This window comes from Amycolatopsis sp. NPDC004368, from assembly GCF_053602515.1.
This window is the reverse complement of the sequence record NZ_JBSGDT010000003.1, coordinates 336,926-391,973: the sequence shown is the minus strand read 5'-3', so window position 1 is coordinate 391,973 and position 55,048 is coordinate 336,926. Positions and strand designations below refer to the sequence as shown.

Genomic DNA, 55,048 nt, shown 5'->3' with positions numbered 1-55,048 from the left:
TCCGGCGGGGCGGAGTTCGGGTCGACCGGCGCGTACATGGCCGTGCGCTGCTGCTCTTCGTGCGGCGACGGAGCGGCGTTGGGGTCGACGGGCGCGTAGAGCGCAGTCCGCTCCGCCGCCGGGGCCGAGCTGTCGGCCGGGGCGCCGGCGCCGCCGGCCGCCTGGTCGTGGGCCGGTTCGAAGTCCTGGTGCTCGTCGTCGAACCGGTCTTCGCCCGCGAAGCGGTCGTCGAACTCGTCGTACTGCTCGTCCTGGTACTGCTCGTTCTGGAAGCCCTGCCGGCTGTTGTCGTGCTGCTGCTGCGGGGCCTCGTCGAAGACCTGCTCGAACGGCGGTCCGGCCGACAGATCCGGCTCGGCGGGCGGGGTGTGCACGGCGAGCGGCACGTCCACCGGCGCGGGCGGCGCCTCGGGCGAAGGGGCCGGAGGGGCTGAGGGCGCCGGAGGGGCCGGCGGCGTCACCGGAGCCGGTGCGGCCTGGGCGGACGGGGGAGCGGGCGGCGCCTGGGGCGGCTGCTGCTGTTGCGGCTGCGGGCCGGGGCGCTGCTGCTGGCTGCCCCGCGTGAGGTACGCGGCGGCACCCTGCAGCGCGAGGTCGTCGACCTGCGGCAGCTGGAAGCCGTTGGACCGGATGTGCTCGACCAGGTCGGGCTCGGGCGAGACACCGTACTGGCGCAGGTAGAAGTTCACGGCCGCGGGCCAGATCCACTGCCCGTCGCTGTGGAAGGCCACGGGCACGGTCGCCTCGGGCGTGGGCGCGAGGCGGTCGATGTCGTAGCCGCGGTCCTGCACCACCACGGGCGCGTGGTCGAGGTAGTCGAGCAGGCGGTCCTGCTCGGACACGTCGAGGTCGGGCCGGTTGATGACCGGGCGCCCGGCGGGCCCGATCGTGTCGAAGATCCGCGCGATGCGGAAGTGCGGCCCGGGCTGCTCGGGGCCGAGGCCGGACAGGCGCCGGATCAGCCATTCCGGCACGTTCTCCTCCGTGCGGGGGAACATGCGCAGCTCGTCCTGGTACGCCTGCGGCGGCGGCGCGAGGTGCCAGGTCGGCTCCTCGCGGTTGTACTCGAGGTTGTAGCTGGACGGGTGGTCGAGCTGGTAGCGCGCGTTGAACCACGTGCCGCGCCCGTCGCGGTACATGCCGGCGCGCAACCGGCCGAAGAGCGTCGCGATGTCGTGGGTCGCGACCCACTCCTGCCCGGTGCCGTCCTCGGTGCGGATCTCGCCCGTCAGCTCGTGGTACCGGCCGACGGCGCGGTACTCCACCGTGACCTTGCGCCAGTCGCGCGGTGCTGCGCGCAGCAGGGCGAGCCCGATCTGCTTGACCAGTGTGTCCTGCTCGGTCGCGTTCAGCTGCGTCGTCGGTTGTGCCACGGGAACATTTTGACGGTTCGCGCGCGCGAACGCACCCCGCATAGGTCTTTTGCCACGCAGAGGCGGTCTGACCTCGGTCGACGCGCGATGCTCAAGATCACACACCCGTGCGGGCTGGGTCCGGGCTCCGGCGTTGGGGTGACCACGAGTCTACGTCCGGTGGCCCTGCGCGCCCATTCGCGACGCGCGAGGCCGATCGGGTGGTCCTGTGAACACGCTGCGTGTGCGGAACGGGCGAGGTCCGGGCCCGGTCGGTGCTTTGCGAGAATGGTCACGTGACGGCGAAGATTCTGGACGGCAAGGCCACGAAGGACGCCATTTTCGCGGAGCTGGCTCCGCGGGTGGCCGCGCTCGCCGAGCGGGGCGTGGTCCCCGGGCTGGGCACGGTGCTGGTCGGCGACGACCCCGGCTCGCACTCGTACGTGAAGATGAAGCACGCGGACAGCGCGAAGATCGGCGTGAACTCGATCCGCCGCGACCTGCCCGCGGACATTTCGCAGGAGAAGCTCGAGGCCGTCATCGACGACCTCAACGCGGACCCGGCGTGCCACGGCTACATCGTGCAGCTGCCCCTGCCGAAGCACCTCGACGCGAACCGGATCCTCGAGCGCATCGACCCCGACAAGGACGCCGACGGCCTCGCGCCCACCAGCCTCGGGCGCCTCGTGCTCGGCCAGCGCGGCCCGCTGCCGTGCACGCCGTACGGCATCATCGAGCTGCTCAAGCGCCACGATGTGGAGCTCAACGGCGCCCGCGTGACGGTGGTCGGCCGCGGCATCACCGTCGGCCGCACGATGGGCCTGCTGCTCACTCGCCGCAGCGAGAACTCCACCGTGACGCTCTGCCACACCGGCACCCGCGACCTCGCCGCCGAGGTCCGCCGCGCCGACATCGTGATCGCCGCCGCCGGCGTGCCCGGGATCATCAAGCCCGACATGGTCGCGCCGGGCGCGGCGGTGCTCGACGTCGGCGTCTCCCACGTCGACGGCAAGCTCACGGGCGACGTCGACCCGGGTGTCGCCGAGGTGGCCGCCTGGCTGTCGCCCAACCCGGGCGGCGTCGGGCCGATGACGCGGGCGATGCTCGTGTCGAACGTCGTCGAAGCCGCCGAGCGCGCGGCCGCGAGCCGATGACCATGACCACCGAGCGGCCACGCACGCAGCGGTCCTGGACCGTCCACGTGCCGTTCGGGGTCGTTTTGCTCCTGCTGCTGGCCGCGGCCCTGCGGATCCTGCAGTACCACTGGCGCGAGGGCGCGGTGCTGGTCGGCGTCGCGCTGCTGGTCGGCGGCCTGCTGCGCCTCCTGCTGCCGGAGGACCGCGTGGGCCTGCTGGCGATCCGCGGCAAGGTCGTGGACGTCGTCACCTACGCGGCGCTGTGCGCGGCCGTGCTCTACATCGCGTTCACGATCGTGGGCGGTCCGTTCGACGCGACGTCCTGACCCCGTCACGACGAGTGGCCCCGCACCCGGTCCGGTGCGGGGCCACTTTTTCATCGAGCCTCATGAAGCCAGCGCGAGCTCCCGCTGCTGCGCCGCGCGGGCGTCGCGCCGGTCGATCGTGCCGGAGACGGCCGCGATCGACAGCCCGACCACGGCCAGCGAAGCGCCGACCCAGTTGGGCGCCACCAGGCCGAGCCCGCCGGCGATCACCAGCCCGCCGAGGTACGCGCCGATCGAGTTCGCGATGTTGAACGCCGACTGCACCGCCGCCGACACCAGCGACGGGGTGCCGCCGGCCTTCTGCATGATCCGCGTCTGCATCATCGGGCCGATCATGAACCCGGCCACGCCCACGAAGAAGATCGTGATCGCCGCGCCGACCTTCGACTGCGCCGTGAGCGTGAAGATCCCGAGCACCACGGCGAGCGAGAGCATCGCGCCGTAGAGCGAAGGCATCAGCGCACGGTCCGCCAGCCGGCCGCCGAGGTAGTTGCCCACGGTCATGCCCACACCCGCGAGCGACAGCAGCAGCGTCACGTCGGCGGGCGAGTAGCCGGCGACGTCGGTCAGCATCGGCGCGATGTAGGACATGCACGCGAACACACCACCGAGCCCGAACGTCACGATCGCCAGCGCCAGCCACACCTGCGGGCGCCGGAACGCGCTCAGCTCACCGCGCAGCGACGCCTCGGCCGGGCGGCCCTGGTGCGGCACGAGCTTGAAGATCGCGGCCGCGGCCACCAGGCCGATCACGGCGACGACGCCGAACGTCGCACGCCAGCCCACCTGCTGGCCCAGCAGCGTGCCCAGCGGCACGCCGACGACGTTGGCCAGCGTCAGGCCCATGAACATCATCGACACGGCCTTCGCGCGGTCACCCGGCTTCACCAGGCTCGACGCGACCACCGCGCCGGCGCCGAAGAACGCACCGTGGGGCAGGCCGGCCAGGAAGCGGAACGCGATGCCGAACCCCTGGTTCGGCGACAGCGCGAACAGGCCGTTGCCCAGCGTGAACAGGCCCATCATCGCGAGCAACATGGTCTTGCGCGGCAGCCGCACGGCCACCGCGGTGAGCAGTGGGGCGCCGATCACGACGCCGAGCGCGTACGCGGAGATGAAGTAACCGGCGGTGGGGATGTCGACGTGGAAGTCCGCGGCTGCCTGGGGCAGCACACCCATCATCACGAACTCGGTGGTCCCGATGCCGAAGGCACCGATGGCGAGCGCGAGCAACGCGACGGGCACGGCTCTCCTTCCTTGAGAAATCGATTACTCCGTCCGGGCGACACCCGGTTCTGAAGCGCTTTAGTTCTTGAGCAAAAAACAAGACAGCTCCGACGTCGTCGTGGGCTGCCTGCGATCAGTTCAACCGATGGGGTGGGGGTTTGTCATCCCGGTATCCGGGTGAGGCTGTTCACGTAACGCGACCGTCGGCGGCTGAGTGAGCGAACCGACCGAGGGGCGGGTCGTCAAGATCGTTGCGGGGCAAGGGGTCGGGCCGGGTGGTGTCGGGCCGGGTGGTGCCGACTTGTCGGCCGGAGATCCGGTCCGCGGGCCCGGCGGCGGGGTGGTCGGCGGTGTGGACTTGGTCACCGGCACCTCTGGCGTTTCGCCGACGCGGGTCGTGGTGGCGTCGAACGGCGGAGCGGGGTCAACCGGCCATAGTGAGGAGTACTTTTCAGCAGCGCCCCTCCTGGTTTTCGATCTTCGAGGTAATCTCGGTCGAGCGAAGATCGACTTTATTTCAATGAATTCCCCAAGGGGTACATCCATGTCTTTTTCCGGTTTCTTCTGATCGAGGCCGAGTGTATTGGCGCTGGAGTCCTTCAGTGTCGGGACCAGCGGTTACATCGTCACCGGGGTGTTGCCCGCTTTGACATCCGAGCTGCACGTTTCGATAACTTCGGCGGCGCAACTTGTCACGGCCTTCGCCATTTCATATGCCGTCGGTTCTCCGTTTTCGGCGGCGGCCACCGGCGCCTGAGATCGCCGCAATTTGCTGGTTGTCGCACTTGTCGTAATCGGCTTCGGTAATGTTTTGACGGCAATGGCGCCGAACTATTCAATGATTTTCATCGCGCGGATCGTCACTGCCGTCGGAGCAGGTCTGTTCATGCCGTGCGCCTCCGCCGTGGCCGCGGTGCTGACCACGCCGGACCGCCGCGGCAGCGCCGTGGCGACGGTGTACGGCGGGCTCACCTTCGCGTTGATCCTGGGCGTGCCGCTCGGCACCCTCAGCTCCCAGTGGTGGAGTTACGAGGTCGCGTTCCTGCTGGCCGGCGTGCTGGCGCTGGCGAGTGCGCTCGCCGTGGGGCTGGTGCTGCCGCGCGTCGCGCCGGCGCCGGCCGTGCGGCTGGCCGAGCGCTTCGTGGTCGCACGGGACCGCGGCGTGGTGTTCCTGCTGGTCGCGGCCATGATGTTGTCGCTGGGCGGCTTCATGGTCTACACCTTCGCGTCGTCGCTGCTCGCGGTGCTGGCCCACGCGTCCGGCGGCACGGTCGCGGGCCTGCTGTTCTGCTACGGCGTCGGTGGTGCGCTCGGCAACTCGCTGGGCGGCCGGACAGGCGACCGGTGGGGATCGCGGGGGCCGTTGCTCGTGGTCTTCGGTGGCATGACCGTCGTGCTGGCTCTGCTGCCCCTCACCTCGACGACGGTGGCCGGCGCCGGCGTGACGCTCTTCGCCTGGGCGCCGTCATGTGGGCGTTCAACCCGCCGATGCAGCACCGGCTGATCGAGCTTTCGCCGCGCCACGCGGGCCTCGCGCTCTCGCTCCACGGCTCGGCGATCTACTTCGGCATCGGACTGTTCGGTGTCGTCGGCGGTGAAGCGCTCACGATCGTGGGCGCGCGGACGTTGCCGGAAGTCGCGGCGCTGCTGTGCGCGGCCGCCGGCGTGGTGCTGGTGGTCTTCTGGGGGACACGCCGCGCCCGTCGTGGCGAGGCGCGGGAAGAAGCGGTCGTCGGCTAGTCGCTGTGGATTTCGCAGTCGGGCCCGGGGTACACGAGTGCCTCGTGCCCGTCGGCGAAGCGGACCACGTAGGGCGGTGCGCCGTCCGGGCCGCGCACCTCGAGGATTTCGGCGCGCTGCTCGGCCGCTCCCACCGTGCGCCCGTGGACCTGGATCTCGTCTCCTACCGTCGCGTACATGGGGTTTCACCTCCGTCGGTCCAGAGTAGAAGCGCGTCGCGGCCGCGTACAGGGCAGTTGTGCCAGGCTGGCCGGATGGCTGAGGTTCTGGACGTGGCCCAGGGGGCGGGCGGCGAACTCGTGCTGCGCCGCGCCGGCGCGGCCCTCGAGGTGATCGAGAACGGCGTGTTCCTGATGGACACCCGAAACGGCGAATCCGAACGGCTCCTCGTGTCCGGTGCCGCCGACCTGCTCGCCCCGGGCGCGCGGGTGCTCATCGGTGGCCTCGGCGTCGGTTTTTCATTGCGGGCCGCCCTCGATCACCCGCGGGTCGCCTCGGTCGTGGTGGTCGAACGCGAACCCGCGGTGATCGCGTGGAACCGCACCGGACCGCTTCGCGCGGTCCATGACTCGGCGCTGGACGACCCCCGCGTCGACCTCGTGCAGGCGGACCTCGTGCCCTGGCTGCGTGCCTGCACCTCGACCTTCGACGCGCTGTGCCTCGACATCGACAACGGTCCCGAGTGGACGGTGACCGAAGGCAACGGCGCGCTGTACTCGGAGTCCGGTGTGGACGGTCTGGTCCGGCTGCTGCGTCCCGGCGGCGTCCTGGCGGTGTGGAGTGCCGGGGCGGCACCCGCGTTCACCCGCCGGCTGCGGGAGCGGTTCGCCGACGTGCGCGTGACGGAGGTCCCGGTGCCGCGCGGTGAGCCGGACGTGCTGTGGTTCGCGCGCACCTGAGGGCGGCCGTCGAGGAGGCGCGGCCTGGTGCGGCGTTTTTCGCCGCACCTACGGAGGTTTCGGCGTCTTCGGTCCGCGGGCGTGGACTTCACCGACGAGGCCGCGGTCTCCGGGTGCCGACCGTCGGCTTCGGCACTCGCCTACGGGACGGCGCCGCTCGGTGCTGGGCGTTCGGGTGGCGACCTGCCAAAATGGACCGCATGACGCGTGAAGTGCACCTGAGCGGCGACGCCGAAGCCGACAAGCTGCTGAGCGAGGACCCGGTGGCGCTGCTCGTCGGCATGCTGCTCGACCAGCAGATCTCCATGGAGGTCGCCTTCCTCGGCCCGCGCAAGATCGCCGACCGCATGAACGGGTTCGACGTGCGGCGCATCGCCGAGGCGGACACCGAGGAGTTCGTCGAACTGTGCGTCACACCCCCGGCGATCCACCGCTACGGCGGCTCCATGGCGCGCCGCGTGCAGGCGCTGTGCCAGTTCCTCGTGGAGCACTACGACGGCAACGCCGAAGCGCTGTGGACCGAAGGCCGCCCCAAGCCCGACGGCCCCGAGGTCCTCAAGCGCCTCAAGGCCCTGCCCGGCTACGGCGAACAGAAGGCCAAGATCTTCCTCGCCCTGCTGGGCAAGCAGTACGGCGTGCAGCCCAAGGGCTGGCGCGAAGCCGCCGGCTCCTACGGCGACCGCGGGTCCCGCCGCTCGATCGCGGACGTGGTGAACGCCAAGACGCTGGCGGAAGTCCGCGCGTTCAAGAAGGAACAGAAGGCGGCGGCGAAGAAGTAGCGCCGTTCTCGTCTGCTCGGCGCCAGCGGCCGATCCCGGCTTAGGGTGGCGTGCAGCCGCTGTCGGACCAGCGACATTCGTGTCTGCCGCCTTCTGGTTGGCGAGAGACACGAATGGTCGCTTGGTCTCCTGCGCATGGACCTGCTGCCCGGTTGCGGTCAGAAGGCACGGTCCAACTTCAGGACACAGCTCCGGCCGCCTGCGGCAAGCAGCTACCGGACCGCCCTCACCGCGAACACCACCCGCTCCCGTCCGCCGAGGTGGGCCGTCACCGTCTGACCCTCCGCCGACGAGAACCCCGCCGCGGTGGCCAGGGCGGCGGCTTCGTCCTGCGAGGCCGGAATCCGCAGGTCCCGGGGCATCAGCTCGGCCATTGGCCCTTCGCGCTTTAAGCGGGCCGACGAAGAGATGCTGAACGCCAGCACGCCACCGGGGCGCAGGACCCGTGCCCAGTCGGTCAGGGCGGCGGCGCCGAGGAAGTGCAGTGCCGACGCGCACACCACCGCGTCGGCGGCCCCGTCGGCAACCGGCAGGGGCACCGCGGGCCCCACGTGCCACGAGATCACCCCCGCCGGATCCAGCGAAGCGGCCTTCGTGCGTGCCCGCTCGATCATCGCGGGGGAGAAGTCCACGCCGAGCACTGACGTGGGCGAAAGCCGAAGCGAGGCGAAAGCCGCCGCGCCCGTGCCGCACCCCGCGTCGACCAGCAGCGCGGGGCGCGGGGGCAGGAGGGAGATGAGGGTGTCGGCTACCAAGGGGTGGAAGAGATCGTCGTCGTAGTCGGCGGCCTGGGCGTCGAAGATTGAGGTCACGACAAGCACCGTATCGGCCCTGACCAGCGGTTTTTCACTCCAACCGACGTCGTCCGGCGAAGCCGAGGTCCACGCGGTGGTACCACGACAGCTCGCGGTCGCCTTCGAGCCAGCACAGCAGGACGTCGTCGCCGTTCAGCGACGCCGGGAAGTCGACCAGCAGGGGCGCGAAGCCCTTGAGTTCGGCGCCCGTGCGCTGGACGGTGGTCATCAGCTCGTCGAGCCGGGCCTGCGCGGCCTTCCACTCCGGCAGGCCGCCGAGGTCGGTGTCGCGGCCGCCCGGGCGCAGCGACGCCGCGAGCTCGGCGGCGTCGGCGCGCACGCGGATGAGCTCGGCGAGGACCGGGAGCAACCGGGAGAGCTCGGCGCGCGCCTCGGCCACGGTGAACAGACCCATGTGACGATGTTCTCACTGCGGCCCGGGCGCCCTCACCTCCCGGGCCGCCGCCGGACGACCGTTGCCGCCAGGGCCGTGCCGACCAGCAGGAACCCGACAGCGAGCAGTGCGCCGGAGTACATCCACGACGACAGCCCGAACGAAAGCCCGCCGTGCGGGAGGTCGCGCAGCAGGTCGAAGCCCCATTCCGGCTCCGCGAGCGAGATCACGCCGGGCAGCACGCCCCACACGAGCCCGCCGAGCAGCGGCCCCGAGGACGACCACGCCCCCAGTGCCGCGACGCCCAGCAACAGGATGGCGCCGGCCACCACCAGGGCGATGCCGAGCGCGTCGGCGCGTGCGGTGAGGGCTTCCATCACGATCATCTGCTGCCGGTAGCCGCCGGCCGCGAGCAGACCCAGTGCGACGGGCGTGACGACGAGGCCCAGCAGCCCGCTGAACACGCGCGCCAAGGCGCGGCTCGGCTGCGATGGCTGGTGGACGGGCGGTGGAAAGGTGGCGTACGGGTCGGAATACGACATAGCGTGACCTCCCGGGTGGCTGGTTCCCCGATGGGATGGTCGTCGACCTCACCCGGTTCCGCGACCGGCGAACGCGTGGTGTGCCCGCGCGTCGGGGGCGGAAGCAAGAGGGGGAGACTTGATACCGACCACTTCTGGAACCATCCAGCTCCGGCAAGCAGTACGCTTGTACCGCTACCGACGAGTCGAAGAAGCAACGCGAAGATCCGCGGAAGGAGCACCGCTGCTCATGGCCAAGATCAAGGTCCAGGGCACCGTCGTCGAGCTCGACGGCGATGAGATGACCCGCATCATCTGGCAGTTCATCAAGGACAAGCTGATCCACCCGTACCTGGACGTCGACCTGGACTACTACGACCTGGGCATCGAGGAGCGGGACCGCACCGACGACCAGATCACCATCGACTCCGCCAACGCCATCAAGAAGCACGGCGTCGGCGTCAAGTGCGCCACGATCACGCCCGACGAGGCGCGCGTGGAGGAGTTCGGCCTGAAGAAGATGTGGCGGAGCCCGAACGGCACCATCCGCAACATCCTCGGCGGCGTGGTCTTCCGCGAGCCGATCATCATGCAGAACGTGCCCCGCCTGGTACCGGGCTGGACCAAGCCGATCATCATCGGCCGCCACGCCCACGGTGACCAGTACAAGGCCACCGACTTCAAGGTTCCCGGCCCCGGCACGGTCACCATGACCTACACCCCGGCCGACGGCTCCGAGCCGATGGAGTTCGAGGTCACCAACTTCCCCGAGGGCGGCGGCGTCGCCATGGGGATGTACAACTACCGCAAGTCGATCGAGGACTTCGCGCGCGCGTCGCTGCAGTACGGCCTCGACCGCGGCTACCCGGTCTACCTCTCGACCAAGAACACGATCCTCAAGGCCTACGACGGCATGTTCAAGGACGTGTTCCAGGAGATCTTCGAGGCCGAGTACAAGGCCGACTTCGACGCCAAGGGCCTCACCTACGAGCACCGCCTCATCGACGACATGGTCGCCGCGGCGCTCAAGTGGGAGGGCGGCTACGTCTGGGCCACCAAGAACTACGACGGTGACGTGCAGTCCGACACCGTGGCCCAGGGCTTCGGCTCGCTCGGCCTGATGACGTCGGTGCTGCGCACGCCGGACGGCAAGACCGTCGAGGCCGAGGCCGCCCACGGCACGGTCACCCGGCACTACCGCCAGCACCAGCAGGGCAAGCCGACCTCCACGAACCCGATCGCGTCGATCTACGCGTGGACCCGGGGCCTGGAGCACCGCGGCAAGCTCGACTCCAACTCGGAGCTCATCGGCTTCGCGAACACCCTCGAGCGCGTGGTCGTCGACACCGTCGAAGGCGGCAAGATGACGAAGGACCTGGCGCTGCTCGTCGGCAAGGACCAGGCGTGGCAGACCACCGAGGAGTTCCTCGGCACGCTCGACGAGAACCTGGCCAAGAAGATCGCGCAGGGCTGATTTTTCGGCGATATCTCGGCACTGCTGAACTGCTGCGCCCACCACCGCGAAGGGGCACCTCGGAGGAGTCTTCCGAGGTGCCCCTTCGTCGTGACTACCCGCTGTCACCGTGGGGTGACGCTGTTGGCGCCTCCGGGTGGTCTGCACCGCCGGACCTGTCGGCCGGACCCACTCGGTGTCTACCCTGGTGAGGCCCATTTTCGGCGACTGAGGAGCCGGCCGTGATCCTGGGGTTGATCCCGAAGAAGATGCTGATCATCGTCGGTGTCATCGCCGCCGTGATTGTGATCTACGTGCTGAACCAGAAGGGCCAGGCCGACGCCCAGGGTTCCCCGACCGGGTGCAAGGTCACGGTCACCGCCGACGTCCTCAACGCCCGCGAAACCCCCGACAGCAACGGAAAGATCGTCGGCAAGTACCTCAACGGCGCCGAGTTCGACGCGATGCCGGTGCAGCAGAACGGGTTCCGCGAGGTCGCCAAGGACAAGTGGGTGGCGAGCAACTTCGTGAAGCCGCTCGAAGGCTCGAAGTGCTGAGGCGCTGAACGCTGTCAGCCGGACCATCGGCGCAGTCTGGCACAGGATTGTCGGACCGGGCGGGTAGCGTGCGCGGCGTGCTGACCGTCTCCACCGTGAATGTCAACGGCCTGCGGGCCGCCGTGAAAAAGGGCTTCGTCGAGTGGCTCGCCACCACGAAGGCTGACGTCGTCGCCTGTCAGGAGGTGCGGGCCGAGGCCGCGCAGCTGCCCGCGCACGTCGTCGAACCGGAGGGGTGGTTCGCCGCCCACGCGCCCTCGTCGGCCAAGGGGCGCAACGGTGTCTCGCTCTACAGCCGCGTCGAGCCCGACGAGGTGCGCGTCGGCTTCGGCGAGCCCGAGTTCGAGGACAGCGGGCGCTACCTGGAGATGCACCTGCCGGGTGTCGTCGTGGCGAGCCTGTACCTCCCGAGCGGCGACGTCGGCACCGAGCGCCAGGACGAGAAGGAACGCTTCATGGCCGCGTTCCTGCCGCACCTCGTCGAGCTGCGCGCGAAGGCCGCCGCGGCCGGCCGCGAGGTCGTGGTGGTGGGCGACTGGAACATCGCCTACGACACCGTCGACCTGAAGAACTGGAAGGGCAACCAGAAGAACTCCGGCTTCCTCCCGGAGGAACGCGAGTGGCTCGGCCGGGTCTACGCGGAAGCCGGCTACGAGGACGTCCAGCGCCGCCTCCACGCCGGCCCGGGCCCCTACACGTGGTGGTCCTACCGCGGCCAGGCCTTCGACAACGACTCCGGCTGGCGCATCGACTGCCAGCTCGCCACCCCCGCCCTGGCCGCTTCGGTGCGGTCGGTGGAGGTCGAGCGAGCGGCGACGTACGCGCAACGGTGGTCGGACCACGCGCCGGTGACCGCGGTGTACGACGTGCCTTTCCAGCGCTGATTTCCCGACCCCACCACCGAGAAACGCCCCCCGGCCGCCACCGGGGGGCGCTTCTCGGCGCACCTCAGCAGCTGAGGTTGCCTCCCGGGTCCACGCCCAGGATGCCGGTGATCTTGCGGTACGCGTCGATGCGGCTCTGGACCTGGGCGGGGTTGCCGCCGTTGCATTCGATGGAGCCGTTGATGCTGCGGATCGTCTCGCCGAAGCCGCGGCTGTTGACCATGGCGTCGTGCGGGGTCATGGTGCCGGGGCCGCTTTGGGTGTTCCAGTACCAGAGGCCCGTTTTCCAGGCGACGGCCGAGTCGTTCTGCACGAGGTTCGGGTTGTTCAGCAGGTCGATCCCGAGGGCGTCGCCGGCGGATTTGTAGTTGAAGTTCCAGCTGAGCTGGATCGGGCCGCGGCCGTAGTACGCGGCGGTGCCCGCGGGGCAGCCGTAGGGCTGGCTGGTGTCGCAGTAGTGCGGGTAGTTTGCGGTGTTCTGCTCCACGATGTACACCAGGCCACCGGTTTCGTGGCTCACGTTCGCGAGGAACGCCGCGGCTTCCTGCTTCTTCACGGTGTCACTGCCGGAATTCGCGAAGCCCGGGTACGCGCCGAGCGCGTTCGTCAGTCCACTGTAGCTGTAGAACGAGTTCCGCCCCGGGAACATCTGGTTGAACTGCGCCTCGCTCACGACGAAGCCGGCCGCGGGTGCGGCGGTCGCGGCGGTGGTGGCCGGCACGAGCACCGCGAGCGCGGCCGCGGCGGTCATTCCGACGGCGGTGAGGATCCTTCGGAGGGACATGGGCTAACTCCTTTGTTCGCCCTGGGAGTGGTCTACACCAATGAGGTATAGACCAATCACGACAGGGTGAACAGAGCTCGATGGTCAAGAAGACGCGATCAGAGCAATCGGGTTGGTGAATAACTTGCTGTCGGTAGCCCAATGCCGCCAAACGGGTGAGCATTTTTCATGTTTTGCGAGCGTCACGCCACTGGAACCGGACCAACAAGACATCCGCCGCGGCCGTTCGAGCGCCGGAAAGTGCCCCCGAAAGCCGCGACGGGCCGCTGACCACCAGTGACACCGTCAGCCCGGGGGTGGTCACCCGGCTTCCCCGGACGGGCGCTAGTCTCGGCGCCCGAGTTGATCAGAACCGACAGGTCTTGACACGCTCGGTAGTTTTTTCACAGCAAGGCTCATCCTTACGGGTGAGTGTCTCGCCAGGAACATCACTTCGCGGGAGGCACTCCGGTGCGCAACCCAGGTCATCTCCTGTTGCGGTCCACGCTGCGCTCGGCCCGATCGGCGACGCTCGTCGTGCTGTCGGCCGTGCTGCTGCTTGGCGGCAGCGGCACGGCGTTCGCCGACAACGGCGTCGCCCGGGCGGAGACCGCTTCGGTGGGCTTCGGCATCCTCGGCCCGGTGGGGCTGGTCGCCGTGGGCCTGGGCATCGTCGGCATGGCCCTCGGCGTGCTGCGCCAGCGCCGCAAGGCGCGCGCGGCCGCCGCCACGACCGCTGTGGCCGCCCCGGTCGACGCCGAGGGGCCCACCCGCCCCCTCGAGCCCGTCCAGCACCCCTAGAACCCCCCGCCGAGCGGCCCGGGGAAACCCGGTCAGCCGGCTCCTGAAAGAATCGCCGACGTGTCCGACGAACAGAACGGGCGCCTGCGGGTGCTTTCCGGGATCCAGCCGACGGCCGACTCGTTCCACCTCGGCAACTACCTCGGCGCCCTGCGGCAGTGGGTGAAGCTGCAGGACACGCACGAGACCTTCTACTGCGTCGTCGACCTGCACGCCATCACGGTGGAGCAGGACCCGAAGGTGCTGCTCGAGCGCACGCGCCGCTCGGCCGCGCAGCTGCTGGCCATCGGGGTCGACCCCGAGCGCAGCGCCCTGTTCGTCCAGAGCCACGTGCCCGAGCACGCGCAGCTCGGCTGGGTGCTCGAGTGCCAGACCGGTTTCGGCGAGGCCAGCCGGATGACGCAGTTCAAGGACAAGTCGGCCAAACAGGGCGCCGACCGCGCCAGCGTCGGGCTGTTCACCTACCCGATCCTGCAGGCCGCCGACATCCTGCTCTACCAGGCCAACGCCGTGCCGGTGGGCGAGGACCAGCGCCAGCACCTGGAGCTCACGCGCAACCTCGCGCAGCGCTTCAACAACCGCCTGGGCAAGACGTTCGTGGTTCCGGAGCCCTACATCGTCAAGGACACGGCGAAGATCTACGACCTGCAGGACCCGACGGCCAAGATGAGCAAGTCGGCGTCCGCGGCCAACGGCCTCATCGAGCTGCTCGAGGACCCCAAGAAGTCGGCCAAGAAGATCCGCTCCGCCGTCACCGACACCGGCCGCGAGGTCACGTTCGACGCGGAGAACAAGGCCGGCGTCTCCAACCTGCTGAGCATCTACTCGGCCCTGACTGAGCGCTCGATCGCCGACCTCGAGGCGGCGTATGCGGGCAAGGGCTACGGCAACCTCAAGAAGGACCTCGCCGAGGTGCTCGTCGAGTGGGTCACGCCGTTGCAGGCCAACGTCCAGTCCTATTTGGACGACGTCGCCGAGCTCGACAAGGTGCTCGCCCGCGGCGCTCAGCGCGCCCGGGAAGTCGCGGCGGCCACGCTCGCCACGGTGTACGAGCGGTTGGGCTTCCTGCCCGCTTCTCGCTGATTCTTTTGGCGGGGCACAAAAGTGAAGACCCGTCTGTCCATTTTGGTTGCCGAACGGGCAGGCGGTGCGGGTCGGTGGCAAGCGAGACGGCGGCGGCCTGCGCCGGCGAGTATCACCTCGGCGCCGTGCACGCCAACTCGAAGCGCCGACCGGCCCCCGAACCCGAGGCGCCGGGCGAGGCCGCCGGGCACGGCCGTCGGCGACATCGTGTTGCGCACGACCCGCAGCAGCGCAACTACGTGCAGCTGAACCCAGGGCGTGCGCAGCAGAGAAAGTACCCGCGCCGGAGCACCTCGAAACCGCCGCCGCCGACATTCCTTCCTTGTGACCCCAGGCCCGCGTTCGCGTTGCGGGTCTCACCGGCCGTGGTTAGCGTTTTACGGTGGCGAACAAGACCGGTGACCAGGAAAAGCTGCTGCCTCGGCTGCGGCGGAAGTACCCGTGGCTGGATCACCTGATCCGAGCCAACGAATCCTTCGGCGAGCACTACGGCAACCACTACGCCGCCGCCATCACGTACTTCAGTGTGCTGGCGGTGTTCCCGATCTTCATGGTGGCGTTCACGGTCGTGGGCATCGTCGTGGGCGGCGACCAGGCCGTGATCGACCAGATCACCAACGGCATCAAGAACTCCGTGCCCCCGGCGTTGCAGGACCTCGTGAACACGATCGTCAAGGCGGCCATCGATTCCGGCAGCGGCATCGGGATCTTCGGTCTGCTGCTGGCGCTGTACTCGGGCATCGGCTGGATGTCGAACCTGCGCGACGCGCTCACGGCGCAGTGGGGGCAGGAGAAGAAACAACAGCCGATCGTGTCGACGACCATCAAGGACCTGCTATCGCTCGTCGGGCTGGGCGTGGCGCTGATCGTGTCGTTCGCGGTGACGGCCGCGGGCGGCGGGGTGGGGCAGTACCTGCTGGAGCTCGTCGGCCTGGAGCACCAGACGTGGGCCGTGTGGGTGCTGCGCATCGCGACGATCATCCTCGGCCTGGCGGCCAACACGCTCGTGTTCATGTGGGTCATCGCGCGGCTGCCGCGCGAGCACGTGGCGATGCGCAGCGCGGTGAAGGGCGCGATCGTGGCCGCGATCGGGTTCGTGATCCTGCAGCAGGTGGCGTCGGTCTACCTGGCGAGCGTGACGAACTCACCGTCGGCGGCCATCTTCGGGCCGATCATCGGTCTGCTCGTCTTCGCGAACCTCGTGTCCCGCTTCCTCCTCATGGTCACGGCCTGGACCGCGACCGCGAAGGAGAACCAGCGCAAGGTCGTGCGACCGCCCGCGCCCGTGCTGCTGGAGCCGCGCGTGACCGTCCACCGTGGATTCGGGCTGGGCACCGCCGCGGGCGTGTTCAGCGTGGGTGCGCTGCTCGGCTGGATGGGCCGCCGGCGCGATTAGGCCGGCTTCTTGCGCTGGTGCCCGATCACGAACGCGCCGATGATGATCAGCGCGACCACCAGCGTGAGGATCCAGCCGGTGGTGCCGAACGGGTCGTCTTTCGCCGGGGCGGCCGTCGAAGCGGCCCCGGCGGCGACGTTCACCGGGGGAGCGAGCGGCGCCGTGGCCACGAGGGCCTCGTACGCGATGCGTCCCACGGGCTCCGCGTGGTCGTTCTCCAGCGCGAAGCCGTAATCGAGCAGCTTGCCCGCCTGGTCGACGACCTTCGTCGGCCGCTGCTCCGCCCGCATCATCACCACGGCGAGCCGGTGCCCGTCGCGCTGCGCGGCGCCGACGTAGGTGTGGCGGGCGTCGTCGGTGAACCCGGTCTTGCCACCGAGGAAGCCGGGGTACACGCCGAGCAGCTTGTTGTCGTTGTAGACCGGGATGGCGGGTTTCCCGCCCGCTGCCGGAATCGTGTACGACTTCGTGGCCACCGCCTGCGCGAACTCCTGCTGCTTCATCGCGTAGTGGAAGATCAGGCTCAGGTCATACGCCGAGGTCGACATCCCGGGCCCGTCGAGCCCCGACGGCGTGGCCGCGCGCGTGTCCATGGCGCCGATGCGCTTGGCGAGCAGGTTCATCTTGCCGGTCGCGACGTCCACGCCACCGAGCGCCGTGGCGAACGCGTGGGCCACGTCGTTGCCCGAGTGCATGAGCAGGCCGTGCAGCAGCTGGTCGACCGTGTAGCTCGCGCCCGCGACGATGCCGACGCAGGTGCATTCCTGCTCGGCGTCCTCCTTGGTCGGCACCACGATCTGGTCGGGCTTCAGCTCACTGGTCACGACCAGCGCAAGCAGGGTCTTGATCAGCGACGCCGGCCGCTCCCGCGCGTGCGGGTTCTTCGCCGCGATCACGTCACCGGTGTCGAGGTCCTGCACGACCCAGGAAGCGGCCGTGTTGCCGTCCGGCGGGTTCAGCGCGCCGTCGGGCAGGATCATCCCGCAGCCGCCCATGCGCAGCCCACCGATGGGCTGGGCGGGCATCGGCAACGGCGGCGGCACGGTCTGCCCGGGCGCCGGCTTCTCCGACGTGTCCACCGGCGCCGGCGGCGCGGCCTGGTCCTGGCACGGCTGGGCCTGCTGCCTGAACTCGGTGGCCTCTGCGGGCCGGCTCACCGGCCCGCCGACGAGGAGCACCGCGACAAGGACCGGGAGCGACCGGGAGAGAACTCTGCGCACCCACGCAATCTAGCGCCGGGAGCCCGGTTGCATACTCAGGGGCATGCGCATTTCGCGAGGTACCGCGGTCTTCCTGCTGCTGTTCGGCGTGTGGTCCTGGATCATCTGGATCACCTTCGCCAAGAACCTGTGGGCCAGCACCCAGTCCTGGTCTGCGGACGGTTCTCCCACGGCGTACTTCATCGTGCACGCCGTGCTGACGGTGGTGTCGTTCGTGCTGGGAACGATCATCGGGGTGCTGGGGTGGCGCGCCTTGCGGTCCACCCGATCGAAGGAACGTGCGTCGGCCGACAGCTGATCCACCCGTGGTGGCGCGCGATCGCGTTTCCCGATCAGTGGACCCGGCATGACGGCCGCGGAGGCACGGGGTAGTGTCAGCGGCCCCGTGGGCCACAAGCAGATGGCTCGGTTACGTGAATGGACTTCGTATGCACGGCGGTTCGGAAACGGGTGGCAACTGATCGGTCCCCCCGATCACACACCCCGTGAAAGGGCCCGAAGTGCGAACTTCGGGCCCTTTCGGTGTTTTCAGCCGTCGCGTGAGTAATCCGCGATGAAGCCCATCCGGTGGGACATTTTCGGGTTCGCGGCGGAGAACTCCACGATCACGTCCCGGCCCTGGCGGATCCGGCGCAGCCCCTGCGCACCCTGGTTCCGGACCACGAACGACGAGTCGTGCTTGACGTTGCGGAAGATCACGCGGTGCTCGAACTTGCTGACGTCCTTTGTGAACAGAACGTCGAACGCCTCGGGTTCCGCGCCGCTCATCAGGTCCACCGAGTACTTCGGCCACGTCCATTCGACCGTGATCACATCGCCCTCCTGCACCACGCTGCCGAGGTGGATGTAGAGGTCGAGTTTCGGCTTCCCGTTCGACGAAGTGGACCAGATCGAGGTCGCATTGGCTCGCGTACGCTGGTCGAGGTCCTCCGGTCCGGCGTGGAAAGCCTTGCACTCCACCAATCTCCGGGTCCGCTCGGACAACGGTGTGGTGCCGTAGTACACCAGGTTCACCGAGAGGTAGCGCGGAACGTCGTCGCTCGCTTCGTGGAGCACCAGCACCCGGCGGCAGAACGCGTCGCCGTTGTCCTCCACGACCACCTCCTGCTTCCACTCCTGCACGGAGATGGGCTTGCGCGTGCGCATCGCGAGCGCGTCGGCGTAGCTGTGCAGGAGCTCCTCGCTGTGCTGCACCCGCGTGCGGAGTTTGTGGGTGCCGGCGAAGGAAATCGCGCTCGCGATGATGAACAGACCACCCGCGATGCCGGCGAACGTCGTCTGCAGCCACTTCAGGCCGAGCACCTCGCCGAGTAACCCCACGCTCCCGAGTGAGGCGATCGTCGCGGCGAACACCCGCAGGTAGCCGTGCCGGAACACGAGCTCCTCGAGATCGGCGACCAAGGGCGCCGCGTGTTGGGAAAGCACCTTCCGCAGTTCCGCACCAGCGCTCATCTGTTCGTTCCCCGTCGCACGACCGTATGAGACATCGGTAACTCGTCAGGTTAGCCCCATCACACACAGTGCCCTAGCGCCGTTCAGGGGAGTTTTGTCCGACTTTGCTGCGAATCGGCAACGAAAAAGCCCCCGTCCGGGAACCGGATGGGGGCCTGTTCGACAGCGAAATTCTCAGACGCGCTTGAACAAAAGTGCGCGCTTCACTTCCTGAATCGCCTTGGTCACCTGGATCCCGCGCGGGCAGGCGTCCGTGCAGTTGAACGTGGTCCGGCAGCGCCAGACGCCCTCGGAGTCGTTGAGGATGTCCAGCCGCTCCTCGGCCGCGTCGTCACGCGAGTCGAAGATGAAGCGGTGCGCGTTGACGATCGCGGCGGGGCCGAAGTACGAGCCGTCGTTCCAGTAGACCGGGCAGGACGACGTGCAGCAGGCGCAGAGGATGCACTTGGTGGTGTCGTCGAAGCGGTCGCGGTCGGCCTGGGACTGGATGCGCTCGCGGGAGGGCTCGTGACCGTAGTTGATGAGGTACGGCTTCACCGACCGGTAGGCCTCGAAGAAGGGGTCCATGTCGACGTAGAGGTCCTTCAACGTCGTCAGGCCCTTGATCGGGGCAATGGTAATCGTGGTTTTCTTTCCGCCCGTCTCGAGCAGGTCCTTCATGAGCACCTTGCAGGCCAAACGGTTGATGCCGTTGATCTGCATGGCGTCGGAACCGCACACGCCGTGGGCGCACGAACGGCGGAACGAGAACGTGCCGTCGATGTAGTCCTTGACGTAGAACAGCAGGTTGAGCAGCCGGTCGGTGCGCTGCGCCGGGACGTCGTAGGACTCCCAGTGCGGCTCGGTGTCGACCTCGGGGTTGAAGCGCAGGATCTTCAGCGTGACCGTGATCGGCGTGTGGTCCTGCGAGGCCGCGGGGGCTTCTTCGGTGGTTGCCGCAGTCATCAGTACTTCCGCTCCATCGGCTCGTAACGCGTGAAGGTCACCGGCTTGTAGTCGAGGCGGATGTCGGCCGACAGACCCTCGCCCTGCTTGTACGCCATGGTGTGGCGCATGAAGTTCGTGTCGTCGCGGTTCGGGTAGTCCTCGCGGGCGTGGCCGCCGCGGGACTCCTTGCGCGCCAGGGCGCCCACGATCAGGACCTCGGCCAGCTCGAGCAGGAAGCCCAGCTCCACGGCCTCGAGCAGGTCGGTGTTGTACCGCTTGCCCTTGTCCGACACGGTGATGCGCGTGTACCGCTCCTTCAGCGCCTGGATGTCGGTCAGCGCCTGCTTGAGCGTGTCCTCGGTGCGGTACACCGAGGCGTGGGAGTCCATCGTCTGCTGCATTTCCTTGCGGATGTCGGCGACGCGCTCGTCGCCGTGCTCCGACAGCAGGCCCGCGAGCTGCTCCTCGACCAGCTTGGTCGGCAGCTCCGGCAGCTCCACGTGCTCGTGCGCCAGCGCGTACTCCGCCGCCGCGATGCCGGCGCGGCGGCCGAACACGTTGATGTCCAGCAGCGAGTTGGTGCCCAGGCGGTTCGAGCCGTGCACCGACACGCACGCGACCTCGCCGGCCGCGTACAGGCCCGGGATCACGTTCTCGTTGTCGCGCAGCGCTTCGCCGTGGATGTTCGTCGGGATGCCGCCCATGACGTAGTGGCAGGTCGGGAACACCGGCACCGGTTCCTTCACCGGGTCGACGCCCAGGTAGGTGCGCGAGAACTCGGTGATGTCCGGCAGCTTGGTCTCGAGGACCTCCACCGGCAGGTGCGTCACGTCGAGGACCACGTAGTCCTTGTTCGGGCCCATGCCGCGGCCCTGCAGCACCTCCTGGACCATCGAGCGGGCGACGATGTCGCGCGGCGCGAGGTCCTTGATGGTGGGGGCGTAGCGCTCCATGAACCGCTCGCCGTCGGCGTTGCGCAGGATCCCGCCTTCGCCGCGGACGGCTTCGGAGATCAGGATGCCCAGGCCCGCGAGTCCGGTCGGGTGGAACTGGAAGAACTCCATGTCCTCCAGCGGCAGGCCCTTGCGGAAGATGATGCCGAGGCCGTCACCGGTGAGGGTGTGGGCGTTCGACGTCGTCTTGAAGATCTTGCCCGCGCCGCCGGTGGCGAACACGATGGACTTGGCCTGGAACACGTGCAGCTCGCCGGTGGCCAGCTCGTAGGCCACGACGCCCGAGGCGATCGGGTTGCCGTTCTCGTCTTCGCTGGTCACGAGGTCGAGCACGTAGAACTCGTTGAAGAACTCCGTGCCGTACTTGACGCAGTTCTGGTAGAGCGTCTGAAGGATCATGTGGCCGGTGCGGTCCGCGGCGTAGCAGGCGCGGCGCACGGCCGCCTTGCCGTGGTCACGCGTGTGGCCGCCGAAGCGGCGCTGGTCGATCTTGCCCTCGGGCGTGCGGTTGAACGGCAGGCCCATCTTCTCGAGGTCGAGGACCGCGTCGATGGCCTCCTTGGCCATGATCTCCGCCGCGTCCTGGTCGACCAGGTAGTCACCACCCTTGACGGTGTCGAAGGTGTGCCACTCCCAGTTGTCCTCTTCGACGTTCGCCAGCGCGGCGCACATGCCGCCCTGCGCGGCGCCCGTGTGGGACCGGGTCGGGTACAGCTTGGTGAGGACCGCGGTGCGGGCGCGCTGGCCGGCTTCGATGGCCGCGCGCATGCCGGCGCCGCCGGCCCCGACGATCACCACGTCGTACTTGTGGAACTGCATAGGGATTGCTCCGCTTATCGGGAATCGTGTGGTGGGTGCGCCTAGCTGGCGGGCATCTCGGGGTCGAACGTGAAGATCACGAGCGTGCCGACGGCCAGGATCAGGACCATCGAGACGTACAGCAGGATCTTCAGCCAGAACCGCGTGGAGTCCTTGCGGGCGTAGTCGTCGATGATCGTGCGCAGGCCGTTGCCGCCGTGGATCTCGGCGAGCCACAGCATCGCGAGGTCCCAGAACTGCCAGAACGGCGAAGCCCAGCGGCCGGCGACGAAGCCCCAGTTGATGCGGTGCACACCGCCGTCGAGGATGTTCATGATCAGCAGGTGACCGAGCACCAGGATGATCAGCGCGAGGCCCGAGATGCGCATGAACAGCCAGCTGTACAGCTCGAAGTTGCTGCGGCGGGCGGCCGGGCGCTTCGGGGCGCGCGGCGATTCGATGATGAGCGAGTCGGCCATGTCAGTTACCCCCGAAGAGCATCTCGGCCGTGCGCTTCAGCATGAAGAACGCACCCGGAATCATCACGACGACCCACACGACACCGATCACCCACAGCATCGTCTTCTGGAACTTCGGGCCCTTGGACCAGAAGTCGACCAGCATGACGCGGATGCCGTTGAGGGCGTGGAAGAGGACCGCGCCGACGAGGCCGACCTCGAGCAGGTTCACGAGCGGCGTCTTGTACGTGTCGATCACCTGGTCGTAGGTGTTCGGCGACACGCGCACCAGCGCGGTGTCGAGCACGTGCACGAACAAGAAGAAGAATGTCAGCACGCCGGTGATGCGGTGCAGCACCCAGGACCACATGCCGGGGTCGCCCCGGTAGAAGGTCCCCTGCCGGCGTGAGGCACCCGCCCGATCGCTCGCTCCCGCCGCTGTGTTGGCTCCCGCCCCCGATGGGGGGGATCCCGCCCCAGTGGCGGAGCTCGCCGTGGTGGACATCGGTGAACGGCCTCCAACGTCATCTGTTGTGCCCGGGTGACCGGTGAGGTCCGCAACCCGCTTCCGCGTCGGTCCACTGGGGACGACACCGGCAGCGATGCCGAGATCTAGGGCCATCGAGCGTGGATGAAAGGGATGCTAGACCCGCCATCTGCACCCGGCTCACCTCCGGGTTCGTCTCTGTGATGGACCAGACACCCGGAGCGTCCCGAGCCACTCGGACGTGTGGCCCCGGCCACGCGGCGCGCCCGTTCCCGAGTGAATCCGACCTGGGGCTCCGGGGCCGGTCGGTTCGATTCAGCACGCCGGAACCGAGTCCGGCCGCGGGTGAAAAACGAGGCGGGCCCGGGCGGTTTTCGTGATGTCCGCGACGCCCGTTCGCCGGGGCCGTCCGGGGAGACCTTCGCCGGACGGTGGACGAAGATCGTCCGGACGGGTTCGCGTTGTCGGGAACGAGGGCCACTGGCCGCCCACTGTGACAGATGGTGAGCACGTGCCTGATCCGGATGATCACGGTAAGTACACGATCGGTCGCGATTCGGACCTCTGAGTAAACATTTGTGTCACGTAGCGTGCCTTTCCTATGGCGCTCGTCTTGCCGTTGGGTACGGTTCTGCCGTCGAACTCGGCCGTTGACGAAATGCAGGGGCCGGGTCCGTTTCCACTTAGTCCGCTGGATCAGCGGGGAGGGAGACACACGTTGCGTCGCATGCGTGGAACCGCGCTGGCCGCCGCGACCATGGCCGGGGTCCTCACCTTGGCAGGGTGCGCGAAGGACACCGGCGGGAGCAGCAGCACCAACACCGCTGCGGGGGGCGGCTCGGACTCGAGCTGCGTGACCGCGCCGAAGCCGCCGGCGGCTCCGGCCGCCACCACGACGAGCAGCTCCTCCGGTGAGAAGGTGGATGGCAGCAAGCTCAAGGTCGGCCTGGCGTTCGACATCGGCGGCCGGGGCGACGCCTCGTTCAACGACGCGGCCGCGGCCGGCGTCGACAAGGCGAAGGCCGAGCTCGGCGTCACGACGGTCAGCGAGAGCACAGCGAGCCCGAGCGAGAGCGAGGCGGCCAAGCAGCAGCGGCTTGAGCAGATGGCGAGCCAGGGTCTCAACCCGATCATCGCCGTCGGCTTCGCGTACGCGCCGGCCGTGACCGCCGTCGCGCCCAAGCACCCGAACACCAGGTTCGCGATCGTCGACGACGACACCATCAAGCTCCCCAACGTGACGCCGCTGGTGTTCGCCGAGGAGCAGGGTTCGTTCCTGGCCGGCGTCGCCGCCGTCTACAAGAGCAAGAACTGCCACATCGGCTTCATCGGCGGCGTGAACACCCCACTGATCCAGAAGTTCGAGGCCGGTTACCTGCAGGGCGCCAAGGCCGTGTCGAACAAGGTCAAGATCGACGACGAGTACCTCACGCCGGCCGGTGACTTCTCCGGGTTCCAGGACCCGGCCAAGGGCAACGTGAAGGCCGCCGCCGAGATCGCCAACGGCGCCGACGTGATCTACCACGCCGCCGGTGCCTCCGGCAAGGGCGTGTTCGACGCGGCCAAGACGTCGGGCAAGGCCTTCGCCATCGGGGTCGACTCCGACCAGTACAACCAGGCCACCGTCGCGGCCGACAAGGACATCATCATCACCTCGATGATGAAGCGCGTGGACGTCGCGGTGTTCGACTTCCTGCAGGCCGACGCCAAGGGTGACCTGAGCGTGCTGCCGAAGCGCTTCGACCTCAAGGTCGACGGCGTCGGCTACGCCACCTCGGGTGGCAAGATCGACGACATCAAGGACGTTCTGGACGGTTACAAGGCCCAGATCATCTCCGGCGCCATCCAGGTCTCGGACAAGCCGGCCAAGTAGTACCCGCCACGCGCCAGGGCTCGGAAGGATCTTCCTTCCGAGCCCTCACGCGTTTGACCAGCACTGCGTTTTCGACAGAACTGGATGTCCTTTGCGATGAGCACTGCCGAGGCCGAAGCCGTCCCCGACCGGGGCACGACGGCCGTCCAGCTGACCGGGATCACCAAACGCTTCCCGGGTGTGGTCGCCAACTCCGACGTCAACCTCACCGTCGCCGCGGGCGAGGTGCACGCCCTCTGCGGCGAGAACGGCGCGGGCAAGTCGACCCTGATGAAGATCCTCTACGGGATGCAGCAGCCCGACGAGGGAACCATCGCCATCAACGGTACCGAGGTGAAGCTGCGCAACCCGCAGGACGCCATCCAGGCCGGGATCGGCATGGTGCACCAGCACTTCATGCTCGCCGACAACTTCACCGTCGCCGAGAACGTGTTCGTCGGCGGCGAGGCCCTGCACGGCATCGGCCGCGAGGCGCGCGCCCGGCTCAAGAAGCTGTCCGAGCAGACGGGCCTGCGCGCCAAGCCGGACACGTTGCTGGAGGAGCTCGGCGTGGCCGACCGCCAGCGCGTGGAGATCGTGAAGGTCCTCTACCGCGGCGCGAAGATCATCATCCTCGACGAGCCCACCGCGGTGCTCGTGCCGCAGGAGGTCGACGCGCTGTTCGCCACGGTCCGCGAGATGCAGGCCGAGGGCTACACCTTCCTCTTCATCTCCCACAAGCTCGACGAAGTCCGCGCGATCGCCGACACGGTCACGGTGATCCGGCGCGGCACCACCGTCGGCACGGTCGACCCGAAGACCATCACCAGCCACCAGCTGGCGGAGATGATGGTGGGTTCGGAGCTGCCCAGCCCCGAGACCCGCGAGTCGACGGTGACCGACCGCACCGTGCTGCGCCTGAAGGACCTGAACCTCACGGCCGAGAACTCCGAGCTGAAGCTGCTGGACGACATCGCGTTCACCGTGCACGCGGGTGAGGTGCTCGGCATCGCGGGCGTCGAGGGCAACGGTCAGACCGAGCTCGTCGAGACGATCATGGGCATGCGCAAGGCCAGCGGCGGGCACATCGAGCTCGTCGAAGCCGACGGCAAGACCCACGACCTGGTGAAGCTGGGCACGCTCGCGCGGCGCGAGGCCGGCATCGGCTACATCGCCGAGGACCGCACGCGCCACAGCCTGCTGCTCACACAACCGTTGTGGGTCAACCGGATCCTCGGCTACCAGACGCGCAAACCCGTCTCGAGTGGACAGTTGCTCGACATCGCCGGCGCGCGCCGCGACACCGAGCGCATCGTGCGCGAGTACGACGTGCGCACGCCGGGCATCGACGTGCCGGCCGTCGCGCTCTCGGGTGGCAACCAGCAAAAGCTGATCGTCGGGCGCGAGCTCTCGGGCAACCCCGTGCTGCTGATCGCTTCGCACCCGACGCGCGGTGTCGACGTCGGCGCGCAGGCCATGATCTGGGAACAGATCCGGCAGGCCCGCGCCGACGGCCTGGCCGTGCTGCTGATCTCGGCCGACCTCGACGAGCTGATCGGGCTCTCCGACACGATCCGCGTGATGCTGCGCGGGCGCCTGGTGAGCGAGGCGAACCCCGCCACCGTGACCCCGCAGGAACTCGGTTCCGCCATGACCGGTGCCGAAGAAGGTGAAGAGGCGTAATGACTTCGTGGCGCACGCGGCTGCTGCCGCCCCTGCTCGCGATCGTGTTCGCCGTACTGCTCTCGGCGATCGCGCTCGTCATCTCCGGCGCCGACCCGCTGGAGGCGTACGGGATCATGGTGGGCCAGCTCTTCAAGGGCTCCACCGCCGTGGACACGGTGAACCTCGCGACGATCTACTACCTGTCCGGGCTCGCGGTGGCCATCGGCTTCCAGATGAACCTGTTCAACATCGGTGTCGAGGGCCAGTACCGGTTCGCGGCCGTGGTCGCCGCGATCATCGGCGGCGCGCTGCAGCTGCCGCCGGTCATCCACACCATCGTGATCCTGCTCGTCGCGGTCGCCTCCGGCGCGCTCTACGCGACGATCCCCGCGGTGCTGAAGGTGACCCGGGGCGTCAGCGAGGTGATCTCCACGATCATGCTGAACTCGATCGTCGCCGGCATCATCGCGTTCCTCGTCAACGCCGACCAGTTCGGTGTGCAGACGGGCAACAACATCGGCACGCGCGAGATCGCGCCGTCGGGCCGGATCCCGGGCATCCCGATCGGCTCGGGTGTGCTGTTCGGGTTCCTGTTCATCGCGATCGTGATCGGCATCGCCTACTGGTTCATGCTCAACCGCACGCGGTTCGGCTTCGAGCTCAAGGCCAGTGGCGAGTCGTCGACCGCCGCGGCCGCCGGTGGCGTGAGCGCGAAGCGGATGACGCTGATCGCGATGCTGCTCTCCGGCGCCGTGGCGGGTCTCGTCGCCATGCCGGAGCTGCTCGGCCGCGACTACAGCTACGGCATCACGGCCACGCAGATGTACGGCTTCACCGGTATCGCCGTGGCGCTGCTGGGCCGCAACCACCCCGGCGGCATCGCGTTCGGCGCGCTGCTGTGGGCGTTCCTCGACACCTCGGCGGTGTCGCTGGAGCAGATCAACGTGTCCAAGGAGATCGCGACGATCATGCAGGGTGTCATCGTGCTGTCGGTCGTCGTCGCGTACGAGATCGTGCGCCGCGCCGACCTCGCGGCCGAGCAACGCAGGGTGGGCCGGGCACTGGCCGGCAACGGGCGCAAGGGTTCGTCCGTCGCGGAAGGCGGTGCGGTGTGAGCCAGGTGACGGAGTTCCCCATGCCGGAGCCCGCCTCCGGCATCACCGAACCGGTGAAGCGGCGTCCGCGGATCCCCGGCTGGCTGCGCGGCGTGATCTGGGCCGTGGTGGCGATCGCGGTGATGTCCACGGCTTCGTACTCCACCGGCGTTTCGGCGCTGACGTCGAGCAACACGACGTCGACGGCGCTGCGGCTCGCGCTGCCGATCCTGCTGTGTGCGCTCGGTGGCCTGTGGTCGGAGCGCGCGGGCGTGGTCAACATCGGCCTCGAGGGCATGATGATCCTCGGCACGTTCGGCGCGGCCTGGGGCGCGTACTACGGCGGCGTGTGGATCGGCCTGCTCTCGGCCATCGTGTTCGGCGCCATCGGCGGCCTGCTGCACGCGGTGGCGACGGTGACGTTCAACGTCAACCACATCGTTTCCGGCGTGGCGATCAACCTGCTCGGCCTCGGCGTCGCCAAGTACCTGGCGAACCTGATCTTCGAGCCGATCTCGGGCAACCCGCGCCAGTCGCCGCCGGTGCCGAAGTTCGACACGTACTCGGCGTCGGGACTGTCCGATTGGCTGGGCACGCTCGAGGACGGGCAGCGCGTGGCGATTTCGGACGTCGCCGGTGTGCTGCGTGGTCTGGTCACCGGCGTCGCGCCGCTGACGATGATCGCGATCCTGCTGGTGCCGGTCAGCTACTGGCTGCTGTGGCGCACGCGCTTCGGCCTCCGGCTGCGCTCGTGCGGCGAGAACCCGGTGGCCGCGGAGTCGCTGGGTGTCAACGTCTACCGGTACAAGTACCTCGGCGTGCTGATCTCGGGTGGCTTCGCCGGCATGGGTGGCGCTTCGCTGGTGCTGCTCAAGGGCGGCGCGGACTACCTCGAGAACCAGACCAACGGCCGCGGGTACATCGGTCTGGCCGCCATGATCTTCGGCAACTGGCGCCCGGGCGGCCTCCTCGGCGGCGCGGCGCTGTTCGGCTACGCCGACGGCCTGCAGCTCTCCGGCGGCGGCACGGCGGTGCTCGCGCTGCTGTACGGCGCCGTGATCCTGCTGGCGGTCATCGTGGTGGTGCAGCTGATCCGCCGCCGCTGGCTGGCGGCCGCGCTGGGCGTGGTCGGGGCCGGAGTGCTGTACGCGATCTACTGGACCAACGACACCCTGCCGAGCGATCTGATCCCGTACACGGCTCACTTCGTGACGCTGATCGTGCTCGCGGTGGCTTCGCAACGACTACGTCCGCCGAAGGCCGATGGCGCGCCCTATCGGCGCGGGGAGGGGGACTGATGTCCGCTGTGGATTGGGATGCGCTGCGTGCGGCGGCTGTTTCTGCGGCGGCTTCGGCTTATGCGCCCTACTCGGGCCTGCACGTCGGCGTCGCGGCCATCGTGGACGACGGCCGGATGGTCACGGGCTGCAACGTCGAAAACGCGTCGTACGGCTTGGGGTTGTGCGCGGAATGCACCATGGCGGGCCAGCTGCGGCTCTCGGGCGGCGGCCGGCTCGTGGCCGTCGCCTGCCGCGGCGGTGAAGGTGAGCTGCTGATGCCGTGCGGCCGGTGCCGGCAGATCCTGTTCGAGCTCGGCGGGTCCGCCTGCCTGGTCGACACGCCGCGCGGGGTGCTGCCGATGTCGGACGTCCTGCCGGACGCGTTCGGGCCCGAGGACCTCCCGTGACCTTCGCCGCGGTCGACATCATCCGCTTGAAGCGCGACGGCTTCCCTTTGCCGGATGCCCAGATCGACTGGGTCGTGGACGCGTACACGCACGGGGTCGTCGCTGAGGAGCAGATGGCCGCGCTGGCCATGGCCATCTTCCTGCGCGGGATGACTCCGGCGGAGATCTCGCGCTGGACGTCGGCGATGATCTCGTCCGGCTCGCGGCTGTCTTTGGACGTAGCCCGCCCGACCGTGGACAAGCACTCGACGGGTGGCGTCGGTGACAAGATCACCCTGCCGCTGGCGCCACTGGTCGCGGCCTGCGGCGCCGCCGTGCCCCAGCTGTCCGGCCGCGGCCTCGGCCACACCGGCGGGACGCTCGACAAGCTGGAGTCCATCCCCGGCTGGCGGGCGGCGCTGTCGTTGGACGAGATCACCGCGCAGCTGTCCTCGGTGGGTGCGGTCGTCTGCGCGGCCACGGAGGGTTTGGCTCCGGCGGACAAGAAGCTGTACGCGCTGCGGGACGTGACTTCCACGGTGGAATCCGTGCCGCTGATCGCGTCGTCGATCATGTCGAAGAAGATCGCCGAGGGCGCATCGGGCCTGGTGCTGGACGTGAAGGCGGGTTCGGGCGCCTTCATGAAGGACGTCGCTTCGGCTCGCGCGCTGGCTTCGACTTTGGTGTCGATCGGCGCCGACCACGGCGTTCCCACGACGGCGCTGATCACGGACATGAACGTGCCGCTGGGCCGCGCGGTGGGCAACGCCGTGGAGGTCGCCGAGGCGGTGTCCGTGCTGCAGGGTGGTGGACCCGCGGATGTGGTCTCGCTGACCGTGGCTTTGGCGCGGGAGATGCTTGCGCTGGCGGGGTTGTCCTCAGTGGATCCGGCCGCGGTGCTGGCTTCGGGTGAGGCTTATGAGACGTGGTGCCGGATGATCGCTGCTCAGGGCGGTGACCCTTCGGCTCCGTTGCCCCGGCCTTCGCACGTCCACGTGGTTCCGGCGCCTGCTTCGGGTGTTTTGGCTTCGCTGGACGCATACGCGGTGGGCGTGGCCGCCTGGCGGCTCGGGGCCGGGCGGGCGCGCAAGGAAGATCCGGTGCAGGCCGCGGCGGGGGTGTTGTGTCTGGCGAAGCCGGGAGAGGCTGTTGTGGAGGGGGAGCCGTTGTTGGAGCTGCACACGGATACGCCTTCGGCGGTGGCCGGAGCTCTTGAGGCGTTGTCCGGCGCGTTCACGGTGTCGGCGGCTGCTCCGGTACCGGGGCCGATCGTCCTGGAGACGATCCGGTCTGAGGCTGATTGACCGAGTCGTCCACACCATCGCCGAGTTGTGGCCAGTTTGGCGAGAGCTTTCGTCGGGGGTGGCCGATAGAACGGACGTGGGCCAGCCTCTTGGCAGGTCGGGGGTTTGTCTCGGGCCCCGGCCACATGTGCCGGCGACTCGCCGTCACCCGGACACAGAAGTGCCCCGCGCCCAACCCGGCGCGGGGCACTTCCACAAACAGGACTAAACCTCACTCACCAGCAGAGTCTTCCGGCTCCGACCCGTTCTTCGCCTTCGGGTCCACCGCCTTCGGGGAGCGGCCGTTGCGCGAGCTGCGCCGCGGCTGGCGCGGGGCGGGTGCGGGCGGGGCGATCTGCTGCACGGCCGGGCCGCCGCCCAGCATGAGCTCGGCGAAGGTGGCCATGGCTTCGTCCAGCTGGCCGCCGATGCGGCGCACGGACTCGTCGTTGGAGCGGCGCACCAGCGAGTCGACCGAGTCGGTGTCCGGCTGCTTGGCCAGGGTGCCCTCGACCTTGGACAGGCCGGTCTTGATCGAGCCGTCGAGGTCGCCGAGCTGGGAGACGAAGCCGTCTTCGACCTTGTCGAGGCGGTTGCCCAGATCGTCGAGGCGCTGGGTGACCGTGTCGAGGCGGTTGACGAGGCCCTCGAGGCGCTCGGAGGCGTCGACCATCTCGCCGGTCTCGGTGATGGCGGTGCGCAGGGCGTCGGTGTTGGCGCCGATTCGCTCGCGAGTGGCGCGGTCCAGCTCGTCGACGCGCGAGCGCAGCTCGTGGTCGGCCGTCTCGATGCGTTCGCGCAGGCTCGCGTCCGCGGTCTCGATGCGCTCGCGCAGAGCGGCCTCGGCGAGGTCGATGCGCTCGCGCACCGGGCCCTGCGTGGTCTGCGGGATCGAGTCGAGCTTGGCGTCCTGCTTGTCCAGGTGGCCGCCCAGCTCGTCGAGCCGGCGGTGGATGTTCTGGAGCTTGTCCTCGAGCCCGTCCATCCGGCCGGCGACACCCTCGAAGCGCGCGGCGACGCCGTCGAGCCGGCCGTCGAGCTGCGCGAACGGCTTGGCCAGCTTGTCGACGATGCTCTCGACCGCGTGCGTGAGGGCGGCGATCGCGTTGTCCTGGGCTTCCAGGCGCGTCATGGCCTCGTCGAGGCGCTCGGCGATCACGCCGACCTCGGTGCGGTCGGGCATCTCGGACAGCCGCTTGCGCACGGCGCCCAGCGAGTCGACGGGGGCGAGCCGGGCGTAGATGTCGTCCAGCGCGTCGAAGATCTGCTGCTGTTCGCTCTCGCGCACTTCGGCCGCGCGCACCAGCATGTTGCGCATCCGGTCGAAGGACGGAGCCGCAATGTGGTTGTCAGTGGTCACTGCTGTGTCCTTCGTCGGCGGGGAAATGGAAGGGACGTGGCACGAAGCTTATCCAGTGAAAAATTGCTGTGCGTATGGGGCCCGCCAAGACGGGATAACGGCGTCGTTACCCGGATGGCCGATTCCATCCTTGATCGTCAAAGCTGAGGGTTGCCTCGGCGCTGAGAGTTACCGCCATGTAGGGGAATGACAACGAGACTACCGTTGGTGCATGTCAGACGTAACCCCGCTCGACGCGGCGACCCTGCGCCGAGCCCCCAAGGTCCTGCTGCACGATCACCTGGACGGCGGCCTTCGCCCGGCCACCGTCGTCGAGCTCGCGCAAGCGACGGGCTACGACGCCCTGCCGACCACCGACGTCGACGCCCTCGGCCGCTGGTTCCGCGAAGCCGCCGATTCCGGCTCGCTCGTGTCCTACCTGGAGACGTTCGCCCACACCTGCGGCGTGATGCAGACCGAGGAAGCGCTGGTCAGAGTTGCCGCCGAGGCGGTGGAAGACCTTGCGGCCGACGGCGTGGTCTACGCCGAGCTCCGCTACGCACCCGAGTTGTTCGTCGAGCGCGGCCTGTCACTCGATGCGGTGGTCGAAGCGGTCCAGACCGGTATCGATGCAGGAACACAGCGCGTGGCCGCCGCGGGCGGTGCGATCAAGGTCCGCACGTTGCTCTGCGCGATGCGCCAGCACGCGCGGGCCCTCGAGATCGCCGAGCTGGCCGTGCGCCACCGCGACGCCGGCGTGGCGGGCTTCGACATCGCCGGTCCCGAGGACGGCTTTCCGCCCACCCGCAATCTCGACGCATTCGAGTATTTGCGACAGAACAATGCGCATTTCACCATTCACGCGGGTGAGGCGTTCGGTCTTCCCTCCATTTGGGAGGCCATTCAGTATTGCGGTGCCGAACGGCTCGGCCACGGTGTGCGGATCATCGAGGACATCAAGACCGATTCGGACGGAACCGTCCACCTTGGACGGCTCGCGAGCTACGTTCGGGACCGCCGCATACCCCTGGAGATCTGCCCGACGTCGAACGTGCAGACGGGCACCGTCGCCTCGTTCGCCGAGCACCCGATCGCCCAGCTCGCCCGGCTGCACTTCCGGGTCACGGTGAACACCGACAACCGGCTGATGAGCGGATGCACGATGACCAGTGAATTCACCGCTCTGGCGACCACGTTCGGGTTCGGTCTCGATGATCTTCGCTGGTTCACGATCAATGCCATGAAATCCGCGTTCCTCGATTTCGACACCCGGTTGTCGCTGATCAACGACGTGATCAAGCCCGGGTACGCCGCGCTGGCCTGACGTCCTGCTGCGCCGGACGCAACCACCTCGATGGTGGTTGCGTTCCTTAGCATGCCCAACTAAAGTTCATAATGTAGGAATAAATTCTCAATATATGAGACGGTGACGAAGATGGCGCAGGTCGCGGCCGGTGAGTCGATACGCGAAAAGCCGAGTTCTCGACGGTGGCTCATCCTCGCGCTCGGCCTCGCCGCGCAGACCGCGAGCTGTTGTTTCCTCTACGGGCTGCCCTTCCTGGTGCCCGCGATGCGCGCCGCCGACGACCTCACGCTCGCCGAGGCCGGCACCGTGGTGGCCGCGCCGAGCGTCGGCCTGCTGCTCACCCTGATCGTGTGGGGCGCGGCTGCGGACCGTTACGGGGAGCGGTTGATCATGGCCCTCGGGCTGGGTGCGTCGGGGTTACTCCTGGTGTACGCCGCGCTGTGGCATCACCCGGTCGGGGTTCTCCTGGGCGTGTTCCTCGTTGCCGGAGCGTGCACGGCCTCGGTCAACGCGGCCAGCGGCCGCGTCGTGATGGGCTGGTTCTCGAAGTCCGAACGCGGCATGGCCATGGGCATCCGGCAGACGGCGCAGCCGCTCGGGGTCGGCGTCGCCGCGCTGGGCCTGCCGCCGCTGGCCGCGCGCTGGGGTTTCCAGACTGCGGTGCTGCTGCCCGCCGCGCTGGCGATCCTGGTGGCGCTGCTGGTCGCGGTGTTCGTCGTGGACCCGCCGCGGCCGCCCCGGGCTGTCGCGGAAAAGCCTCCTTCGCCGTACCGCAAGCCGTGGCTCTGGCGCGTGCACGGGGCGAGCGCGCTGCTGGTGGTGCCGCAGTTCGCGGTGTCGGCGTTCGCTCCCGTGTACCTCGTGTCGCAGCACCAGTGGAGCCCGTCGCAGGCCGGCGTGTTCCTCGCGGTGGCTCAGGTGCTCGGCGCGCTGGGCCGCCTGGCATCGGGCTACTGGTCCGACCGCGTCGGCAGCCGCCTGCGCCCCATGCGGCAACTCGCGGTGGCCAGCGTGGCCGTGATGCTCCTCGTCACCCTCGGCGACGCGACCTGGCTGTGGCTCGTGCTGACCGCCCTGGTCCTCGCGGCTGTTGTCACCGTCGCGGACAACGGCCTCGGCTTCACGGCCTCCGCGGAACTCGCGGGCGTCGCCTGGTCGGGACGGGCGATGGGCACGCAGAACACCGCGCAGAACATCGCGGGGGCGCTGACGCCACCACTGCTGGGGCTGGTGATCGGGGATTCGCGGTACGCGTTGGCCTTCGGGGTGGTGGCGGTCTTTCCCGCGTTGGCGGTTGCTGTGGTGCCGGTGCGAGCGGAGGGCTGACGAAAAAGGCCACCCGGGGCAAGCGCCTTCGGGTGGCCTTCAACGTCAATCAGGAACCTCAAACCACCGTCAGCCGGTTCTCGAACGACTCCACCAGCTTGCGCCAGGCGCTCTGCTCCGTGTCGAACGGCGCGCTCGGCTCCAGGCGGGTCGGGTCCGGCCGCAGGACGAAGGAGACCAGCCAGCCGAGGCTTTCGTTCTGGGAGAGGGCCGTCTCGACGGAGTCGTCCTCCGCCCAGTCGGCCGCGTCGGTGATGAGTTCGACGGCGAGCTCCAGCTGGTTGGGGTCGATGGACTCGACGCCCTCGGCGATGTCGTCGTCGATGCCGGTGAGGATGTAGGTGTTCTCGGCGTCGATGTCGATTTCGAGGTCGCCCGCGGCGGCCTTGGTGAGCACGTCGTCCCAAGTGGACACGTCGGCGAGGTCCGTGTCGGCCACGTCCTTGCCGTCCTTGAGAGCGGCGAGCAGGGCCTTCTCCGACGGGAAGACGTCGATCTCGCCCTCGCTGCCGAGGAAGATGGGCTTGTCGTCGAGGTAGCAGCGCAGCGTGTAGTACTCGGCGCCGGCCGTGACGATCTTGATCGGGTCGATGCCGACCTCACCCCAGAAGCCGACGGGCTCGTCGTCTTCCTCGTCCTCCGAAGGCGCGTCCACGGCCTCCAGGTCCTCGGGCTGCGCGGCCTCGGCTTCGGCGGACTCCTCGTGGAACGCCGCCAGCTCCTCGGCGGTCTGCTCAAGCACCGCGGCGTCGACCTCGGGCACGGTCACGAGGTTGTCGATCGCGTCGAGCACGATGTCCCACTTCTCGGACACGGCCTTCGACAGGTCGTTCCACAGGGCCTCGCCCTCACGGCCGGTGAACGGCAGCCGGCCCTGCTCCAGGAGCGAGAAGCCCTCGTACGCGTCGAGGACCTCGTGCACCTCTTCGAGCTCGCACACGTCGGCGAGCGAACGGACGATGCCGACGATCTCCGCGAGCTCCCCGATCGTCCACGAGTCGGGCTCCTCGGCGACGAGCTCGGGCACGCCGACGAGGTCGTAGGAGTGGTCGTCGTCCGGGATCAGCTCGGGCACGTTGAGCGCCGGCACCGCGTCCCACGCCGGGTGGTCGAGCAGGTCGTGCTGGTCGGACGTGCGCACGAAAGCGGCCAGGTGAGCGGCGTCGGGGAAGGCGTACAGGTCGTCCTCGTCGCCGAGGAAGGCTTCCCATTCCTCGCCGTCCTCCCGCCACCGCGGAGCCCACAGGGTGACGACGTCGCCCTGCGGCAGCCCGAGCTCGATCGGGATGATGTCCTGTGCCATGCCTGAACCCTCCGGAGTAACGCCCGTGTACGCGCGCGTGGCCGGAAGTATCCCCCGGTCGGTGCGCGGTACCGCGAAGCCTACGGGTTGGGGCAAGCACCCGCGATCGCCCCTGGAGAACTGACGGCCCGGGGATGGCACGATGGGCAGCGCGATGACACTCACAGACCTCCTGCCAGCGGATCCCGACGCCGACACCCTGTTCGAAGCCTTCTCCACGTGGACGGCCGAGCGGGGCATCCAGCTCTACCCGGCCCAGGAGGAGGCGCTGATCGAGGTCGTCTCCGGCGCCAACGTGATCCTCTCGACGCCCACGGGTTCCGGAAAGAGCCTGGTGGCCGTCGGTGCCCACTTCACCGCGCTCGCCCACGGTCGCCGCAGCTACTACACCGCGCCGATCAAAGCGCTGGTCTCGGAGAAGTTCTTCCAGCTCATCGACATCTTCGGGGCCGACAAGGTCGGCATGATGACCGGCGACTCCAGCGTCAACGCCGATGCGCCGATCATCTGCTGCACCGCCGAAATCTTGGCGAACATCGCGTTGCGCGACGGTGCCGACGCGCCCGTGGGCCAAGTCGTGGCCGACGAGTTCCACTTCTACTCCGAGCCCGACCGCGGCTGGGCGTGGCAGGTCCCGCTCATCGAGCTCACCGGCGCCCAGTTCGTGCTCATGTCGGCCACACTCGGCGACGTCACGTTCTTCCAGAAGGACCTCACCCGGCGCACGGGCCGCTCGACCGCCGTCGTCACCTCGGCGCAGCGGCCGGTGCCGCTGACCTTCCGCTACGCGCTCACGCCGATCCACGAGACCATGTCCGAGCTGCTCCACGGCGGCCAGGCGCCCGTGTACGTGGTGCACTTCTCGCAGGCCGCCGCGATCGAGCGGGCGCAGACGCTGATGAGCATCAACGTCACCTCCAAGGCCGAGAAGGAGGCCATCGCCGACCTGATCGGCGACTTCCGTTTCGCGGCGGGCTTCGGCAAGACGCTCTCGCGGCTCGTGCGCCACGGCATCGGCGTGCACCACGCCGGCATGCTGCCCAAGTACCGGCGGCTCGTGGAGACGCTCGCGCAGTCCGGTCTGCTCAAGGTGATCTGTGGGACGGACACGCTCGGCGTCGGCATCAACGTGCCGATCCGGACGGTCGTGTTCTCCGCGCTGACCAAGTACGACGGCGTGCGGCAGCGGCACCTGAAGGCGCGCGAGTTCCACCAGATCGCCGGACGCGCGGGCCGCGCCGGGTACGACACCGACGGGTACGTGGTGGTGCAGGCGCCCGACCACGTCGTCGAGAACGCGAAGGCGCTGGAGAAGGCCGGGGACGACCCGAAGAAAAAGAAGAAGATCGTCCGGAAGAAGGCGCCCGAGGGGTTCGTCAACTGGACGGAGAGCACGTTCGACCGCCTGATCGCGGCCGAGCCCGAGCCGCTGACATCCAGTTTCCAGGTGTCGCACTCGATGCTGCTGAACGTGATTTCCCGGCCGGGCAACGCGTTCGACCACATGCGCCACCTGCTGGAGGACAACCACTCGGACCGGCCCACCCAGCGGAGGCTGATCCTGCGCGCCATCGCGATCTACCGCGCGCTGCTGGCCGCGGGCGTTGTGGAGCGGCTGTCCACTCCGGACTCGGAAGGCCGGATCGTGCGGCTGACGGTGGATCTGCAGTTCGACTTCGCCTTGAACCAGCCGTTGTCGCCGTTCGCGTTGGCGGCGGTGGAGCTGCTCGACGTGGACTCGCCGTCGTACGCGCTGGATGTCGTGTCCATTGTGGAATCCACGGTGGACAACCCGAGGCCGGTGCTGTCGCAGCAGCAGTTCAAGGCCCGCGGCGAGGCCGTGCAGGCCATGAAGTCCGAGGGCATCGAGTACGACGAGCGGATGGAGCTGCTCGAGAACGTCACGTACCCGAAGCCGCTGGAGGAGCTGCTGTCGGCGGCGTTTGCCAGTTATCGGCAGGGCCACCCGTGGGTGGCGGACTACGAGCTGTCCCCGAAGTCCGTGGTGCGCGACATGTACGAGCGGGCCATGAACTTCGTGGAGTACGTGGGCTTCTACCAGCTCGCGCGCTCCGAGGGCCTGGTGCTGCGGTACCTGGCGGACACCTACGACGCGCTGCGCCACACCGTCCCGGACGAGGCGAAGACCGAGGCGCTGCAGGACCTCATCGAATGGCTCGGCGAGCTCGTCCGCCAGGTCGACTCCAGCCTCCTGGACGAGTGGGAAGCCCTGCGCCACCCGTCCGCTCCGGATGCCCCGCTTTCCGTGCCGGTCGAGCCGCCCGCGGTCACGCGCAACGAACGGGCCTTCCGCGTGCTGGTGCGCAACGAGCTCTTCCGCCGCGTCGAACTCGCCTCCCGCCGCAACTACTACGCCCTGGGCGAGCTCGACGCCGCCACCGGCTGGGACGCCGACGCCTGGGAAGACGCCATCGAGGACTACTTCGACGAGCACGCCACGTTGGGCACCGGCCCGGACGCCCGCGGCCCGGCGTTGCTGCTCATCGAACAGGCCCCGGACATCTGGCGCGTCCGCCAGATCTTCGACGACCCCGCGGGCGACCACGACTGGGGCATCAGCGCGGAGGTGGACTTGCGCGCCTCGGACGAGGTGGGGTCGGCCGTGGTGCGGATCGTCGACGTGAACCAGCTCTGACGGGGTTGGGGCCTCGTCGGGGTGGGGGGTCTCGGTCGTTTGAACGGTGCTGTCTGCTGGCTGTTCGCTGACACGGAGCCCGTGCCACAGAGCGGCCTCGCGGTCGGAGGCGAACTTGGGCTTGCCGGAAGTGCGGTCGGTTTCGTCGGTCAGCGGCCGGCCCGACTGCCGGGGCGCTGTTGACCAGTGCCCCAGCCCCGCGGGAGACAGACCGCGACGAGGGTGTCGGGTCAGGGTGGCAAGGGTCGTTGAAAACCGGCACATCAGGTGAAGACCCCGAAAACGAACTGCGTCACAAACCGCGCCGCGACCTCTCCGGCGCGGGTTAACGTCCAGCGGAAGAAGGAGGTGTGCCGTGGTCGACTGGGCTGGGTTCGTCCCCTCCGCCATCCTCGTCTCGCTGATCCCCGGGGCCAACCAGCTGCTGGGCCTGCGCAACGCCGCACGCCACGGCGTCGGCCGCGCCATGGCGGGCATCGGGGGGCGGTTCGCGGCGTTCGTGGTGCTGATCGGGCTCGTGGCGGGCGGGCTGGGGGCACTGCTGGCGGCGTCGGCGGAAGTGCTCACGGTGCTCAAGTGGGTGGGCGTCGCCTACCTGCTGTGGCTGGGGATCAGCAGCGTGCTGCGCGCCCGGCGAGAGATCACGCAGCCACCCGAAACGAGCGCCCGGTCGGTGATCACCACGGAGTTCTTGGTGGCCATCAGCAATCCCAAGGCGTTGCTGCTCTTCGCGGCGCTGCTGCCGCAGTTCGTGGAGGGTGCGGGGGCGCCGCGGGCGCTGGCGGAGCTGGGGGTGGCGTACCTGCTGGTCGAGCTCGTCGTCGGGTTCGGGTACGTGCTGATCGGCCGCGCCATCGGGGCGTCCGGGATCAAGGCGAAGACCCGGCGCAAGGTCGACGCGGGGTCCGGCATCTGCTTCCTGGTGCTGGCGGGCGTTCTCGCGGCCGACGCGTCACTCTGACACCGGGCGCGCGGCCGCCAGTTCGAGCAGTGGCTCCGCGGCCGCCGTGTCCGTGACCAGCGTCGAAACCATGCCCGAGCGCAAAACCGCGTCGACGGCCTCCGCCTTGGGACGGCTGTAGCCGATCGCGATCACCTCGGGCACGGCGAGCAGCTCCTCGGTGCTGATGGCGAGCACGTGGTGCGCCAGCCCGGTCGACAAGGCGTTTCCCGAAGCGTCGAACAACCGGGCCGCGACCTCGGCGGTGGCGCCGCGCGCGGCGATGGCGGCGCGTTCGGCTTCGTCGAGGGCGTCGTACACCGTGGACTCGCCGGGGGACCACGCGCCAATGCTCACGACGGCCTTCGTGAGCTTGCCGAACTGCCCGAAAGTCTCCGCGATGCCGGGCTGGTGGCGCAGGATGTCCGTGGTCCGCCGGTCCGGCAGCACGAGCGGGCCGAAGATCGGATAAGCGTCGCCGCCGGAGACCGAGGTCACGCGGCTCACGGTCTCGACGGAGCGCCCGCGCATGTCCATGCCGGCCTGCACGCCGCACAACTGCACGATCGGGCAGCGCGGAAGTGTTCTGATGGCCTCGGTCATCGCGTTGACCGACCGGGCCCACGAGAGCCCGATGACGTCCGTCGGGCGGGCGATCTCTTCGAGGAGGTGGGCGGCGAGCGTCCCGATCTTCTTCCGCACGACCTCGCGCGGCTCCTTCGCGGCCGCTCGTTCGAGCACCAACGCGCGACGCAGCCCATACGCGCGCCGGACCTCATCGGACAGCTCCACGTCGACGGGCGCGGGCAGGTGGAACTCCACGCGCACCAGACCCGTCTCGCGGGCGGTGTCGAGCAGCCGGGCGACCTTGAAGCGGCTGACGCCGAACTCCTCGGCGATCTCCAGCTTCGAGCGGCCCTGCACGTAGAAGCGGCGGGCCATGGTGGCCAGCTCCAAGCTCGCGGTCAGCAGCGGCTGGGCCTTCTTCCTGCTCATCTGAGCACCATAACGCGGAATCTGCCCTCAAAGGTTGACGGAACGCCTAGAAAACGCCTGTAATGCTTCCACTCATTAGCTGCGTCCTACGTTAATAACGCTCAGATGAGCGCTAGGAAGGGGATGAGGCATGCGTGCCGCGATCGTGGACCGGCCCGGGGAGATCCGGGTCGGCGACGTTCCCGATCCGAAGCCCGGAGAGCGCCAGGTCGTCGTGAAGGTCGGCGCCTGTGGCATCTGCGGGACCGACCTGCACATCGCCGACGGGCACTTCCCGCCGACGCCGTACCCCATCGTTCCCGGTCACGAGTTCGCCGGCGAGATCGTCGAGCTCGGCGCCGACGTGCCGGGCGAGTGGAAGGTCGGCGACCGCGTGGCCGTCGACCCGTCGATCTACTGCGGGTACTGCACGCCGTGCCGCAGCGGCCACGGCAACCTGTGCGCCAACTGGGCCGCCACCGGCGACACCGTGAACGGCGCCTTCGCCGAGTACGTCGCCGTGCCCGCCGACACCTGCCACAAGATGCCCGACTCGATGACGTGGGAGCAGGGTGCGCTGGTCGAACCCGTCTCGTGCGCTGTGCACGGCGTGCGCCGCATCGGCGTCGAGGCCGGCGAACGGTTCCTCGTGGTCGGCGCCGGCACGATGGGCCTGATCATGCAGCAGCTGCTGCAGCGGGCCGGCGCCCACGTGACGGTGGTCGACCGCAACGCGAGCCGTCTGCCGCGGGCCACCGAACTCGGGGCCACGGCCGTGGCCGAGGAAGTGTCTGCTTTGGACGGTGAGCTCTACGACGCCGCCGTCGACTGCACCGGCGCCGCGCCCGCCATCGAGTCGGCGTTCGACGCGCTGCGCCGCGGTGGCCGGCTGCTCGTCTTCGGCGTCGCGCCCGCCGAGGCCCGCGTGGCGCTCTCGCCGTTCCGCATCTACAACGACGAGATCACCATCGTCGGGTCGATGGCCGTGCTCAACAGCTACGGCAACGCCCTCGACCTCGTGGCGAGCGGCTTCATCGACACCGACGCCCTGATCACCGACACGCTGCCGCTGGAGCAGTACCCCGAAGCGCTCGCCAAGATGCGCAGCGGCTCGGGCCTCAAGATCCAGGTGCTCCCCGGAGGTGGCCGTGCGTAACCTCCTGTGCCTCCTTGCCGCAACAGCGTTGTTCGTCACCGGATGCGCCGGAGCCGGATCGTTCGGCAACGGTGGGCGGACGCTCGTGATCGCGATCGTCTCGAACCCCCAGATGAAAGACGCCATCTCGCTCTCCGGTGAGTTCGAGAGGGCGAACCCGGGCGTGCACCTCAAGTTCGTCTCCCTGCCGGAGAACGAGGCGCGCGCGAAGATCACCGCGTCCACCGCCACGCAGGGCGGCGAATTCGACGTGGTGATGATCAGCAACTACGAAGCCCCGCAGTGGGCGGCCAACGGCTGGCTCGAGAACCTCGAGCCGCACATGCAGGACACGCCGGGGTACGACGAGAACGACTTCATCCCCAGCATCCGGCAGTCGCTGTCGTACGAGAACAAGATGTACGCGGTGCCGTTCTACGGGGAATCGTCCTTTGTGGTCTACCGCAAGGACCTGTTCGCCAAGGCCGGCATCACCATGCCGGCGCACCCCACGTGGCAGCAGATCGCGGGTTACGCGGCGAAGCTCGACGACAAGAACGCCGGCATCTCCGGCATCTGCCTGCGGGGCAAGCCCGGCTGGGGCGAGAGCCTCGCGCCGTTCACCACGGTCGCCAACACCTTCGGCGCGCAGTGGTTCGACAAGGACTGGAACGCGAAGCTCACCAGCCCCGAGTTCACGCAGGCCGCCAACTTCTACGTGAACCTCGTGCGCGACCACGGTGAGGTCGGTGCCTCCAGCGCCGGGTTCTCCGAGTGCGGCACGCGCTACGCCCAGGGTCAGGCCGCGATGTGGTACGACGCCACTTCGATGACCGGCACCACCGAGGACCCCTCCAGCAGCAAGGTCGTCGGCAAGAACGGTTACGCGCCGGCGCCCGTCGAGAAGACGCAGGCCAGCGGCTGGCTCTACACCTGGGCGCTCGGGATCCCGAAGGTCGCCAAGGACTCCGGCGACGCCTGGAAGTTCATGGCCTGGATGACCGACAAGGCGTACGCGAAGAAGGTGGGCGAGACCTACGGCTGGAACCGCGTGCCGCCGGGCACCCGCCAGTCGACGTACGAGATCCCGCAGTACCGCGACGCGGCGAAGGCGTATGCCCAGCCGACGCTCGACGGGATCGCCGACGCCAACCAGCAGAAGGCGATGGTGAACCCGGTGCCCTACCCCGGCATCCAGTTCGTCGGGATCCCGGAGTTCCAGGATCTCGGCACGCGCGTCAGCCAGCAGCTGTCCGCGGCGATCGCGGGCCAGACATCGGTGGCGGACGCGCTGGCGCAATCCCAGAAGTACGCGGCCACAGTCGGCGAGTCCTACCAGGCGGTGAAGCCATGAGTGAGCTTGCGATCGAATCATTCAACACTGCGCATTCGGCTCAGGCTGCACCGAGCTCCAGCGAGGTGAGCGCATGAGCACGCTCTCAGTCCCCGCCGGTACCGCGCCGGCCGCTACCCGCACGACCAACACCAAGAAGGTTTCGAACAAGGCCGGGAAGCGGCGGCTGCCGCTGCTGCCCGCGTTGATCTTCGTGATCGCGGTGACGCAGATTCCCTTCCTGCTCACCATCTTCTACTCGTTCCAGTCGTGGAACCTCGTGCGGCCGGGTTCGCGCCACTTCGTCGGCTTCCAGAACTACGCCGACGTGTTCACCGACTCGACGTTCCTCGGGGCGCTGCTCAACACCGTGGTGCTGACGGTGGTGTGCGTGTTCCTGTCGCTGCTGCTCGGGCTCGGTCTCGCGATCCTGCTGGACCGCAAGTTCGCCGGTCGCGGTTTCGTGCGGACGCTGCTGATCACGCCGTTCCTGATCCTGCCCGCGGCCGGCGCGCTGCTGTGGAAGACCACGATGTTCGACCCGACGTACGGCCTGCTGCACTTCGTGTTCGGCACCGACGTCGACTGGCTTTCGCAGTTCCCGCTCGTCGCGGTGATGGCGCAGATCATCTGGCAGTGGACGCCGTTCATGATGCTGCTGACGCTCGCCGGCCTGCAGAGCCAGCCGAAGGACGTGCTGGAGGCCGCGTCGGTCGACGGCGCCGGCCGCTGGCGCACGTTCGTTTCGATCACGCTGCCGCACCTGTCGCGGTTCCTGCAGCTCGCGACGCTGCTCGGTGCGATCTACATCGTGAACAGCTTCGACGCGATCTTCCTGATGACCCAGGGCGGCCCGGGTACGGCGAGCACGAACCTGCCGTTCTACATCTACCAGCGCGCGTTCGAGGGCTTCGACATCGGCCAGTCGTCGGCGATGGGTGTGGTGGTCGTGATCATCACGATGATCGTGGCGACCTTCGCGCTACGCCTGATGTTCCGTGCGTTCTCTGTGGACGGAGGCACGAAATGACCACGGTTCCTCTGCGGCGCGAGCGGCGTTACGGGCCGGGCACGCTCACCGTCGTCACGTGGGTCCTGGCGATCCTCTTCGTGTTCCCGCTGCTGTGGATGATCCTCACGGCGTTCAAGCAGGAGTCCGACGCCTACACCGACCCGCCGAAGCTCTTCTTCAGCCCGACCTTCGACCAGATCTCCGGGGTGCTGAAGGGCGGGTTCCTGCCGTACCTGGCGAACTCGGCGTTCGTCACGGTGGTCTCGACGCTGCTGGTGCTGCTGCTCGGCATCCCCGCCGCGTACGCGCTTTCGCTGGCGCCGGTGAAGAAGACGAAGAACGCCCTGAGTTTCTTCCTGTCCACCAAGATGCTGCCGATCGTGGCCGCCATCATCCCGCTGTACGTGATCTCGCAGAACACCAACCTGCTCGACACGGTGTGGGCGCTGATCATCCTGTACACGTCGATGAACCTGCCGTTGGCCATCTGGATGATGCGGTCGTTTTTCCTCGAGGTGCCCGGGGAAATGATCGAGGCCGCACACATCGACGGTGCCACTTTGCCGACGTTGCTGCGGAAGATCATCATGCCCGTGGTGGCGCCGGGTATCGCTGCCACCGCGTTGATCTGCGTGATCTTCTCGTGGACGGAGTTCTTCTACGCGGTGAACCTGACCGCCGCTCGCGCGGGGACGGTGCCGGTGTTCCTGGTCGGGTTCATCACCAGTGAAGGGCTGTACTGGGCGCAGCTTTCGGCGGCTGCGCTGCTGGCGTCGCTGCCGGTGATGATCGTGGGGTGGTTTGCGCAGAACCACCTGGTGCGCGGGTTGTCGATGGGTGCGGTGAAGTAAGCGCCGTGGGGTGGCCGCTCCGGATCGGCGGGGCGGCCACCCGTTCAGCTCGGCTGGAAGTCAGGCCAGCGCGGGGGAGAGCACCGACGCCACCATCGCCCGCAGCGATTCGGTGTCGCCCTCGCCTGTGCGGTCGGCCAGGTGCAGGTGGCCGGCGCCCACCACCGTCGGGGCGAGGACGGCCACGTCGGCGTCGGGGGTGAGGCGGCCGAGGGCCTGTTCCGCCGTCAGGTAGCGCCGGAGCATCACCGCGATGTCCGAGGCCAGTGGCACGCCGCCGCCGGGGCGGGCGGTGCGGAGGCGGTGGCGGAGTTCGTCGCGGAAGGTGATCAGGGCGACGATGGACACGGCGACGGAGGAGAAGACCTCGGTGAGCGCCGAGGAGACGTTGTCGACGACCGAGCCCCTGCCGGCGGTGGCGACGAGGGTGTCGGAGAACGACTCGACGCGGGTGATGCGGTCGAGCACCAGCTCGGTCAGGAACCCGTCGAAGTCGGTGAAGTGCTTGTGCAGCACGCCTTTCGCGCAGCCGGCCTCCTCGGTGACGGCGCGGCTCGTGAGGGCGCTCGGGCCGTCGCGGAGCAGGACGCGCTCGGCGGCGTCGAAGAGCTGGGTGCGCACGTCGCGGAGGTGGACACCGGTCGGCAACAAGAACTCCTGGCACTAGTGGGCAGTTGCCCACTACGGTGGGCGTATGCCCACTTTACCGGAACCGCATCAGTTGAGGCAGACCGCCGAGTCGTTCGGGGTCGATGCCGAACGCTACGACCGGGCGCGGCCGAAATATCCGCAGGAGTTGATCGACCGGCTCGCCTTCGGCGGCCAGGAGGTCCTCGACGTCGGTACCGGCACCGGCATCGTCGCGCGGCAGCTGCGGCAACGCGGCAAAACCGTGCTCGGCGTCGAGCCCGACGAGCGGATGGCGGAGTTCGCGCGCGCCACGGGGATCGACGTCGAAGCCGGCACGTTCGAAGGCTGGGACGCGAAGGGGCGCACCTTCGACGTGATCACCGCGGGGCAGGTGTGGCACTGGGTGGATCCGCGCAAGGGCGGCGAGAAGGCGAACGCACTGCTCAGGCCCGGCGGAGTGCTCGCCCTCTTCTGGCACCTGTTCCTGCCGCCCGAGGACATCGCACGGGCGTTCGGGGAGGCGTTCACCCGGGCCGTCCCGGAGTCGCCGATCAAGTTCGACCGGCAGAAAGCGCCGACGCCCGATGCGTACCAGCCGTTGGTGGACAAGACGTTCGGGCGTGGTTGGCGCAGGCCCGAGCGGCACGTCTACGAATGGCAGCACGTGTACACCCGCGTCGAGTACCTCGACCTGCTCCTCACGCAGGGCGGTCTCACGCGCACGACAAAAGAACAGCAGCAGGCAGTGCTGACCGCCGTGGGCGCCGCCATCGACGCCCACGGCGGTCAGTTCACCTGCGACTACACCACGGTGCTGTTCACCGCGGCGAAATGATCACTCCTGCAGCGAAAGCGCCTGGCTCGGGCACACGTTCACGGCCTCGCGCGCCTTGTCCACGAGCTCACCCTCGGGCGTCTCGTTGAGCACGATCACCGTGCCGTCGTCCTCGCTCTGGTCGAACAGGGCGGGCTCGGTGAGCACGCACTGACCGGCGCCGACGCACTTGCCGGTGTCCGCGATGATCTTCATGACTTCCTCTTCCTGGCTCGTGGTGGGAGCGGTTGTTGTCTACCAGCTGACGGGCAGGCAGTGCAGCCCGTACACCGATGCTTTTTCCTTGCCCGGGATTTCGCCGACGTCGACCGCGAGCTTCAACGCGGGAATCCGCCGGAACAGCGTTTCGAACACGATCTCCAGCTCGGCCCTCGCGAGGTTCTGGCCCAGGCACTGGTGCGGCCCGTACCCGAACGCCACGTGGTGCCGGGCGCCGCGGTCGAGGTCGAGCACCTCCGGCGAGCCGAACACCGACCGGTCCCAGTTCGCCGCGTACAACGAGGGGAGCACAGCTTCGCCGGCCTTGATCAGCACACCGCCGAGCTCGACATCGGCGACGGCCACGCGCAGCGGGACCGTGTCCGTGATCGAGAAGAACCGCAGCAGCTCCTCGACCGCGGCCGGTGTCCTGCTCTTCTCGGCCGTGATCGACTGCAGTTGACCGGGGTTTTCCAGCAGCCCGAGGACCCCGACCGCGATCATGTTCGCCGTGGACTCGTGCCCGGCCGCCAGCAGCAGGAACGCGAGCCCGACCAGGTACGCGTGGTCGTAGGTGCCCGCTGCCCGCGTCTCGGCGATCTGCCGGCCGAGCAGGTCGTCGGACGGTGCGGCCGCCTTCGCGGTGACCAGCTCGACGAAGTAGCCGTGCAGCCGCAGGTAGGTGGCGGCGATCTCGTCCGGCGGATTGGCCCGATCGAACAGCTTCGCGGTGTTCTCCTGGAAGAACGCGTGATCGGCGTACGGCACCCCGAGCAGCTCGCAGATCACCAGCGACGACACCGGCAGGGCCAGCGTCGTCACCAGATCAGCGGGGCTGCCGGCCGCGAGCAGATCGTCGATCGCGCTGCCGACGATCTCCTGGATCCGCGGGCGCAGTGCGTTCACCCGCCGCAGCGTGAACTCCCCGAGCACGGCGCCGCGAGCCGCCCGGTGCTCGGCCGCGTCCATGCCGAGCATCGTGCGGATCGGCTCCTCGCCGCTCGCGCGCGACAACCGCGGGAAGCCGGGTTTCGCCCGGTCCGAGGAGAAACGCGGATCGCCGAGCGCGGTTCGCACGTCTTCCCAACGGGTCACGAACCACGCGAATGACCCGTTGGGAAGGCGAACTCGCACAACGGATCCGGCCGGATCCGCGTGCAGCTCCGGTTGCCGGAACGGGCAGGTCCGCGCGACCGGCAACTCGGGAGTGCTCATGATGTCGATCTTTACCAGGTCACGGGAAGCCGGTACAGCCCGTAGATCGACGCATCGTCCTTGAAGGGCAGGTCCTCTACCGGAGCGGCCAACTTCAACGACGGAATGCGCCGGAACAGCGTGTCGAACACGATCTGCAGCTCGGCCCGCGCCAGGTTCTGGCCCAGGCACTGGTGCGGCCCGAACCCGAAGGCCACGTGGTGGCGCGCACCGCGCGTGATGTCCAGCTTCGCGGGCTCGGCGAACACCGCCGGGTCCCAGTTGGCCGTGTAGCCCAGTGCCAGCACACCTTCACCCGCGCGGATGGTGACGCCACCCAGCTCGACGTCCTCGACTGCGACGCGCGCGGTGGCCGTGTCGACGATCGTGAAGTAACGCAGCAGTTCCTCGACCGCGTCGAGCGTCCTGCCGGGATCGGCCTTGATCGTCTCGAGCTGCGAAGGGTTCTGCAGCAGGCCGACGGTGCCCAGCGAGATCATGTTCGCCGTGGTCTCGTGGCCTGCGATGAGCAGCAGGAAGGACAAACCCACCACCGCGGCGTGCTCGTACGTGCCTTCCTCGCGCAGCTTCACGATCTGCCGGCCCAGCAGGTCGTCGCCCGGGTCGGCCTCCTTCGTGGTGACGAGCTGGTCGAGATAGCCGCGGATGCGCTCGAACGCCGCCTGCCGCTCCTCGAAGCTCACCGTGCGCTTGAGGATCTTCGCCGTGTTCTCCTGGAAGAAGTCGTGCTCGGTGTACGGCACGCCCAGCAGTTCGCAGATCACGAGCGACGGCACCGGCAGCGACAGCGCCTCGACCAGGTCCACGGGCTTGTCCGAAGCGAGGATGTCGTCGATCAGCCGGTCGACGATCTCCTGGATCCGCGGCCGCATCGCGTTCACGCGCTTCACGGTGAACTCGCCCAGCACGGACTTGCGCGCGGGGCCGTGCTCCGGCGCGTCCATCGTGATCATGGTGCGCTCGGCGTTGGTGCGGCGGAAGACGTTGCCGCCCTTGACGAGGATCGGGAAGTTCTCGTTGAAGCGGTCGGAGGAGAAGCGGCGGTCGCCCAGGACCGCCCGCACGTCCTCGTGCCGCGAGACGACCCAGGCTTCCTTCCCGTCGGGGATCTTCACGCGGGTGATCGGCTGTTCCTCGCGGATCTGCGTGTACTCCTCGGGTGGCGCGAACGGGCACTTGCGCGCCACCGGCAGTTCGAGCTCTTCGACCGTGGTCATCGCTGCTCCTTCACCAGGTCACGGGCAGTTCGTAGAGGCCGTAGATGAGGGCGTCGTCCTTGACCGGCAGGTCGTCGACGTCGACGGCCAGCTTCAGGGAGGGGATGCGCCGGAACAGCGTGTCGAACACGATCTGCAGCTCCGTGCGCGCGAGGTTCTGGCCCAGGCACTGGTGCGGCCCGAACCCGAACGCCACGTGGTGGCGCGCCCCGCGTTCGATGTCGAACGCCTCCGAGTCGTCGAACACGCTCGGGTCCCAGTTGGCCGCGTACGCCATGACCACCACGCCTTCGCCGGCCTTGATGGTCACGCCGCCGATCTCGACGTCCTCCTTCGCCATGCGGGCGGTGTTGTCCACAATGGAGAAGTAGCGCAGCAGCTCCTCGACGGCCGGCAGCGTCTTGGCCGGGTCGGCCTTGATCAGCTCCAGCTGGTCCGGGTTGCGCAGGAACGCGACGGTGCCGAGCGAGATCATGTTCGCCGTGGTCTCGTGCCCCGCCGCGAGCAGCAGGAACGCGAGGCTCACCATCTTCTCGCGGTCGTAGGTGCCTTCCGCGCGCCGCTTCACGATCTGCCGGCCGATCAGGTCGTCGCCCGGCGCGGCTTCCTTGCCTTCGATCAGCTTCGCCAGATACCCCTGCACGCGCTCGAACGCGGCGCGCCGATCTTCGGGCGTGGTGGCGCGATTGATCAGCCGCTTGGTGTTCTCCTGGAAGAAATCGTGGTCTTCGTAGGGCACACCGAGCATCTCGCAGATCACGAGCGACGGCACCGGCAGCGCGAGCATCTCGACGAGGTCCACGGGGCCTTCGGTGGCGAGGATGTCGTCGATCAGCCCGTCGACGATCTCCTGGATCCGCGGCTTGAGGTCGGTCACCCGCTTGACGGTGAACTCGCCGAGCACGGCCTTGCGTTCGGGACCGTGCTGCGGCGCGTCCATCGCCAGCATCGTGCGCTCGGCCTCGGTGCGGCGGATGACGTTGCCGCCCGGGACCAGCGTCGGGAAGTCCGGGTTGAACCGGTCGGCGGAGAAGCGCGGGTCGTTGAGCACGGCCCGCACGTCCTCGTGCCGCGAGACCACCCAGGCTTGTTTGCCGTCGGGAATCCGCACCCGGTGCACGGGGGCCTCTTCGCGCGTGGCCGTGTACTCCGCCGGCGGCGCGAACGGGCACTTCCGGGCGACCGGGAGTTCCTCCATCGCGGTCATGCTTCCTCCCTCACCAGGTGACGGGCAGACAGTCGAGACCGAAGATCGCGGAATCGTGCTTGAACGGCAGCTGGTCGACGGGGGCGGCCAGCTTCAGGGTCGGGATGCGGCGGAACAGCGTGTCGAACACGATCTGCAGCTCCATGCGCGCGAGGTTCTGGCCGAGGCACTGGTGCGCGCCGAAGCCGAACGCCACGTGCTTGCGCCCGCCGCGGGTGATGTCGAGCTTGTCGGGCTCGGGGAAGGCGTCGTCGTCGAAGTTGGCGGCGTAGCTGAGGCCGATCACGCCGTCGCCGGCCGGGATCGTGACGCCCGCGATCTCCACGTCCTCGGTGGCGACGCGCGTGGTCGCGAACTCGGCGATGGTGAAGTAGCGCAGCAGCTCCTCCACGGCAACGAGCGTCTTGCCGGGGTCGGCCTTGATCGCTTCGAGCTGGTCCGGGTTCTCCAGCAGCGCGACGGTGCCGAGCGAGATCATGTTCGCCGTGGTTTCGTGACCGGCGATGAGCAGCAGGAACGCGAGCGACGTGAGGTCGTTGCGGTCGTACTCGCCCTCTTCGCGCTTCTTCGCGATCTGGCGGCCGAGCAGGTCGTCGGTGGGGGTCTCCTCCTTGGCCGCGACCAGCTTGTCGAGGTACTCCTCCAGCGCGATCACGGACTCGAGCCGCTCGTCGGAGCTCACCTCGCGGCTGAGGATGCGCGAGCTGTGCTTCTGGAAGAAATCGTGGTCGGCGTAGGGAACGCCGAGCTGCTCGCAGATCACGAGCGACGGGACCGGCAGCGAAAGCGCCGAGACGAGGTCGGCGGGCTGGTCGCCGGCCAGGATCGCGTCGATGTGCTCGTCGACGATCTCCTGGATGCGCGGCTGAAGGGCCTTCATCCGCTTCACGGTGAACTCGCCGACGACCTCGCGGCGCGCGGGGCCGTGCTCCGGCGCGTCCATGTTGATCAGCGACGGGTTGAGCTTGCGCTCGCGCCGCGGCGCCCCGTCGCGGAAGAGGACCGGGAAGCCGGGGTTGAAGCGGTTGGAGCTGAACCGGGGGTCGTTCAGCATGGATCGCACGTCCTCGTGCTTCGACAGCACCCAGGCGCGCTGGCCGGAGTCGAGCTGGACGAGCTTCGCCCGCTCGTCCTCGAAACGCTCGTATTCCGGCGGCGGCGCGAACGGGCACGTGCGCGCCATCGGGAAGCTGGCGAGCTCGGGTTCGGCAACTTCTGTCATGGTGGGATCCCCTTTTGGTGGTTTTGAACCTTTACGCAATGTATGTGGAGGATTACATTCCGGTTCATTCGCCACGGTACCCAAGTGGACGATCTTCGTCCACTAGCAAAGGGGTGACTGATCGCGTGTTCAGTAACCCTAACGTCGACCATGCGAGAATTTGCCCGCGTGAGAGTTCCCGGCGAGCGGAAGGTGGGCCATGAGCGCGGATCCCCAGGTGCCCATGCGTGCCGACGCGCGGCGCAACCGCGACCAGATCATCGCCGCGGCGCGCTCGATCTTCTCGGAGTTCGGGCCGGAGGTGCCGATGGAGGAGATCGCGCGGGCGGCCGGCGTGGGTGTCGGCACGCTGTACCGGCGGTTTCCCGACCGGGAAGCGCTGATCAGGGCGGTGGCCGTCGACAACTTCGCGCGGGTGCTCGACGACGCGCGGGAAGCGGCCGAGCAGGAGCCCACGTCGTGGCTTGCGCTGGTGCGGCTGCTGTACCAGTCCGTGGAGCTGCACCTCTCAGTGCAGCTGGCGATGCTGTCGAAGAAGGCGCACGAGATCCTGAAGGAAGACCCGGCGATCGCCACTCTTCGCAACGAGCTGCTGGTGGAGCTGGAGTCCATGGTGCGGGGTGCGCAGGCCGAGGGCGCGCTGCGCGCTGACGTCGCCGAGGGTGATGTGGCGATGCTGTTCGCGCTGCTGCTGCGCCAGCTGGAGTCGCCGTCGCCGGAGGTCGCGCAGATGTCCACCGCACGCAGCATCGCCATCATGATCGACGGGCTGCAGGCCCGGCCGGGCACGCCGCTGCCTGGGCGGCCGCTGAGCAGGCACGACATCCACTAATTCGTTCTTTTCGACGTTTCAGCCTGCCCGGGGTTGCGTGGTTGCGGCTGATCCCACACCGGGCCATCCCGCGCTGGAGGTGGGCGTCTTTCTTGGTGAGAGCGGTTGAGGTGAATGAATCACCGAGACTCACTCACCGGGTGGAGGGGCTACCCGGTCGCACCAGGGAGGAGTGTCCGAAATGACCACTCGCAAGCTGATCAGCCGTGTTGTCGCCGGGGTCGCGGTGGCCGGTCTGGCCGCGGGGATGACCACGCTCGCGGCGGGTGCCGCGAGCGCCGCGCCGTCGCCTGAGTCCAGCGTGCAGCCGTGCACGGCGAACCAGTTCACGACGTCGCTGGTCATGCGCGGTGAGGCCGCGAACAACCGCTACGCCGGCATCCAGATCACGGCCAACCAGGGTGAGCGCTGCTCGCTCACGCCGCAGCTGCCCGTGACCCTCACCGGCGCCCACGACGTGCTGGTCGACTACGAGATCCCGGCCGACGCGCCGTCCGTGGCCATCGCCGATGGTTCTTCGGCGTGGGTGCCGCTGCACTGGACCGGTGTCGAGGCTCCGGCGCAACAGGAGACACCGAACGGCATCTCCATCGCAGCGCCTTCGCACTCCAACGCGCACGGTGACTACATCGACCCGTCGGTGTTCATGGACTGGACGCTCGGCGCGGTCGACGCCGGCTCGCAGAGCCACACCATCGACGTCGGCGCGGTGACCGCGGGTCCCGTGCCCGAGTGATCTTCGGGAAGAACCGGGGCGGGCGGCACCAGCAGGGGGAGCCGCCCGCCCCGGTTTGTCCGGTCAGACGCCCAGCGGGTGCCAGACCGTTTTCGCTTCCAGGTACCGGCGCAGCCGCGAGAGGTCGGGCGTCTGCGTCCAGTCGGGTTCGGCGTCGGGGACCGTGAGCACGCGCTTGACGGTGCCCGCGGCCTCGCGCGCCAGCGTGACGCGGTCTTCCGGCGTGGCGCCGGTGGGGTCGAGTGCGTTGACGTCGCCGTGCGAAGCCAGCCACGGGCCCAGCTCGGCCGCACGGCCGGTGAGCACGTTGGCGACACCGCCGGGCAGGTCGGACGTCGCGAGCACCTCCGACAACGTGATGGCGGGCAGCGGCCGCCCGGCGCTCGACACGACCACCGCCGTCGAGCCGCCGGCCAGCACCGGCGCGAGCACGCTCACCAGACCGAGCAACGACGACTGCTGCGGCGCGAGCACACCCACGACGCCCGTCGGCTCGGGCACGGTGAACGAGAAGTACGGCCCCGCAACGGGATTCGCCGCGCCGAGCACCGTCGCGATCTTGTCCGTCCAGCCGGCGTACCAGACCCAGCGGTCGATGGCGGCGTCCACAAGGGACTCGGCCTGCGCCGGCGTGACGCCCTCCGACGCGGCGACCTCGCTCACGAACTGAGCGCGCCGGCCCTCCAGCATCTCGGCGACGCGGTAGAGGACCTGGCCGCGGTTGTAGGCCGTGGCACCGGACCAGCCGGAGGAGGCCTTGCGGGCCGCCACCACGGCATCGCGCACGTCCTTGCGCGACGCGTGGGCCGCGTTGGCCAGGAACTTGCCGTCCCGGTCGGTGACGGGGTAGACGCGGCCCGACTCCGAGCGCGGGAACGCGCCGCCGATGTAGAGCTTGTAAGTCTTGGCAACAGAAATCCGGGTCTCTGACTGCGTTGAATCAGACTGCGTTGAATCAGACACTGAGGTAGGCCTCCAGTCCCGTGCGCCCGCCCTCGCGGCCGAACCCGGACTCCTGGTAGCCGCCGAACGGCGCGGCGGGGTCGAAGCGGTTGAACGTGTTGGCCCAGACGACACCGGCCCTGAGCTTGTTCGCCATCCAGAGGATGCGCGAGCCCTTCTCGGTCCAGATGCCGGCCGACAGCCCGTACGGCGTGTTGTTGGCCTTCGCGACGGCCTCGTCCGGCGTGCGGAACGTGAGCACCGACAGCACCGGCCCGAAGATCTCCTCGCGCGCGATCCGCATCGACTGGTGCACTTCCGAGAACACCGTGGGAGCGAAGAAGAACCCGCGGTCGGGCACCGGGCACGGGCTCGTCCAGCGCTGTGCGCCCTCCGCGTCGCCCGATTCCACGAGCCCGCGGATCTTCGCGAGCTGCTCGGCCGAGTTGATGGCGCCGATGTCGGTGTTCTTGTCGAGCGGGTCACCCATGCGCAGCGTCGAGACGCGGTAACGCAGCTTCGCCAGCACCTCTTCGGCGACGGATTCCTGCACCAGCAGGCGCGAGCCCGCGCAGCACACGTGGCCCTGGTTGAAGAAGATCCCGTTGACGATCCCCTCCACGGCCTGGTCCAGCGGCGCGTCGTCGAACACGACGTTGGCTGCCTTGCCGCCGAGCTCCAGCGTGAGCTTCTTGCGCGTGCCGGCGACCGTGCGCTGGATCAGCTTGCCGACCTCGGTGGAACCGGTGAAAGCGATCTTGTCGACGTCACCGTGCTCGACGACGGCCGCACCGATGTCCCCGGCGCCCGGCAGGATGTTCACGACCCCCGGCGGCAGCTCGGCCTGCTGGCAGATCTCCGCGAACACCAGAGCGGTGAGCGGCGTGGTCTCCGCGGGCTTGAGCACCACGGTGTTGCCGGTGGCCAGCGCGGGTGCGATCTTCCACGCCAGCATCAGCAGCGGGAAGTTCCAGGGGATCACCTGACCCGCGACACCCAGCGGCTTCGGGTTCGGCCCGTAACCCGCGTAGTCGAGCTTGTCGGCCCAGCCGGCGTGGTAGAAGAAGTGCGCGGCCGCGGTGGGGATGTCGGAATCGCGCGATTCCTTGATGGGCTTGCCGTTGTCGAGCGACTCCAGCACGGCCAGCTCACGCGAGCGCTCCTGGATCAGGCGCGCGATGCGGAACAGGTACTTCGCGCGTTCGCTGCCCGGCATCTTCGACCAGACGGTGTCGTAAGCCTTGCGCGCAGCCTTGACCGCGGTGTCCACATCGGACACCGACGCGGTGCCGACCTCGGCGAGGATCTCTTCGGTGGCCGGGTTGACCGTCTTGAGCGGCTCGCCCGAACCGTCGACGAACTCGCCGCCGATGAACGGCCGGTAGTGGTCCTTGAGGTTCGCGATGTCGCGCGACTCGGGCGCGGGGGCGTATTCGAAGATGCCCATGTCAGTCCACCGTCACGTAGTCGGGGCCGCTGTAGTGGCCGTCCACCTGGGTGCGCCGCTGCAGCAGCAGGTCGTTGAGCAGGCTGGACGCGCCGAAGCGGAACAGGTCCGGCGTCAGCCACTGCTCGCCCGCCACCTCGTGGACGGCGACGAGGTACTTGATCGCGTCCTTCGTCGTGCGGATGCCGCCTGCAGGCTTCACCCCGCGCAGCTGGCCGGTGTTCTCGTGCCAGTCGTGGACCGCCTGCAGCATCACGTGCGTGACCGGCAGCGTCGCGGCGGGCGAGACCTTGCCGGTGGACGTCTTGATGAAGTCGCCCCCCGCCAGCAACGCGAGCCAGGAGGCGCGGCGGACGTTGTCGTACGTCGCCAGCTCGCCGGTCTCCAGGATGACCTTCAGGTGCGCTTCGCCGCACGCGGCCTTGATCGCG

56 protein-coding genes (2 of these 56 cut by a window edge) are annotated in these 55,048 nt (G+C 68.6%); 31 read left to right on the top strand and 25 right to left on the bottom strand.

Annotation, left to right across the window (positions count from 1 at the left end; genetic code table 11):
• Positions 1-1,373, bottom strand: partial view of a TNT domain-containing protein gene (locus ACWEOE_RS07940; RefSeq protein WP_452005478.1) — the start only. Its footprint begins 1,693 nt before the window's first position; only the first 1,373 of its 3,066 coding nucleotides appear in the window; the start codon lies at positions 1,371-1,373; its stop codon lies beyond the left edge, outside the window.
• A gap of 275 nt (positions 1,374-1,648) precedes the next feature.
• Here ACWEOE_RS07940 and ACWEOE_RS07935 point away from each other — a divergent pair, with 275 nt between their 5' ends.
• Together ACWEOE_RS07935 and ACWEOE_RS07930 are read left to right on the top strand one after the other, a co-directional pair.
• Entirely contained in the window at positions 1,649-2,506 is an 858-nt protein-coding gene (locus tag ACWEOE_RS07935) for a bifunctional methylenetetrahydrofolate dehydrogenase/methenyltetrahydrofolate cyclohydrolase (protein WP_452005475.1), read from the top strand.
• Positions 2,503-2,814 carry a DUF3017 domain-containing protein gene (locus ACWEOE_RS07930; protein ID WP_452005472.1) on the top strand — a complete coding sequence of 104 codons (312 nt, stop codon included), beginning with the start codon at positions 2,503-2,505 and terminating at the stop codon, positions 2,812-2,814. Before ACWEOE_RS07935 ends, ACWEOE_RS07930 begins: the two co-directional genes overlap by 4 nt.
• A gap of 60 nt (positions 2,815-2,874) precedes the next feature.
• On the opposite strand, the gene ACWEOE_RS07925 is transcribed toward ACWEOE_RS07930, so the two are convergent.
• On the bottom strand, positions 2,875-4,059 hold the full coding sequence (locus ACWEOE_RS07925) for an MFS transporter (protein WP_452005469.1): 1,185 nt from the start codon (positions 4,057-4,059) through the stop codon (positions 2,875-2,877).
• 196 nt (positions 4,060-4,255) lie between these two features.
• Between ACWEOE_RS07925 and ACWEOE_RS07920 the strand changes: the two genes are divergently transcribed.
• From ACWEOE_RS07920 to ACWEOE_RS07910, 3 genes are all read left to right on the top strand, one after another.
• Positions 4,256-4,609, top strand: a complete 354-nt coding sequence (locus tag ACWEOE_RS07920; protein WP_452005466.1) for a hypothetical protein — start codon at positions 4,256-4,258, stop codon at positions 4,607-4,609.
• 252 nt (positions 4,610-4,861) lie between these two features.
• Positions 4,862-5,545 (top strand): MFS transporter, encoded by a 684-nt coding sequence (locus tag ACWEOE_RS07915; RefSeq protein ID WP_452005463.1) that lies wholly within the window; start codon positions 4,862-4,864, stop codon positions 5,543-5,545.
• Entirely contained in the window at positions 5,530-5,781 is a 252-nt protein-coding gene (locus tag ACWEOE_RS07910; RefSeq protein WP_452005461.1) for a hypothetical protein, read from the top strand. The genes ACWEOE_RS07915 and ACWEOE_RS07910 overlap by 16 nt, the downstream gene beginning before the upstream one ends.
• Here ACWEOE_RS07910 and ACWEOE_RS07905 read toward each other — a convergent pair.
• Positions 5,778-5,960, bottom strand: a complete 183-nt coding sequence (locus ACWEOE_RS07905; RefSeq protein WP_452005458.1) for a DUF1918 domain-containing protein — start codon at positions 5,958-5,960, stop codon at positions 5,778-5,780. The two genes, ACWEOE_RS07910 and ACWEOE_RS07905, sit on opposite strands and share 4 nt — an antisense overlap.
• A gap of 75 nt (positions 5,961-6,035) precedes the next feature.
• On the opposite strand from ACWEOE_RS07905, the gene ACWEOE_RS07900 reads away from it, so the two are divergent.
• Entirely contained in the window at positions 6,036-6,680 is a 645-nt protein-coding gene (locus ACWEOE_RS07900; RefSeq protein ID WP_452005456.1) for a spermine/spermidine synthase domain-containing protein, read from the top strand.
• Positions 6,681-6,880: 200 nt separating this feature from the next.
• On the top strand, positions 6,881-7,459 hold the full coding sequence (locus ACWEOE_RS07895) for an HhH-GPD-type base excision DNA repair protein (RefSeq protein ID WP_452005453.1): 579 nt from the start codon (positions 6,881-6,883) through the stop codon (positions 7,457-7,459).
• A gap of 212 nt (positions 7,460-7,671) precedes the next feature.
• Here the strand turns inward: ACWEOE_RS07895 and ACWEOE_RS07890 are convergent, their stop codons facing one another.
• From ACWEOE_RS07890 to ACWEOE_RS07880, 3 genes are read right to left on the bottom strand one after another with little or no spacing between them, the layout of a single operon-like run.
• Positions 7,672-8,271, bottom strand: a complete 600-nt coding sequence (locus tag ACWEOE_RS07890; protein WP_452005450.1) for a class I SAM-dependent methyltransferase — start codon at positions 8,269-8,271, stop codon at positions 7,672-7,674.
• A 34-nt stretch (positions 8,272-8,305) separates the two neighbouring features.
• Positions 8,306-8,668 (bottom strand): DUF2203 family protein, encoded by a 363-nt coding sequence (locus ACWEOE_RS07885; RefSeq protein ID WP_452005447.1) that lies wholly within the window; start codon positions 8,666-8,668, stop codon positions 8,306-8,308.
• A gap of 32 nt (positions 8,669-8,700) precedes the next feature.
• On the bottom strand, positions 8,701-9,189 hold the full coding sequence (locus tag ACWEOE_RS07880) for a hypothetical protein (protein ID WP_452005445.1): 489 nt from the start codon (positions 9,187-9,189) through the stop codon (positions 8,701-8,703).
• 229 nt (positions 9,190-9,418) lie between these two features.
• On the opposite strand from ACWEOE_RS07880, the gene ACWEOE_RS07875 reads away from it, so the two are divergent.
• From ACWEOE_RS07875 to ACWEOE_RS07865, 3 genes are all read left to right on the top strand, one after another.
• Entirely contained in the window at positions 9,419-10,642 is a 1,224-nt protein-coding gene (locus ACWEOE_RS07875) for an NADP-dependent isocitrate dehydrogenase (protein WP_452005443.1), read from the top strand.
• Between the two features lie 221 nt (positions 10,643-10,863).
• Entirely contained in the window at positions 10,864-11,178 is a 315-nt protein-coding gene (locus ACWEOE_RS07870; protein ID WP_452005440.1) for an SH3 domain-containing protein, read from the top strand.
• Between the two features lie 68 nt (positions 11,179-11,246).
• Positions 11,247-12,062 (top strand): exodeoxyribonuclease III, encoded by an 816-nt coding sequence (locus ACWEOE_RS07865; RefSeq protein WP_452005437.1) that lies wholly within the window; start codon positions 11,247-11,249, stop codon positions 12,060-12,062.
• Positions 12,063-12,126: 64 nt separating this feature from the next.
• On the opposite strand, the gene ACWEOE_RS07860 is transcribed toward ACWEOE_RS07865, so the two are convergent.
• Positions 12,127-12,846, bottom strand: a complete 720-nt coding sequence (locus tag ACWEOE_RS07860) for a chitinase (RefSeq protein WP_452005434.1) — start codon at positions 12,844-12,846, stop codon at positions 12,127-12,129.
• 450 nt (positions 12,847-13,296) lie between these two features.
• On the opposite strand from ACWEOE_RS07860, the gene ACWEOE_RS07855 reads away from it, so the two are divergent.
• The 3 genes from ACWEOE_RS07855 (at position 13,297) to ACWEOE_RS07845 (ending at position 16,105) form a co-directional block, all read left to right on the top strand.
• Entirely contained in the window at positions 13,297-13,626 is a 330-nt protein-coding gene (locus ACWEOE_RS07855) for a hypothetical protein (RefSeq protein ID WP_452005431.1), read from the top strand.
• A gap of 60 nt (positions 13,627-13,686) precedes the next feature.
• The gene (gene trpS / locus ACWEOE_RS07850) at positions 13,687-14,709 is read left to right on the top strand and encodes a tryptophan--tRNA ligase (protein ID WP_452005429.1); all 1,023 of its coding nucleotides are present in this window, start codon (positions 13,687-13,689) and stop codon (positions 14,707-14,709) included.
• A 382-nt stretch (positions 14,710-15,091) separates the two neighbouring features.
• Entirely contained in the window at positions 15,092-16,105 is a 1,014-nt protein-coding gene (locus ACWEOE_RS07845) for a YhjD/YihY/BrkB family envelope integrity protein (RefSeq protein ID WP_452005426.1), read from the top strand.
• On the opposite strand, the gene ACWEOE_RS07840 is transcribed toward ACWEOE_RS07845, so the two are convergent.
• Positions 16,102-17,325 carry a D-alanyl-D-alanine carboxypeptidase family protein gene (locus tag ACWEOE_RS07840; protein WP_452005424.1) on the bottom strand — a complete coding sequence of 408 codons (1,224 nt, stop codon included), beginning with the start codon at positions 17,323-17,325 and terminating at the stop codon, positions 16,102-16,104. The two genes, ACWEOE_RS07845 and ACWEOE_RS07840, sit on opposite strands and share 4 nt — an antisense overlap.
• 43 nt (positions 17,326-17,368) lie before the next feature.
• Between ACWEOE_RS07840 and ACWEOE_RS07835 the strand changes: the two genes are divergently transcribed.
• On the top strand, positions 17,369-17,623 hold the full coding sequence (locus tag ACWEOE_RS07835) for an SCO4848 family membrane protein (protein WP_452005421.1): 255 nt from the start codon (positions 17,369-17,371) through the stop codon (positions 17,621-17,623).
• A 230-nt stretch (positions 17,624-17,853) separates the two neighbouring features.
• On the opposite strand, the gene ACWEOE_RS07830 is transcribed toward ACWEOE_RS07835, so the two are convergent.
• From ACWEOE_RS07830 to sdhC, 5 genes are all read right to left on the bottom strand, one after another.
• Entirely contained in the window at positions 17,854-18,777 is a 924-nt protein-coding gene (locus ACWEOE_RS07830; RefSeq protein WP_452005418.1) for a hypothetical protein, read from the bottom strand.
• Positions 18,778-18,951: 174 nt separating this feature from the next.
• Positions 18,952-19,722 carry a succinate dehydrogenase iron-sulfur subunit gene (locus tag ACWEOE_RS07825; protein WP_366575578.1) on the bottom strand — a complete coding sequence of 257 codons (771 nt, stop codon included), beginning with the start codon at positions 19,720-19,722 and terminating at the stop codon, positions 18,952-18,954.
• Positions 19,722-21,476, bottom strand: coding sequence for a succinate dehydrogenase flavoprotein subunit (sdhA, locus tag ACWEOE_RS07820; RefSeq protein WP_452005414.1), 1,755 nt, complete (start codon positions 21,474-21,476; stop codon positions 19,722-19,724). The genes ACWEOE_RS07825 and sdhA overlap by 1 nt, the downstream gene beginning before the upstream one ends.
• Before the next feature lie 41 nt (positions 21,477-21,517).
• Positions 21,518-21,934 carry a succinate dehydrogenase hydrophobic membrane anchor subunit gene (locus ACWEOE_RS07815; RefSeq protein ID WP_452005411.1) on the bottom strand — a complete coding sequence of 139 codons (417 nt, stop codon included), beginning with the start codon at positions 21,932-21,934 and terminating at the stop codon, positions 21,518-21,520.
• Between the two features lies 1 nt (position 21,935).
• Positions 21,936-22,418: a succinate dehydrogenase, cytochrome b556 subunit gene (sdhC, locus tag ACWEOE_RS07810; RefSeq protein ID WP_452005409.1), complete on the bottom strand. Its 483-nt coding sequence runs from the start codon at positions 22,416-22,418 to the stop codon at positions 21,936-21,938.
• A gap of 709 nt (positions 22,419-23,127) precedes the next feature.
• Here sdhC and ACWEOE_RS07805 point away from each other — a divergent pair.
• The 6 genes from ACWEOE_RS07805 (at position 23,128) to ACWEOE_RS07780 (ending at position 29,981) form a co-directional block, all read left to right on the top strand.
• A complete protein-coding gene (locus ACWEOE_RS07805) occupies positions 23,128-24,273 on the top strand; it encodes a BMP family lipoprotein (protein ID WP_452005406.1) in 1,146 nt (381 codons plus the stop codon).
• Positions 24,274-24,369: 96 nt separating this feature from the next.
• Positions 24,370-25,935 carry an ABC transporter ATP-binding protein gene (locus ACWEOE_RS07800; RefSeq protein ID WP_452005403.1) on the top strand — a complete coding sequence of 522 codons (1,566 nt, stop codon included), beginning with the start codon at positions 24,370-24,372 and terminating at the stop codon, positions 25,933-25,935.
• Positions 25,935-27,032: an ABC transporter permease gene (locus ACWEOE_RS07795; RefSeq protein ID WP_452005400.1), complete on the top strand. Its 1,098-nt coding sequence runs from the start codon at positions 25,935-25,937 to the stop codon at positions 27,030-27,032. The genes ACWEOE_RS07800 and ACWEOE_RS07795 overlap by 1 nt, the downstream gene beginning before the upstream one ends.
• Positions 27,033-27,052: 20 nt before the next feature.
• A complete protein-coding gene (locus tag ACWEOE_RS07790; RefSeq protein ID WP_452005397.1) occupies positions 27,053-28,309 on the top strand; it encodes an ABC transporter permease in 1,257 nt (418 codons plus the stop codon).
• Positions 28,309-28,698: a cytidine deaminase gene (locus ACWEOE_RS07785; RefSeq protein WP_452005395.1), complete on the top strand. Its 390-nt coding sequence runs from the start codon at positions 28,309-28,311 to the stop codon at positions 28,696-28,698. Before ACWEOE_RS07790 ends, ACWEOE_RS07785 begins: the two co-directional genes overlap by 1 nt.
• Positions 28,695-29,981: a thymidine phosphorylase gene (locus tag ACWEOE_RS07780; protein WP_452005392.1), complete on the top strand. Its 1,287-nt coding sequence runs from the start codon at positions 28,695-28,697 to the stop codon at positions 29,979-29,981. The genes ACWEOE_RS07785 and ACWEOE_RS07780 overlap by 4 nt, the downstream gene beginning before the upstream one ends.
• Before the next feature lie 211 nt (positions 29,982-30,192).
• Here the strand turns inward: ACWEOE_RS07780 and ACWEOE_RS07775 are convergent, their stop codons facing one another.
• Positions 30,193-31,320, bottom strand: coding sequence for a PA containing protein (locus tag ACWEOE_RS07775; RefSeq protein WP_452005389.1), 1,128 nt, complete (start codon positions 31,318-31,320; stop codon positions 30,193-30,195).
• A 211-nt stretch (positions 31,321-31,531) separates the two neighbouring features.
• Here ACWEOE_RS07775 and ACWEOE_RS07770 point away from each other — a divergent pair, with 211 nt between their 5' ends.
• Both ACWEOE_RS07770 and ACWEOE_RS07765 read left to right on the top strand, forming a co-directional pair.
• A complete protein-coding gene (locus ACWEOE_RS07770) occupies positions 31,532-32,623 on the top strand; it encodes an adenosine deaminase (RefSeq protein WP_452005387.1) in 1,092 nt (363 codons plus the stop codon).
• 111 nt (positions 32,624-32,734) lie between these two features.
• Positions 32,735-33,931: an MFS transporter gene (locus tag ACWEOE_RS07765; protein ID WP_452005384.1), complete on the top strand. Its 1,197-nt coding sequence runs from the start codon at positions 32,735-32,737 to the stop codon at positions 33,929-33,931.
• Between the two features lie 58 nt (positions 33,932-33,989).
• On the opposite strand, the gene ACWEOE_RS07760 is transcribed toward ACWEOE_RS07765, so the two are convergent.
• A complete protein-coding gene (locus ACWEOE_RS07760; RefSeq protein ID WP_452005381.1) occupies positions 33,990-35,234 on the bottom strand; it encodes a primosomal protein in 1,245 nt (414 codons plus the stop codon).
• Between the two features lie 154 nt (positions 35,235-35,388).
• Between ACWEOE_RS07760 and ACWEOE_RS07755 the strand changes: the two genes are divergently transcribed.
• Positions 35,389-37,890: a DEAD/DEAH box helicase gene (locus ACWEOE_RS07755; protein ID WP_452005378.1), complete on the top strand. Its 2,502-nt coding sequence runs from the start codon at positions 35,389-35,391 to the stop codon at positions 37,888-37,890.
• Positions 37,891-38,245: 355 nt separating this feature from the next.
• Positions 38,246-38,851, top strand: a complete 606-nt coding sequence (locus ACWEOE_RS07750) for a LysE family translocator (RefSeq protein ID WP_452005375.1) — start codon at positions 38,246-38,248, stop codon at positions 38,849-38,851.
• Here the strand turns inward: ACWEOE_RS07750 and ACWEOE_RS07745 are convergent.
• Positions 38,843-39,826: a sugar-binding transcriptional regulator gene (locus ACWEOE_RS07745; protein ID WP_452005373.1), complete on the bottom strand. Its 984-nt coding sequence runs from the start codon at positions 39,824-39,826 to the stop codon at positions 38,843-38,845. The genes ACWEOE_RS07750 and ACWEOE_RS07745 overlap by 9 nt on opposite strands.
• A gap of 130 nt (positions 39,827-39,956) precedes the next feature.
• On the opposite strand from ACWEOE_RS07745, the gene ACWEOE_RS07740 reads away from it, so the two are divergent.
• The 4 genes from ACWEOE_RS07740 to ACWEOE_RS07725 all read left to right on the top strand — a co-directional run bounded on the left by ACWEOE_RS07740 (position 39,957) and on the right by ACWEOE_RS07725 (position 44,136).
• On the top strand, positions 39,957-40,961 hold the full coding sequence (locus tag ACWEOE_RS07740) for a zinc-dependent alcohol dehydrogenase family protein (RefSeq protein WP_452005370.1): 1,005 nt from the start codon (positions 39,957-39,959) through the stop codon (positions 40,959-40,961).
• Positions 40,948-42,294, top strand: a complete 1,347-nt coding sequence (locus ACWEOE_RS07735) for an ABC transporter substrate-binding protein (protein ID WP_452005367.1) — start codon at positions 40,948-40,950, stop codon at positions 42,292-42,294. The genes ACWEOE_RS07740 and ACWEOE_RS07735 overlap by 14 nt, the downstream gene beginning before the upstream one ends.
• Before the next feature lie 73 nt (positions 42,295-42,367).
• Positions 42,368-43,303 (top strand): carbohydrate ABC transporter permease, encoded by a 936-nt coding sequence (locus ACWEOE_RS07730; RefSeq protein WP_452005364.1) that lies wholly within the window; start codon positions 42,368-42,370, stop codon positions 43,301-43,303.
• Positions 43,300-44,136, top strand: coding sequence for a carbohydrate ABC transporter permease (locus ACWEOE_RS07725; RefSeq protein WP_452005361.1), 837 nt, complete (start codon positions 43,300-43,302; stop codon positions 44,134-44,136). Before ACWEOE_RS07730 ends, ACWEOE_RS07725 begins: the two co-directional genes overlap by 4 nt.
• Positions 44,137-44,196: 60 nt before the next feature.
• Here ACWEOE_RS07725 and ACWEOE_RS07720 read toward each other — a convergent pair whose 3' ends face one another.
• On the bottom strand, positions 44,197-44,784 hold the full coding sequence (locus ACWEOE_RS07720; protein WP_452005359.1) for a TetR/AcrR family transcriptional regulator: 588 nt from the start codon (positions 44,782-44,784) through the stop codon (positions 44,197-44,199).
• A 46-nt stretch (positions 44,785-44,830) separates the two neighbouring features.
• Here ACWEOE_RS07720 and ACWEOE_RS07715 point away from each other — a divergent pair, with 46 nt between their 5' ends.
• Positions 44,831-45,601 (top strand): class I SAM-dependent methyltransferase, encoded by a 771-nt coding sequence (locus ACWEOE_RS07715; protein ID WP_452005356.1) that lies wholly within the window; start codon positions 44,831-44,833, stop codon positions 45,599-45,601.
• Here ACWEOE_RS07715 and ACWEOE_RS07710 read toward each other — a convergent pair whose 3' ends face one another.
• Genes ACWEOE_RS07710 through ACWEOE_RS07690 form a run of 5 tightly spaced genes read right to left on the bottom strand, consistent with a single transcriptional unit; the run spans position 45,602 to position 50,660 of the window.
• On the bottom strand, positions 45,602-45,796 hold the full coding sequence (locus tag ACWEOE_RS07710) for a ferredoxin (protein WP_204091560.1): 195 nt from the start codon (positions 45,794-45,796) through the stop codon (positions 45,602-45,604).
• Between the two features lie 39 nt (positions 45,797-45,835).
• The gene (locus ACWEOE_RS07705) at positions 45,836-47,014 is read right to left on the bottom strand and encodes a cytochrome P450 (protein WP_452005353.1); all 1,179 of its coding nucleotides are present in this window, start codon (positions 47,012-47,014) and stop codon (positions 45,836-45,838) included.
• Between the two features lie 11 nt (positions 47,015-47,025).
• Positions 47,026-48,231, bottom strand: coding sequence for a cytochrome P450 (locus ACWEOE_RS07700; RefSeq protein ID WP_452005350.1), 1,206 nt, complete (start codon positions 48,229-48,231; stop codon positions 47,026-47,028).
• A 10-nt stretch (positions 48,232-48,241) separates the two neighbouring features.
• A complete protein-coding gene (locus ACWEOE_RS07695; protein ID WP_452005348.1) occupies positions 48,242-49,438 on the bottom strand; it encodes a cytochrome P450 in 1,197 nt (398 codons plus the stop codon).
• A 10-nt stretch (positions 49,439-49,448) separates the two neighbouring features.
• Positions 49,449-50,660 carry a cytochrome P450 gene (locus tag ACWEOE_RS07690; RefSeq protein WP_452005345.1) on the bottom strand — a complete coding sequence of 404 codons (1,212 nt, stop codon included), beginning with the start codon at positions 50,658-50,660 and terminating at the stop codon, positions 49,449-49,451.
• 199 nt (positions 50,661-50,859) lie between these two features.
• Here ACWEOE_RS07690 and ACWEOE_RS07685 point away from each other — a divergent pair, with 199 nt between their 5' ends.
• Together ACWEOE_RS07685 and ACWEOE_RS07680 are read left to right on the top strand one after the other, a co-directional pair.
• Entirely contained in the window at positions 50,860-51,492 is a 633-nt protein-coding gene (locus ACWEOE_RS07685) for a TetR/AcrR family transcriptional regulator (protein WP_452005342.1), read from the top strand.
• 181 nt (positions 51,493-51,673) lie between these two features.
• The gene (locus ACWEOE_RS07680) at positions 51,674-52,228 is read left to right on the top strand and encodes a DUF4232 domain-containing protein (protein WP_452005339.1); all 555 of its coding nucleotides are present in this window, start codon (positions 51,674-51,676) and stop codon (positions 52,226-52,228) included.
• A 63-nt stretch (positions 52,229-52,291) separates the two neighbouring features.
• Here ACWEOE_RS07680 and ACWEOE_RS07675 read toward each other — a convergent pair whose 3' ends face one another.
• The 3 genes in view from ACWEOE_RS07675 to deoC are tightly spaced (at most 1 nt apart) and all read right to left on the bottom strand, a layout consistent with a single transcriptional unit that may run on beyond the window.
• Positions 52,292-53,191 (bottom strand): aldehyde dehydrogenase family protein, encoded by a 900-nt coding sequence (locus ACWEOE_RS07675; protein ID WP_452005336.1) that lies wholly within the window; start codon positions 53,189-53,191, stop codon positions 52,292-52,294.
• Positions 53,184-54,617 carry an aldehyde dehydrogenase family protein gene (locus ACWEOE_RS07670; protein WP_452005333.1) on the bottom strand — a complete coding sequence of 478 codons (1,434 nt, stop codon included), beginning with the start codon at positions 54,615-54,617 and terminating at the stop codon, positions 53,184-53,186. The genes ACWEOE_RS07675 and ACWEOE_RS07670 overlap by 8 nt, the downstream gene beginning before the upstream one ends.
• Before the next feature lies 1 nt (position 54,618).
• On the bottom strand, positions 54,619-55,048 hold the final stretch of the coding sequence (deoC, locus tag ACWEOE_RS07665) for a deoxyribose-phosphate aldolase (RefSeq protein WP_452005331.1). It continues 545 nt past the right edge of the window; only the last 430 of its 975 coding nucleotides appear in the window; the start codon falls outside the window, past its right edge — the gene reads right to left on this strand; the stop codon is at positions 54,619-54,621.

Bases quoted from the DNA above. Each gene is read 5' to 3' on its own strand.
- ACWEOE_RS07930 (WP_452005472.1), top strand. From the start codon at position 2,503: ATGACCATGACCACCGAGCGGCCACGCACGCAGCGGTCCTGGACCGTC.
- ACWEOE_RS07915 (WP_452005463.1), top strand. From the start codon at position 4,862: ATGGCGCCGAACTATTCAATGATTTTCATCGCGCGGATCGTCACTGCC.
- ACWEOE_RS07910 (WP_452005461.1), top strand. From the start codon at position 5,530: ATGCAGCACCGGCTGATCGAGCTTTCGCCGCGCCACGCGGGCCTCGCG.
- ACWEOE_RS07905 (WP_452005458.1), bottom strand. From the start codon at position 5,960: ATGTACGCGACGGTAGGAGACGAGATCCAGGTCCACGGGCGCACGGTG.
- ACWEOE_RS07900 (WP_452005456.1), top strand. From the start codon at position 6,036: ATGGCTGAGGTTCTGGACGTGGCCCAGGGGGCGGGCGGCGAACTCGTG.
- ACWEOE_RS07895 (WP_452005453.1), top strand. From the start codon at position 6,881: ATGACGCGTGAAGTGCACCTGAGCGGCGACGCCGAAGCCGACAAGCTG.
- ACWEOE_RS07885 (WP_452005447.1), bottom strand. From the start codon at position 8,668: ATGGGTCTGTTCACCGTGGCCGAGGCGCGCGCCGAGCTCTCCCGGTTG.
- ACWEOE_RS07880 (WP_452005445.1), bottom strand. From the start codon at position 9,189: ATGTCGTATTCCGACCCGTACGCCACCTTTCCACCGCCCGTCCACCAG.
- ACWEOE_RS07875 (WP_452005443.1), top strand. From the start codon at position 9,419: ATGGCCAAGATCAAGGTCCAGGGCACCGTCGTCGAGCTCGACGGCGAT.
- ACWEOE_RS07860 (WP_452005434.1), bottom strand. From the start codon at position 12,846: ATGTCCCTCCGAAGGATCCTCACCGCCGTCGGAATGACCGCCGCGGCC.
- ACWEOE_RS07835 (WP_452005421.1), top strand. From the start codon at position 17,369: ATGCGCATTTCGCGAGGTACCGCGGTCTTCCTGCTGCTGTTCGGCGTG.
- ACWEOE_RS07830 (WP_452005418.1), bottom strand. From the start codon at position 18,777: ATGAGCGCTGGTGCGGAACTGCGGAAGGTGCTTTCCCAACACGCGGCG.
- ACWEOE_RS07825 (WP_366575578.1), bottom strand. From the start codon at position 19,722: ATGACTGCGGCAACCACCGAAGAAGCCCCCGCGGCCTCGCAGGACCAC.
- sdhA (WP_452005414.1), bottom strand. From the start codon at position 21,476: ATGCAGTTCCACAAGTACGACGTGGTGATCGTCGGGGCCGGCGGCGCC.
- ACWEOE_RS07815 (WP_452005411.1), bottom strand. From the start codon at position 21,934: ATGGCCGACTCGCTCATCATCGAATCGCCGCGCGCCCCGAAGCGCCCG.
- sdhC (WP_452005409.1), bottom strand. From the start codon at position 22,418: ATGTCCACCACGGCGAGCTCCGCCACTGGGGCGGGATCCCCCCCATCG.
- ACWEOE_RS07805 (WP_452005406.1), top strand. From the start codon at position 23,128: ATGCGTGGAACCGCGCTGGCCGCCGCGACCATGGCCGGGGTCCTCACC.
- ACWEOE_RS07800 (WP_452005403.1), top strand. From the start codon at position 24,370: ATGAGCACTGCCGAGGCCGAAGCCGTCCCCGACCGGGGCACGACGGCC.
- ACWEOE_RS07795 (WP_452005400.1), top strand. From the start codon at position 25,935: ATGACTTCGTGGCGCACGCGGCTGCTGCCGCCCCTGCTCGCGATCGTG.
- ACWEOE_RS07790 (WP_452005397.1), top strand. From the start codon at position 27,053: ATGCCGGAGCCCGCCTCCGGCATCACCGAACCGGTGAAGCGGCGTCCG.
- ACWEOE_RS07785 (WP_452005395.1), top strand. From the start codon at position 28,309: ATGTCCGCTGTGGATTGGGATGCGCTGCGTGCGGCGGCTGTTTCTGCG.
- ACWEOE_RS07770 (WP_452005387.1), top strand. From the start codon at position 31,532: ATGTCAGACGTAACCCCGCTCGACGCGGCGACCCTGCGCCGAGCCCCC.
- ACWEOE_RS07765 (WP_452005384.1), top strand. From the start codon at position 32,735: ATGGCGCAGGTCGCGGCCGGTGAGTCGATACGCGAAAAGCCGAGTTCT.
- ACWEOE_RS07760 (WP_452005381.1), bottom strand. From the start codon at position 35,234: ATGGCACAGGACATCATCCCGATCGAGCTCGGGCTGCCGCAGGGCGAC.
- ACWEOE_RS07755 (WP_452005378.1), top strand. From the start codon at position 35,389: ATGACACTCACAGACCTCCTGCCAGCGGATCCCGACGCCGACACCCTG.
- ACWEOE_RS07745 (WP_452005373.1), bottom strand. From the start codon at position 39,826: ATGAGCAGGAAGAAGGCCCAGCCGCTGCTGACCGCGAGCTTGGAGCTG.
- ACWEOE_RS07740 (WP_452005370.1), top strand. From the start codon at position 39,957: ATGCGTGCCGCGATCGTGGACCGGCCCGGGGAGATCCGGGTCGGCGAC.
- ACWEOE_RS07730 (WP_452005364.1), top strand. From the start codon at position 42,368: ATGAGCACGCTCTCAGTCCCCGCCGGTACCGCGCCGGCCGCTACCCGC.
- ACWEOE_RS07725 (WP_452005361.1), top strand. From the start codon at position 43,300: ATGACCACGGTTCCTCTGCGGCGCGAGCGGCGTTACGGGCCGGGCACG.
- ACWEOE_RS07715 (WP_452005356.1), top strand. From the start codon at position 44,831: ATGCCCACTTTACCGGAACCGCATCAGTTGAGGCAGACCGCCGAGTCG.
- ACWEOE_RS07710 (WP_204091560.1), bottom strand. From the start codon at position 45,796: ATGAAGATCATCGCGGACACCGGCAAGTGCGTCGGCGCCGGTCAGTGC.
- ACWEOE_RS07705 (WP_452005353.1), bottom strand. From the start codon at position 47,014: ATGAGCACTCCCGAGTTGCCGGTCGCGCGGACCTGCCCGTTCCGGCAA.
- ACWEOE_RS07700 (WP_452005350.1), bottom strand. From the start codon at position 48,231: ATGACCACGGTCGAAGAGCTCGAACTGCCGGTGGCGCGCAAGTGCCCG.
- ACWEOE_RS07695 (WP_452005348.1), bottom strand. From the start codon at position 49,438: ATGACCGCGATGGAGGAACTCCCGGTCGCCCGGAAGTGCCCGTTCGCG.
- ACWEOE_RS07690 (WP_452005345.1), bottom strand. From the start codon at position 50,660: ATGACAGAAGTTGCCGAACCCGAGCTCGCCAGCTTCCCGATGGCGCGC.
- ACWEOE_RS07685 (WP_452005342.1), top strand. From the start codon at position 50,860: ATGAGCGCGGATCCCCAGGTGCCCATGCGTGCCGACGCGCGGCGCAAC.
- ACWEOE_RS07680 (WP_452005339.1), top strand. From the start codon at position 51,674: ATGACCACTCGCAAGCTGATCAGCCGTGTTGTCGCCGGGGTCGCGGTG.
- ACWEOE_RS07670 (WP_452005333.1), bottom strand. From the start codon at position 54,617: ATGGGCATCTTCGAATACGCCCCCGCGCCCGAGTCGCGCGACATCGCG.